Here is a 43972-nt window from a genome sequence, read left to right on the forward strand (position 1 = left end):
TCCCGAACTCAGAAGTGAAACCTCTTAGCGCTGATGGTAGTGTGGGGTTACCCATGTGAGAGTAAGTCATCGCCAGCTCATTATTCTAAACACCCCGGTCTCGAAAGAGATTGGGGTGTTGCTTTATTGCGTGGAATAAAATAAAACTCACTTCCAAAAAATCAGATTTGCACAGTTGCTCTGCTTCAGAGATATAATGAAGAAGCTTTTTATTTTGGCGTGATCTCGTGAAATTTAATTCTTTCTCTCAACTACCTGAAGATAATGAAGAACTTTCTCTTCCAGAGTTGATCTATTGGGCATTTTTAGGTGATCTAGAACAAGTAAAACAATTATTAATAGATGGAGAAGACCCTAATCAGATAGATGAGGAAGGGTATAGTGCTTTACAAGCAGCAGCTGAGAATGATCATTTAGTGATAGTGAAGCTCCTGGTTGAAAAAGGGGCGCATGTCGCTTATAAAAGCGAATACACAGCACTACAGTTAGCAGAAATGGCTGGTAATATAGATGTAGTGAATTATTTAAAAAATTTATAAAATTAAAAAGCCCCTTTTGTTTGAAAAAGAGGCTTTTTGTTCAATTTAAGACAAATGATATTTTTGCAGCTTCTCCACAATTGATTGAAGACCTTTTACTTCAAATTCATTGGCTTCAAACTTTTCATCTTTATTACGTTTAAAGATATCTCGTATTTCTATTACAGCATTGGGGTCAACAATACTTAAACTTGAAGTGACTTGGCGTATTTGGCTAATAGAGCGAGAGCCATTTGTTGAGCCATAGCCAATAAATGCAGCGGGTTTACCACTCCATTCTTTCCCTACATAGTCGAGTGCATTTTTTAAAGCTGGGCTGTAACCGTGGTTGTATTCTGGGCTAATAAAGATAAAAGCATCTGCTTGAGCAATTTTATTTGCCCATTCTTGTTGTTTAGGTTGATCATAAATTCCGGTAGCGGGTGGGTGAGAGCCTGAAAACAGAGGTAAATCCCATTCTTTTAAATCAACTACTTCGGTTTGGAAATCTTTTAGACCCCATGTTGGAATTGTTGATTCTACCCAATTGGCAATTTTAATTGCTGTACGTCCTTCACGAACACTTCCCACGACAATATAGACCAGCATATATTTTTCCTAAGGATTTTTATCTTTATAACTTAATTCATTACATAGGACGTGAGAATATAGAATTTGTAAGGATTATTATGTCATGCATAAAACTTAAATAATAAAAAAGCCCTCAATCGAGGGCTTTTTTTACATTAACTTAATGCCTTGCTGGCCAGCTGGAGTTACTTTGAATATCTCTACTTCAAAAGTAATATTTTTGCCAGCTAAAGGGTGGTTGAAATCAATTTCAGTAATATCATCATTCACTGACTTCACGACACCAAATAAAGTTGCTTTTGCTTTATCTTCAAACTCGATCATGTGACCAGGAATAGGTCGTTGTTCGAATTTAACCGTATCAAAAGTTTGTATATTTTCAGGGTTCCAAGGACCAAAAGCATCTTCTGGTGGAAGATGTACAGTACGTCGATCACCTGCACGTAAGCCGAATAAGGCTTTCTCAAAACCTGGTAACAAGTTACCGTCGCCAATAGTCAAGCTAACAGGTTCTTCACGGCTACGTGTATTGTCAATTTCTACGCCATTTTCAAGAGCAACAGAAAAGTGTAGGTCAACTTTAGAACCGTCAGTAATACGAATTTCTTCATTAGGTTGAATAATTTCGGTCATATTATGCATCCGAATTTTTAGGTCTTTGCTTCTCAAGGAAGAATGTATCGATGAGTAGCAAAATGGTACCTAGAGTAATGGCACTGTCCGCAATATTAAAAGCTGGAAAGTGATGATTTTGGTAATAAACATGAATGAAATCGACCACATAACCTAAAGTAATACGGTCAATTAGATTACCGAGTGCTCCACCTAAAATTAAAGCGATAGCTACAGGTAGCACCACCATTTTTTTAGGCATACGCAGCAACCAAAATACAAAAAGTATTGAAACTAAGCCTGCCAAAGATGTGAAGAAATAGCGTTGCCATCCCCCCGCATCAGATAAAAAGCTAAAGGCTGCACCATAGTTATGTAATAGTGTCCAGTTTAAAAATGGAAGCACAGGTACAGGATCTGCATAGTTCAGATGTGTACTTGCAATCCATTTTGTCCATTGATCCAAAACAATGGCAAGGACAGAAAGTCCAAGCCAAATGAGGTTGTGCGGATAAAACTGGAATAAGCCTTTTTTAGCTTGTGAATTAGGCATATTTTCTCACTTCGCCACGACCAGTGACGTTCACAATACAACGACCACATAAACCAGGATGATCGGCGTGTGTATTTACATCAGGAAGGACATGCCAGCAACGTGCACATTTTTCACCTTCAGCTGCAGATACTTGTACACGTAAGCCTTCCATTTCAGTTGCTTCACCTTGTTCAGCAAATGGATGTACTACTACTTGCGAAGTAATAAGAACAAAACGGAGTTCATCAGCCAGTTGGTTTAAAACTGTTTGTAATGATTCATTTGCCCAAAGTTCAACCTTGGCTGAAAGATTACTACCGACAAGTTTAGCGTTACGAGCTGCTTCAATCTGTTTATTTACTGCAGATTTTACGCTAATCAATGTTTGCCAGTCTGCTTCAGAAAGCAAGTTTGCTTTTGATGAAACAGGTAGGTCATACCATTCAGCTGTAAATACATACTTCTCAGTTTGTTCTGGAATAAGTGGCCAAGCTTCTTGAGCTGTGAAGCTTAGAATAGGACTCATCCAGCGAACAAATGCTTGTACGATATGGTAAAGCGCTGTTTGTGCAGAACGACGTGCTTGTGAGTCAGCCTTAGTGGTGTATTGACGGTCTTTGATGATATCTAGGTAGAAACCACCTAAGTCATTAATACAGAAGCTTGTTAACGCACTACACACGACATGGAAGTTCATTTCTTCATATGCAGTGATAATAGTTTGTTGTACTTCATTTGCACGTTGCAAGATGTATTGATCAAGAGCGATAAGATCATCTACTGCTAAAGCATCTGTACTTGGTTTGAAACCATTTAAGTTTGCAAGCAAGAAGCGTAGCGTATTACGGATACGACGGTAGCTATCACTTACGCGGCTAAAGATTTCTTTTGATGCTGCAATTTCATAGCGATAGTCGCTAGACGCTACATATAAACGTAAACCGTCGGCACCAAGTTGTTTGATGATTTCTTCAAGCGGAATATAGTTGCCTAAAGATTTCGACAATTTACGGCCATTTTCATCCACTGTGAAACCATGTGTTAACAAGGCTTTGTATGGCGCGCGATTGTGAATTGCCATAGATGTTAATAAAGAAGATTGGAACCAGCCACGGTGTTGGTCTGAACCTTCTAAATATAAGTCAGCAGGGCTTTCTAATTCTTCACGTTGCTCAAGTACAGCGTAATGCGTTGTACCAGAGTCAAACCATACATCAAGTGTATCGCGAACAGCATTGTACTGTTCAGCATCTTCACCAATGAAGTCTTTGGCTTCACGGTTAAACCATGCATCGATACCTTCTTGTTCGATAAGTTTTGCAACTTCTTCGATAAGTTCAGGCGTACGAGGATGCAATTCATTCGTATCTTTATGAACGAAAAAAGGAATTGGTACACCCCAAGTACGTTGACGTGAGATACACCAGTCCGGACGGCCTTCGATCATTGATTCAATACGGTTTTTACCCCAGTTCGGTACAAACTCGATATCGTTTTCAATGGCGTTAAGCGCACCTTCACGTAAACCTTTTTGATCCATGCTGATAAACCATTGTGGTGTAGCACGGAAAATAATAGGAGTTTTATGGCGCCAGCAGTGTGGGTAGCTGTGTTTAATCGGTTGATGAGCCCATAAGCGGCCTACAGCACCTAAAGCTTCAATAATCTTTGGATTGGCTTTATAGATATGCTCGCCAGCAAAGATTGGTGCGGTTGGTAAGTAAACCCCGTTACCGCCCACTGGGTTTTCAACTTTGAGGTTGTATTGAATACCTACTTTATAGTCATCTGCACCGTGGCCAGGCGCAGTGTGTACAGCACCTGTACCGCTTGTTGCGATAACGTGTTCACCCAAAATAACCGGAACTTGGCGATCGGTAAGTAAAGGGTGTTGTAAAGTAAGGTTTTCAAGAGCTGAACCAGTAAAGTCAGCTAAAACAACTGGGTTTTCAAGCTTGTAACGCTCAATTGCAGAAGCAACTAAGTCTTTAGCAAGAATAAAGTTTTGCTTACCACGCTCAGTAGTCACTTGTACCAATTGATATTCAATTTCGGCATGCAATGCAACTGCTTGGTTCGCTGGTAATGTCCAAGGTGTAGTGGTCCAGATCACGATATCCGTTGGATCTTGAACGTCTACATTTACACGAGCGCTTAAATCTTTTAAATCTACAACGCCAAAACCAACGTCAATTGCGTCAGATTTTTTATCTTCGTATTCAACTTCAGCTTCAGCAAGTGCTGAACCACAATCCATACACCAGTTCACTGGCTTTAAGCCCGGCTGGATATGCCCATTTTTTTGAATTAAACCTAAAGCACGAACGATATCGGCTTCTTGCTTGTAGTTCATGGTGAGGTAAGGATTATCCCAATCACCTAAAACACCAAGACGTTTAAAGTCAGTACGCTGTAAATCAATTTGTTTTAGCGCATATTCACGGCAGAGTTTACGGAAAGTCGCTGCGTCAACTTTTTCGCCCACTTTACCTACTTTTTCTTCAACTTTTAGTTCGATTGGCAAGCCATGACAGTCCCAACCCGGAACATATGGCGCATCGAAACCTGCCAAAGTACGGCTTTTTACGATGACGTCTTTGAGTACTTTATTAACCGCATGGCCCAAGTGAATTGTACCGTTCGCATATGGAGGGCCATCATGCAAAATATATTTTTTCTTACCAATACGCGATGCACGAATCTGCTGATAAATGTTGTCGGTATACCACTCTTCTAACCATTTCACTTCACGTACTGCCAAATTTGCTTTCATTGCAAATTCAGTATCCGGCAGGTTTAGCGTGGCTTTGTAGTCCACTGCATTTTCAGTAGTTTGCTTATCGCTCATGCAAGTTGTCTTCCAGTTTAATCAGCTTGGGAGCCGACATGTTTTACAATCAAAATTCGAATTAAAAAGGAAATTGTGTCGTGTCGTTACGATATTGTCGTAATTGTTGCACGTCATTATCAATTCCTGCCTTAAGTGCCTCAAGCGAAGGGTAGTTCAATTCACCATGAAGATAGTGAAGAAAAGTCACCCGCATAAATAAGCCATACAGATTAGCAGAAACATCAGGGAAATGTACTTCTAATCTCCACTCTGGATGCTCTTGCTGAATGGCTGGGCGAGTACCGACATGACCTGCACCATAAAGGCTATTTTCATGATATCCGGCAATTCCTGGCTTTTCAGGATTATCCTGAAGCACTTTTTGAGTTAGCGAAGTTGTTTCGCAAATGACTTCAACGCCATAAATACCATTTAAACAAGGCTTATGGCGGTTGAGACGGACATTAATCGTTGGAAAATCTAAAGTTCGTCCAATTTGGTCGCCATATTGAACTCGTCCAGTAATACTGTACGGACGGCCTAATAATTTAGCTGCTAAAGCGAGATTACCCACTTGAAGCACTTGGCGAATACGAGTTGAACTGACGCGTTCACCTTCGAGTTCAATCGTATGTAAATTCGTGACTTGAAAGCCGTAATTTCTTAAAAATTCGCTGTTGCCTTGACGGTCTTTGCCGAAATGAAAGTCATCTCCTAAAACCAAAGCCTGCGCATTTAATTTGTCTTTTAATAAATCTGCGAATTGTGATGCGCTCATGCTACGGAAATGCTGGTCAAATTTGGCAACCGCAATGTAATCAACCCCAAGTTCAGCCAGGTATTCAACTTTTTCCCGTAATGAATTAATACGAGGTGGGGCATCGTAGCCTTTAAAGAACTCAAGCGGTTGTGGCTCAAAAATCATGACCAATGTTTTTAAGCCTTGTGCTGCAGCAATTTTTTTCAGTTGAGCAATCATCGCTTGGTGACCTAAATGGACACCATCAAAATTACCAATAGTTACCGCTGTTTGCGGCAACTGGAAATTGGGCGATAACGCATTAAGACGAAGCAGTTTCATGAACTTAAAATATGGCTATTTTTGCAAGGGCTATATATTGCCATAATCTCACAGATTCGTCTTGTTGTTGTGTTTTTACTCAGGTATTTTTCAATACGAATACTTTTTATATCTAAAAAAATGATGAATTAAATAAAAATAAATCAATTTTTCTTATTATTAATTTATCCTACTATAGCTTTATCCACTCTTTGACTAGAGACTCAAGATGAAAAGACCCTTTTACCAATTAAATCAAAGTAAAGATGTTATACGGCATTTTACCCCAAATTGGTTTACAGCAACTATGGGTACTGGTGTGGTCAGTATGATTTTAATTCAGCTTCCATTTGCCAAATCATTTTTATTTATGCTGGCTACACTGTTATGGCAATTCAATATTGTTCTATTTAGTGTTTTTTCAGGTCTTTATTTATTGCGGTGGTTTCTTTTCCCTCATGAAGCGAAGCAAATATTTAATCATCCAAATATGAGCTTGTTTTTAGGCGCTATTCCAATGGGGCTCGCAACCATATTAAATGGCTTTTTAAGCTTCGGTGTCGGCCTTTACGGTGAAGTGGCAATCCATATTGCTCAAGTTTTATGGTACGTCGATGTCTTTTTAGCGCTAGCAATTGCGTGGATTGTGCCGTTTTGTATGTTTAGCCGTCAGAACCATCATCTACATACCATGACTGCAATCTGGCTTTTACCTGTGGTCGCATGTGAAGTCGCAGCAAGTTCTGCGGGCATGTTAGTTGCACATTTACCAGCAGATTTGCATAGCTTTCATTTATTGTTAGCGGGATATGTACTCTGGGGGATTTCTGTATTACCTGCATTTGCCATTTTAACGATTTTAATGTTGCGTATGGCTTTGCATCAATTACCGGAAAAAGAAGTCGCAATTTCTAGTTGGTTGTCTTTAGGCCCAATTGGCACAGGTGCTTTAGGTCTATTGTTGCTTGGTGAACAGGCACAAAGAGTGGCGCCAAATGTAGGATTTGAACAGTTTGCCAATGTATTTCAAGCATTAGGCGTGGTGGGCAGTTTGGTACTGTTAGGCTTTGGGTTATGGTGGTTGGGTCTTGCAATTTTAACAACGCTTCGTCATGCAAAAACAGGTATTCCATTTAACTTGGGATGGTGGGGCTTAACCTTTCCACTAGGTGTGTTTATTCTGGCTTTATTTAATTTAGGGCATCAGGTTGAAGTTGTATTTTTACAGTATGTTGCGGTGGCACTCAGTGTTTTATTATTAGTGATGTGGAGCGTTGTAATGAAGAAAACCTTAGCCGGAGCCTATAGTGGGCATCTGTTCTTCTCTCCATGTTTAATTGCCTTACAACAAAAAATGCAGTAATGATGAAAAGGTGCAAAAAGCTTTTGCACCTGATTTATACTTATTTTCTAATTTATTAATCTTGAATTGAGCCTTTTTGAATGAACAAAGATATCGCTTTAATTATGGCACTTCCTAATGAATCTAAAGGCTTATTTGAGCAAGCAGGTATTGAAGTCCATTACAGTGGTATAGGTAAAATCAACGCTGCCTTTAAAGCATTTGAAGTTATTCAAAAAACAGGCTGTAAAACTTTAATTAACTTAGGTTCGGCAGGAAGTTCGTCTTTTAATCGACATGATTTGGTCGAAGTAAAAACTTTTGTACAACGTGATATGGATGTTTCACCATTAGGGTTTGAAGTCGGTGTAACGCCGTTAGATGATCACTTGCCAGCTGAAATTCATCTTCAACCACATTTTGCTGATTTGCCAAAAGGGATTTGCGGGACAGGGGATTCATTTGAAACTGGCCAGCCAAAAGTCGCGTGTGATGTGGTGGATATGGAAGGGTATGCCTTAGCCAAAGTTTGCCATAAGCTAGGTGTACGTTTAATTTCGGTGAAATATATTACTGATGGTGCAGATGATACTGCTCATTTAGATTGGGAAGAAAATTTATTATTGGGTGCGCAAAAGCTCTTGGCTCTTTATCAAAATCATTTCTAAAAAAAGATCGGCAAATTTGCCGATCTTTTTTATTTTAGCGAGGTAATACACCGTAGAGCATCATATGTACCGTATGCTCAATCGAGCGCTGGAACATACTACGGTTACGAAGTGTTTTACCAGTCACCATTTCCATTTGAGTGGCAAAATCGGCATAGTTTTGCGTAAGGCCCCAAATATTGAGTATTAACAGCTCAGGGTCGATATCTGGAGAAATTTTCCCTTCTTCTTGCCATGTTTGAATAACCTTGGCTTTGCGCTTGAATAGCTTTTTCAAAGGCCCTTTCAGTATAGGCAAAATGTGCGGAGCCCCTTGGATAATTTCCAAAGCAAATAATCGCGAAGCCTTTGGTTGGCTACGAGAAAGTTCGATTTTTTGTATTAAATAGTGAGACAAAGCTTCGGCTGGTTCTAACTCAGCTTCTAAAGTTTGTAAGGGAGCAAGCCATTTTTGTAAAACTGTGGTCAGCACTTCCACATATAAAGACTCTTTATTTTCATAGTAATAGAAAATATTCGACTTATGCATGTCAGCGAGTTGGGCAATTTCATCCAGACTTGCACCACTAAACCCATATAGTGAAAACACATCAAGGGCGGCAGCAAGAAGCTGATTGCGCTTTTGAGTACTCTTCTTTTGTTCCATTTGCTGCATAAATTAAAAAGATAGTGTTCCCATTGTAAGGTAAATCGTTTGATTTGTGCACAGGTGTCTCACTTTTTTAGTGAAAAAACGGATAGTTATTTGAGCAATAGATATACTATTGTGCAAAAAATAGAGAGATTCACTAGTTTATTGTTATTCTTAAAAATATTTTTTGATCTTCGCCCTAAAAAAGAGCAATAAATCATCAGTTTTATTGCTCGTTAATTGGGCACTTTTCAGTTGAATGGTTCTCATTACTCATCTTAACCTTAAGTTGCTAAGACTGCGTCGAGTACTTGTTGTTCAAGCTGGGCAAAAGTTATGCTCTTTTTCCGCGGACGTGGCAAATTCACTTGGAAACTTTGGGCAATTTGCCCCTTATCTAATAGGATAATACGGTCGGCCAATTGCACTGCTTCACTCACATCGTGTGTGACCAAAATGGCAGTAAACCCTTGCTCTTTCCATAGACGTTCAATCAAGCTTTGCATCTCAAGACGGGTGAGCGCGTCTAATGCACCTAACGGCTCATCTAACAGCAAAATACGTGGAGTATGCGATAACGCACGGGCCAAGGCTGTACGTTGGCGTTGACCACCTGAGAGCTGGGAAGGCCACTGTCCCGATTTTTCTTTTAGACCCACTTTTTCCAGTAATTCTTCTGCTAATGCATGTTGTGATTTTGGTAGTCCAAGTTGAACGTTTTGAAGAATATTTCGCCAAGGAAGTAGGCGGGGGTCTTGGAACATAACCCGAATGTCATCGTTAGTAATCCCTTCACGTAAATGTCGGGCAGATTTAAACTTGATCTCACCAAAACTGGCTTTTTCAAGTTGGGCAATTAAGCGTAATAAGGTACTTTTACCGCAACCACTACGGCCAACGATCGCTAAAAATTCACCCGGTTGAATATGCAGGTTAAGATCTTCAAGAACTTTCACCTCACCATAAAATTTATAAAGTTGTTCAATCAGAATCTCTGCACCTACTACAGGCTCTTGTGACTCTGGATGATTTTCTGGAATGAGCTCTACGTCATTCTGATTAATATTTAAATTCAGATTTGTCATATTTTAAGCTCCCTTATTTTTGATAACCAGCGTGCCAACGTAGTAAATAGCGTTCCAAAATTTGTGCTAAAACATCGGCTAACTTACCTAATAGGGCATAAAGAAGAATACCGACCAGAACTACATCTGTTTGCAAAAACTCTCGTGCATTCATGGTCATATAACCAATACCAGCTTGAGCTGAGATAGTTTCGGCCACAATGAGTAATACCCAAACCAAACCTAAAGCAAAACGTAAACCGACTAAAATAGAAGGCATCGCACCAGGTAGAATAATTTCTTTGTAAAGCTGCCAGCGGGAAAGGCCATAGCTTTTACCCATCTCAATCAATTGTGGATCGACTGAACGAATACCGTGATAGGTGTTGATATAAATAGGGAAGAAAACACCTACTGCAACTAAGAATAATTTTGCTGTTTCATCAATACCAAACCACAAAATCACAAGCGGAATAAGCGCAAGAGCCGGAATATTACGAATCATTTGCAAGGTCGTATCGAGCAGGGTAGAGGCGAAGCGCGAAGACCCATTGAGCAGACCTAATAGCAAACCTAAACCACCGCCTATTAGAAGCCCAAGCAGTGCACGACCAGCACTTACCTTAACGTGATGCCATAATTCGCCGCTAACGAGAAGATACCAGAAAGCGGAAACGACAGCAGTCGGGGCTGGCAAAATACGGTTTTCTAAAAGACCAGAACTTGAGGCAATTTGCCAGATAACCAATAGAACAATTGGGAAAATCCAAGGCAGCAAACGCTGCCCGATTTGTCTTGTTCCACGTGAAACAATAGTTGTATTTTTACTCATGCAGGCTCCTTGACGGAACTATTTTGCTTCTTCTCGTCTGGAACATAGTTGTTGGCAATAATCTCACCGAATGGACCAGTTAAGTTTGGCTGAGCAAGTTTAGCTCGGGTCTCAATTGGTAATAACGGGAATACTAACTCTGCAAAACGAATTGATTCTTCAAGGTGTGGATAGCCTGAGAAAATGAAGGTATCAATACCAAGATCCGCATACTCCTGAATACGAGCAGCAACTGTTTCTGGGTCACCTACCAATGCCGTACCTGCACCACCACGGACTAAACCAATACCTGCCCAAAGGTTTGGAGAGACTTCTAGCTTGTCTCGGTTACCGCCGTGTAGCGCGGCCATACGTTGTTGGCCTACGGAGTCCATTTGTGCAAATTTTTTCTGTGCTGCAGCAATAGTTGCATCGTCCAAATATTGGATAAGCTCGTTAGCAGCTGCCCATGCTTGTTCGTTGGTTTCGCGAACAATCACATGCAAGCGAATACCATAAGTTAATTTACGGCCTTTAGCCTCTGCTTTTGCACGAACATGCTCGATCTTTTCTTTCACGGCTGCTGGTGGTTCACCCCAAGTGAGGTAAGTGTCTACTTGCTCAGCTGCAAGGTCTACAGCAACGTCTGAAGAACCGCCAAACCAAAGTGGTGGGTAAGGCTTTTGGACAGGTGGGTAAAGTAGTTTTGCATCATCTACTTGTAAACGTTCACCGTGGAATGTAAAAGCTTCACCTGTATGTGAACGCGTCAAAATTTCACGCCAGATTTTTACGTATTCATTAGCAGTTTGGTAACGCGTTGAGTGATCTTCATATAAACCGTCACCGCGCAGTTCGGCTTCATCACCACCAGTCACTAAGTTAAGTAGCACACGACCATTCGATAGGCGGTCAAATGTTGCAGCCATACGTGCAGCTAAAGCTGGTGTGGTTACCCCCGGACGTAACGCAACTAAAAACTTAAGGTGCTGAGTTGCATCAATAAGGCTAGCCGCCGTGATCCAAGGATCTTCACATGAACGGCCCGTTGGAATAAGTACACCTTCGTAACCCAAATTATCTACTGCCACAGCAATTTGCTTCATATAGGCATGGTCAACCTGACGAGCGCCTTTACTTGTACCTAAATAGCGACTATCACCGTGGGTAGGAATAAACCAGAAAATTTTCATGTGCATTACCTATATGTCTATTGAAATTACTTGGCACCCCAAACAGCTTGTTTAATGCTGATTGGTTTTGGAATGATGCCTTGTTGAGTAAAGATATCTGCAAGCTGCTGTTGTTCAGCAATCACTTTGCTGTTCAGCGGAGCTGCTGCTGATGGACGTGGACGGCGTTTAATGAATAAATCGCTGGTCGCAGGTTTAAGTCCTGTACTTTGGCCAATCGCGCTTGCCGTTTCTGTTTGATGACTTTGAACCCATTTGTCAGCTTGATTGATTTGTTTGATGAGTTCAGGAACAGCTTTTGGATATTGCTTAACAAAATTTGGAGCGGCTAAATAAAAGGTATAGTTCGGGCTTAAACCTTTACCTGAAGCAAGTACACGAGCTTGGTCTTCTAGTTGTGCTGAAGCGTAGTAAGGGTCCCAAATTGCCCATGCATCAACGGCACCTTTTTGGAATGCAGCGCGAGCATCGGCAGGTGTGAGCCAAATTGGCGTAATGTCGCTCCATTTTAAGCCCGCTTTACGCACAGCCTGTACGAGCAGGTAATGTGAACTGGAACCTTTTTGCAACGCAATGCGTTTGCCTTTAAGGTCTTTAAGTTGGGTGAGCTGTGAGTTTTTAGGAACTAAAATTGCCGACGCCAATGGCTTAGCCGCTTCATAAGCAATGTAATATAAAGGCTTGCCCGCTGCTTGAGCATAGACTGGTGGTGTGTCTCCAGTGACTCCAATATCGAGTGAGCCGACAGCCAAGGCTTCTAAAATTTGCGGACCAGCTGGGAACTCATTCCAAGTGATTTTGGCATTTGGAAATTCTTGTTCAAATAATTTTTGCTGTTTGGCAATCGCGAAGTTAATCGAGCTTTTTTGAAAACCGATACGAAGTTCTTTTACAGTAGGGTCTATTGCCCAAGCAGGTGCAGCAATCGTTAAACCTAAGACAGCGACTGCACTAAAGCGCTTAACTAATTGGGTCCACTGACCCTTATTAAATAATGATTGATGTTGCATATAGATATCCTTGTTCCCTTAAGGCAAGGCACAGCATTTATATCGTTATTTAAGCTGTGCCAAAGCTGGGTTTATTTCAGTTTTAAAATGGCATCTTGAATGGTGAGCTTGTTTGGAATGAGCTTTTGCGCATAAAAGGCATCGGCTACATATTGTTGTTCTTGGGCTACCTTGTCAGATATTGGCTGAACACCAAAACCCATACGTGAAATAGAAGTTTTGAGTACATCAAACTCAAGTGCAGTAGGTTTTTCGAGTAGCTTGGCCGCTTCATCTTGATGCGTGCTAACCCATTCGGTTGTTTGGTTGAGTGTCTGCACAACAGTGTTTAGAACTTTCGGGTTACTTTCTGCAAATTTACGATCAGCTAAGTAAAACTGATGATTGCTTACCAAGTTTTCACCAGTCGCTAAAACACGAGCCTGAATTTGATGTTCAGCTGCTGCAAAGAACGGATCCCAAATCACCCATGCATCGACGGCACCTTTTTCAAAAGCAGCACGTGCGTCTGATGGTGGTAAATAAACAGGTTGAATATCACTTAAGTTCAAGTGATTTGCTTCTAGAACTTTCAATAAAAGGTAGTGAACATTTGAACCTTTATTCAGTGCGACACGTTTGCCTTTTAAATCTTGAATAGAGTGAATAGGAGAGTCTTTTTGTACCAATAACGCTTCTGCTTTTGGTGCAGCAGGTTGGTTTGCAACATAGACTAAATTTGGATTGGCTGCTTGAGCAAAAATAGGTGGTGCTTCACCTGCCTCACCCAAGGAAACGCTTCCGACATTTAGACCTTCAAGTAATTGAGGTCCCGCAGGAAACTCAACCCATTTCACTTGTACGCCTTGATCTTTGAGTGCTTTTTCCAAGTCACCACGTGCTTTTAAAATAGGAAGGATGCCATATTTCTGATATCCAATATTTAAAGTTGTGGTGGTGTGTTCCTCTTTTTTGGCACAACCACCTAGCATCATCACTCCCGCAAGGCTGGCAGCAATGACTGAATATTTTGCCCATGAAGTGGAATTAAAAAGTGCCATGTGGTTTCGTGCTCCCCGAAAGAGAAAAAGAAAAATAATTAGATGAGCAGATACCCTAAAGGGATTTTTATTTCATAAAAAATAAGTATTCAGTCTTTATTTATGCAAAAAAAAGCTAAAAACATTCGGCGATAAACTTATGCAAAAAAATGATTTATTAAACAGAATAATATTTAAAAAATAGTGTTTAAGTTTTTGTAAATAAAATGAAAAATATTAAAAGAATAAAATTTAAAGATTTAAAAAAAGTACAACCATATATTAATAGTATGTATGGTTGTACTTTTTGGACTAAGCTTATCTGAAATAAGAATATCTTAAAAAATGCAAAGCCTAGGGAAGCAGTTTTTTAAAGACTAAAGAATTTCTTTGGTAGTTATAAAGTGCCTGACGGGCATTTGGTAGTTCATCCACAGTAACTTGGTGAAAGCCATGTTCTAAAAACCAGTGTGCAGTTCGTGTTGTTAAAACAAATAATTGACGAATGCCTTGTTGTTTGGCCTTTTCCTCCAGGAATTGCAGAATTTGGCTACCACGGTTGGATTTGCGATAACTTGGGTGTACTGCTACACAAGCAATTTCTGCCGAACGAGTTTCATTAAATTCAGTAGGAATTGGATAAAGAGCAGCACAGGCCAAAATCATACCGTCTCGTTCAATAACCGCAAACTGACTAATTTCCTGCTCTAAACGTTCACGTGAGCGATACACCAAAATGCCTTCTTCTTCTAACGGGCGTAATAGGTTCATTAAGCCGCCGACATCTTGAATATGCGCCATACGAACTTCTTCATAATGCGCATCGGTAATCATGGTACCCACACCATCACGTGTGAACAGTTCTTCAATGAGTGCGCCATCATAGGCATATGAAATTAAATGAACACGGTGTACACCCGATAGAGAAGCTTTTTTTGCTTCTTGTAAATGTAGGGTTAGGGTGGGGCTACTGGCTTGGTATTGTTGAATATAGTAGTCAAGTTGATGCGGACTCAATTCACGCAATAACTGTCCTTCTTCATTGAGCAAACCTTGTTGCTCACCTAAAAAGATTAATTTGTCTGCTTTTAAATAGGTGGCAGTTTTCGTTGCTACTTCTTCAGCTCTTAAATTAAATACTTCACCTGTGGTTGAGTAACCCGTCGGGCCAAGTAAAATAATATTATCGTTATCAAGATGACGCTCAATCGCGTCGGTATCTATGGAACGAACTTCACCTGTAAGCTGAAAATCCATGCCATCACGAATACCATAAGGTTTAGCGGTTACGAAATTACCTGATACAACATCTATTCGAGCGCCGTACATTGGAGAGTTAGCCAATCCCATAGATAACAGTGCTTCGATTTCTAAACGAATAGACCCGACAGCACTCATGACACAGCTTAATGATTCACGCGTGGTAATACGGCTGTTGTCATAAAAAGGAGTTTCGATACCTTTATCTTTAAGGTTTTGATTAATTTGTGGACGTGCGCCGTGGACTAAAATTAAGCGAATACCGAGTGAATGCAACAAAGCAATATCATGAATGATATGCTCGAAATTAGGGTCGCGGACTGCTTCACCGCCAAACATTAGAACAAAAGTTTTATCGCGATGGGCATTAATATAAGGTGCTGAATGTCGGAACCAATGTACATAATGTTGGGTGTTATTATGTGATTTCTCTAAAGACTTAGTTGGCATACCGATCTCGAATCAACAGCAAAAAGATATAAAGATGATTCTAAACAAAAAAGCTTAAAGTCGCATGTATTAGATAGAAAAACACCCAAATTACATTTGGGTGTTTGATGTTTTATTAAATTAACGAATCACTTTAATGATTTTATGGCTTTGTTCATTTACCAGTACATAGTTTCCATTCACTTTATACCATTTTTGAAAACGCCCAGGTTTGGTCAATTTCTGGTGTGAGCGATAGTCAATTACATAACGTGGATGCTGATATTGATGCGGCACAACTTGGCCTTCTCGCCAGATATTCGCATGGTCATCTTTGTGAATGACTTTCACTGGTCTGACGTCATGGTTTCGGTAGTTACCATGATGGTCATGATCATTTGGTGCAGCCATCGCTGTTGTTGCGATTAAACCACTCATTGAAAGAACAATTGCTGTAGTTAGTTTTTTCATCATGAACCTCGAATGATCAATTAAATTTCGATAATTGAAGGTTAGTGAAAAATTACAGATAAATCGTGAAGGCTAAGAATAATAAATGTGAAAAATATCTATCAAATAAGAAGAAATTTAGAATATATAAGTTTTTAATATCTTATTGATATAAAAAATAAAAAAAAGGATAAAGCCCATTGGCTTTATCCTTTTTTATTAACTGAATAGTGAGGAGCTATCAGTTTTATAAACCACGAATGCTAACAATACTGTTAGAGTCTGTGTCGACTAAGATATAGTCATTATTAATTTTATACCATTGCTGGTTACGGTCTGGTTTAGGCAAGTTACTGTCTCTATAGTCGACCTTATAGCCATTACCGCGATAATGCTGTGGCATGACATAACCTGGCTGCCAGCGATGTTGTTTTAGACGCTCAAAACCGCGTTCTTCACGCATACGGCGCTCATCGCGAAAACGATCTTCATCATCGTCACGGTCATATTTGTGCCCACGATCATTCCATTCACCACGAGGCCCACCTTTAGGCCCTTTCTGGCCATGTCCTCGGTCAAATGGAGGATCAGCAAAGCTTGCCATACTGGTGGTCAGTACAGTGATGCTAAGGGCTAAGATGGTGAACAACTTTTTCATGATGCATCCTCGTTTACATCTGATGTCTCTCATGTTGAATACTGTACGCGCAAAATGCAGAGAAACTGTGAAGATCATTTAATGCTTCAATTAAAATTACGGATAAATCCAGTGTTTTATCAATAATAAAAAAGGCTTGTATATATCTTTGCAGGTATAGCCAAGCCAGATGTGATGATCGGCCGTAATGTATTTTAGCTTTTCATCTATAGTTATTTAATCCTGTGCATCAATACTTTGACCATTGAGCGACAGGCTATCTTCACCCATCAAATAAAGATAAGCCGGCATGATTGACTCTGGCGTTGGTAAAGTTTTCGGATCTTCTGCAGGATAAGCTTTTGCACGCATTGCTGTACGTGTTGCACCTGGGTTAATGCAGTTAAAGCGAATATTTGGATAAGTATGCTCAGCTGCAAAAATCTTGCTCACAGCTTCAATCGCGACTTTAGACACTGAATACGCGCCCCAGAGTGCACGCGCTTCGCGACCTACGCCAGAGCTGGTAAATACAACAGAAGCGTTATCTGATTTTTGCAAAAGCGGAAGTAGTGCTTGAGTCAGGGCAAAAGGCGCACGTAAATTTACTGACATCACATCATCCCATACCTCTGCTGGATAATGGGCGAGTTCTACTCGGTCACCTAAAATACCGGCATTGTGCAAAATACCATCTAGACGTCCAAATTGCTTTTCAAGTGTACTCACTAAAAAGTCATAATCACGATCAGAAGCACTTGAAAGCTGGAGTGGTAAAATAGCAGGTTGAGGAGCGCCTAAACCTTCAATTTCATCATAAATTACTTCAAGTTTATTTAAGGTTCTACCATGCAAAACCACAGTTGCACCATGTAAAGCGTAACTGAGGGCCGCAGCTCGCCCAATTCCATCACCTGCACCGGTGATTAAAATAATTCGATCTTTGAGTAGATCTGGACGAGGTTGATATTCTGAATATTTCATTGGTAAACCTCCTTCTTTTTATATTGATATAAATAACCGTTAAAAAAGCCTGTAAAACTCTTGTGTTAACCTATCATACGCTGATTTTCCTGTAGAGCAGGAAGCTTTTGACGTAACATCTCGTGTAATTCTGTCACCGTATTTACAATCGAATCAGCTTGCCAAGCAACTAGATCATCACGATGTTCAATAGGTAAATAACCGTATGCTGCCAAGATGGTATACATATTTGCATTGCGACCAGCATCAATATCACGAGGATGGTCACCCACATAAATAATTTCATCTGCTGGAATATTTAACTGTTTTGCAGCCAAATACATTGGTTCCGGGTCAGGCTTAGTGTTAGAAACATCCTCTGGACACACCAACACCGCGCAGCGCTCAGTTAAGTTTAATTTCTCTAATAATGACTCACTTAAACCGCGTGGTTTATTGGTGACAATACCCCACGGAATTTGCTGAGCTTCTAACTCTTCTAAAAGCGGATACATGCCTTCAAACAGGTCTGTATCGACGACAATATTATTGCCATAAATATCTAAAAAGTTCTGGCGATGCGCCAAGAAAATTGGGTTGGTCACATCCAGTTCTGGATAGACCAATTTGACCATCGCACGTGCACCTTCAGAAACCTGAGTGCGGATGAGATCTGCTTCTACCACAGGACGTCTTTCATCACGGCACATTTGTTGAATAATACGGATAAAGTCGGCAGCCGTGTCGATGAGCGTGCCGTCTAAATCAAATAAAACAGCTTTCATCATGCACCTGTCTTTACTGTATGAACCATATAGTTAACATCAACATTTGGTGCTAACCAATAACGTTTCGTAATAGGGTTGTAGTGTAAGCCCGTCATTTCTTTTAACGTTAAGCCTGCATTACGAATGTCATGTGCCATTTCTGAAGGGCGAATGAACTTGTGATAATCATGCGTACCTTTTGGAAGCATGCGTAGCACGTATTCAGCACCAATAATCGCGAACAAATAAGATTTTGGATTACGGTTAATGGTCGAGAAGAACACATGACCGCCCGGTTTAACCAAAGCCTGACATGCTTTAACAATAGATGCTGGGTCTGGAACGTGTTCCATCATTTCCATGCAAGTGACCACATCGTATTGACCAGCTTGTTCTTGTGCCAACTCTTCAACTGGAATTTGGCGATATTCAATATTTTGAACATTGTCTTGTTGAGCATGTAAGCGACCAACAGCTAAAGGTGCTTCACCCATATCAATACCGAGTACGTCTGCACCACGGCGAGCCATGCTTTCAGCTAAAATACCGCCACCACAGCCGACATCAAGAACCTTTTTACCGGCAAGACCACCAACACGTTCATCAATCCAGTTTAAACGTAATGGATTGATTTGATGGAGTGGGCGAAATTCAGAATGTTGATCCCACCATTTGGCAGCAAGTGCTTCAAATTTTGCGATTTCTTGTAAATCAACATTCAATTGCGACATGGTGTCACCTCTAAACTTGGGTTATCTTTTTGATGTAGTTCGCCGTTAGTGTAGCGATTATTGGGAAAAAAGCGATAAACCCAATAAAAAACTTCACAGAAGCAAAACGAATTTAGCATATTTGTTTTATATTTAGGGCATAAGCTAATGCATAACAACTTAGAGGAAAAGCTGTAGCAATGAAAAAATTGGTTTTGGGTGGTTTGAGTGCAGCAATTATGGCCGTATCGGGTAGTGTAATGGCAGCAGATTTCGTTGCTGGTAAAGACTATACCGTGATTGCCAATCCAGGCAAAGTGGAAGTACCGGGGAAAATCGAAGTACGTGAGTTCTTTTGGTATGGCTGTCCGCACTGTTTTAAACTTGAGCCACATATGCAAGCGTGGTTAAAACAGGCGCCGAGTGATATACGTTTCGTACGTACACCAGCTGCTATGAACAAAGTATGGGAACAAGGGGCACGTACTTATTATACATCTGAGGCATTAGGTGTACGTAAGCACACTCACTTGCCATTATTCCATGCGATTCAGGTAAACGGTCAGCAGATTTTTGACCAAGCTTCTGCGGCTAAGTTCTTCACACGCTATGGTGTGCCTGAACAGAAATTTAATAGTACTTACAACTCATTTGCTGTGACTGCAAAAGTTGCCGAGTCAAATAAACTTGCTCAACAGTACCAATTAACAGGCGTTCCTGCTGTAGTGGTAAATGGTAAATATGTTGTACAGGGTGAAGATGGTAAAGTTACTCAAGTACTTAACTACTTAATTGAGAAAGAGCGTAAAGCAAAATAATTTTGATTGCGTTAGAAAAAGGGCTTCATTAGAAGCCCTTTTTTAATATTTAATTATTTTCACAATCACGAAATAATTCAATTAATTTTGATGATTTTCTTCTTCAATCTGGAAATTTAGCGCATCAAAATTGGTGGTTTGTGTGGGTAATGACAATGCCTGATTAATATATAAATTAATCAATTTTTGGCGAGAACCAATCGAACGCTGATAATAAGTCGAATTTAAAAGTAATGATGCGCCGTAAGTCAGTGACCAGATATAAGATAAATAGTCACGAATCGACATATCATAATTTAATGATTTTAAATAACTTTCGGTAATATCTTTAATCGCAAGAATACGTTGCTGACGGATTTCATACAGCTCTTCAAAAAGGTGCTTCAACTTAGATTCTGTCATGGTCAGATTTTCTTCAAGTTGATGCAATAAAATGGTTTTTCCTGGGGTGAGTAAATGATGAAGCATGTAACGCGGAGCATACTCTTTGAAATCAGTATTATATTTTTGAGAAATTTCTAAAATTTGTTTTTCATTTTGAATAATGAGTTCAAGCAGAAGTTCATTTTTACTTCTAAAGTGCTTATAAAGCGTACCTTTTGCAATATCTAGCTCGGCCACTAATTCATCTAGAGTAATTTCCTGATTGTTTTCTAGTAACAATTTTTCAGCAACGCTTAGAATTTTTTCTTTGCGCATCAAAAATTGTGTATGACGATCAAGATTCATAGGTATTCCCGCACCAGTTTGGCCTAACGAATAGTTTACTTCCTGTAAAAAGAAAAAGACTTTTCTCGAAATTTTCGCCTTTTCTTTCACTCTTTACGTATTAACACATAACCTGTTTTTTGTCATTTGCCAGTTTTACCGTTCCCAGTTGGCAATGCCTCTAAACAGTAAGCGAACTTGTGTAGATGCATTTTCAATAAAGGCAGTTTGCTGCTGTTTGAGTTGCTCACCTTGATATTGTTTGGCTAGGTTGAGCCACGTCATTGCCCATGTAAATGACATATTGGTCAAAATGGTAGATAAGACATTTAAGTCTTGAGGGTTTTGAATATGTTTAAAATTTTCGAGCTTAGTCAGATCTGTCGTTAAGTCTTCAATTAAAAATTCAATTTCTCTGGCAATGGCTGCACGAACGGTTTCCGAGCCACCCCAACGTTCAGCAATCATAAATTGCCATTGTTTCGGGCTATGGTTCACTGCCTGCACAAATAGCTCAATGCTGGTTTGGGTTTTAGCAGATTTATGTTGTAAATAACTTTGTCCAAGTTGATGCAAAACGCTTTTTAAATGCAGCGCGACTTGATCAACCAGTTCTTTACCGAGTTCATCCATGTCTTGAAAATGACGATAGAACGCTGTTGGTACCAAACCTACTTCACGTGCAACTTCACGCAAACTGATACTACTGAACGAACGCCCAGACGTACTCAGATGCAAGGCTGCATCGAGAAGTGCCTGACGACTTTGCTGTTTTCGTTCATCCCGTATCGACATTAAAAAAACCTATTTAAACCGTGAGCCAAAGTCTAACAAAAAAGAGCAAACTTTCATAAAAAAAATAGTGAACAAGTGTTGACTGAGTGAACACTTATAAATATAGTGTACATATGTTCACTATACGAACATGTGTTCACTCAAATAAATAGCCAGAAACAAAAGAGGAACGTATGAACGCAACACTTAACTATCAACCGCATTGGGTTCGAGAAGATTTCGTTGATTTTATTTTGCAAAAAATTAACGTGTCTTGGGCTTGGAAAAGGATACTTGCAGAAGTTACCGCTGTTCAGCCACTTCATACCGATATGGTGCTCCTCATGCTTAAACCGAATCGTAATTTTAATTTCGATCAGGTACGTGCTGGGCAAAGTATTTTACTGACTTTACTTATCGATGGCGTTTACCAACAACGTAGTTACTCAATTATTGAAGTAACTCCTCAAGGTGAAATTGCTTTAGGTATTAAAGTCCAAGGCTTGGTGTCTCGTGCAGCTCAACTATTACATGTCGGTGAGTGTGTTGAAATTTCACAGCCACAAGGTGATTTCACTTTGCATCAAGGCCAGCAACCTGCCATTTTAATTGCATCAGGAAGCGGTATTACTGCAATTTATTCACTTTTGCAGCAAGCTTTGAAACAGCAGCTTGAACAAATTCATGTGATTTATTTTAATCGTGCAGAAATTTTTCATGCTGAATTAAAAGCTTTGGCAGAGCAGTACCCACAGCTTCAATATCATTTTTTTAATACTACCGAGCAAAAGCAGCATTTAACTGAAAGCCTGCTACAAAAGCTGGTTCCTGACTTTGAGCAAACAGCAACTTATGTTTGTGGTCATCACGGCATGATGCAACAGGCAAATGAAATTTATGCACAAAAGGGTGCTCAGTCACAGCTTTATCAAGAGTATTTCCAACCACTTCAAGTGACGGGAACCCATGTCGCACAGCCTGTTATTTTCCGCCGTGCCCAACACGAATTTTTAGCTGAAACGAATTTATTGAGCAGTGCAGAGCAAGCAGGACTACGTCCGCAACATGGTTGTCGTATGGGTGTCTGCAATAAATGCAGCTGTACCAAAGTGAGTGGAGTTACTCAAAACCTGTTAACAGGTGAAGTTGAGGATCAACCGAACCGTCCAATTAAACTATGCGTGAGCCAGGCATTAAGCCCAGTCACGATTGATCTATAAAAAGAATTACAGAGGATTAACCCTATGAATATGGCATTAGAATTTTCTACTGTTTCTAAATCTGCTCATTTAACACCTGAACAGACTGAAGAGTTTGGTCGCCGTGTTGAGCAGATTCGTCAAGACGTAATGCAAAGTCTTGGTGAACAAGACGCAAAATATATCTACAAAGTACGTAATTTTGTTCGCTATACCGAAATCGCATCGCGTGGCATGTTGATGTTTGGTGGCTGGATTCCACCTGTCTGGTTATTGGGAACAGGTTTACTGGGTATTTCTAAAATTGTAGAAAATATGGAACTTGGTCATAACGTTATGCATGGTCAGTTTGACTGGTTAAATGAACCAAGTCTGAACGGTAATACTTATGATTGGGATACCATTGCATCGGGTGATGACTGGCGTGAAACACATAACTACGTGCACCACACTTATACCAATATTGTAGGTAAAGATCATGATGTTGGTTATGGCCTTTTGCGAGTAAGTGACCAACAGAAGTGGGAACCTCGCCACCTGTTTAATATTCCGCTCGGCCTACAGTTAATGTTTTTCTTTGAATGGTATGTAGGTGTACAAAACTTACATCTTGAAGATGCATTAGTTTATAAAACCAAGAGCTGGAAACAGGTTTGGAAAGATTCGGCTAAAGTGCGTAAAAAAGCAACGCGCCAAGTTTTAAAAGATTATGTGTTTTTCCCTGTGATCTCTGGTCCTATGTTTTTACCAGTTTTTGCAGGAAATGTAGTTGCCAATATTATTCGTAACTTGTGGTCATCTGCGGTGATTTTTAATGGCCACTTTACTGAAGATGCAGAAACGTTTGAACCAGACAATACAGATACTGAAACTAAGGCAGAGTGGTATTTACGTCAGATTCGTGGTTCAAGTAATTTTAGTGGGACAGAATGGCTTCATTTTCTGAGTGGTAACTTAAGCCATCAAATTGAACACCATTTATTCCCAGATATGCCTGCCAACCGCTATAAAGAAGTAGCCCCGAAAATTAAGGCACTTTGCGCTGAATATGGTATTAACTACAACGAGGCGAACTTTATGCGCCAGTTCTGGAGTGTATGGGTACGTTTGGCCAAATGTTCACTGCCAAACCATACCACAGGAAAAGTAATGCAGACATTGGAAAAGTTAAAAGCAAAATTCAAATTTGCGTAATCTCAGTTAATCCAAAATAGCTCCTTTTTAGGGGCTATTTTTATTTTTGAGTTATGAAACTTGCAGACTTACATTTCAAAGTAGGGAATAAACTCAACCTGTCAAAATCCTTTGCTATACTATGCCCAAGTTTGTATTTAAGAGAAGTTAGGAAGGATTATGCGTATTGACCAACGTGCATTAGACCAATTACGTGAAGTGAAAATTACACGAAACTACACCCGTTATGCTGAAGGTTCTGTGCTGGTCGAATTTGGTCACACCAAAGTCCTTTGTACTGCAAGCATTGATAACTCAGTGCCACGCTTTTTAAAAGGCCAAGGCCAAGGCTGGGTAACAGCAGAATATGGCATGTTACCGCGTTCAACGCATTCACGTTGTGACCGTGAAGCTGCTCGTGGCAAACAAACAGGTCGTACTCAAGAGATCCAGCGCCTGATCGGTCGTAGTTTACGTGCTATGGTTGATTTGAAAAAGCTGGGTGAAAATACCATTACGATCGACTGCGATGTCATTCAGGCTGATGGTGGTACACGTACTGCTTCAATCACTGGTGCTGCTGTAGCTTTAGTTGATGCAATGAACGTTTTACTTGCCCAGAAGAAAATTAAGCATGATCCGCTTAAGGGATTAGTGGCTGCAATTTCTGTAGGTATGTATCAAGACGAAGTACTTCTTGATCTTTGCTATGAAGAAGATTCGAACTGTCAAACTGACTTAAACGTCGTGATGACACAAGCGGGTGAGTTTATTGAAATTCAAGGTACAGCCGAAGATAAGCCATTTACTCGTGCACAAAGTAATGCCATGCTAGAAATGGCAGAAAAAGGAATTGCCGAGCTTATTAAAAAGCAACAAGAAGCTTTAGGCTGGTAATTTCAAGTTATCTAAAAAACGCATCTTCGGATGCGTTTTTTTATGCCTTCATCAAATCGACATAAAAACATCACTTGCCTGTCACTTTTACGCTTTATTAGTAGTTCGCATTTAAACCGTTTGGAAAAAACTAATGCGAAAACTTTCACTTTTATTTATTACATCTTTAGCGCTTATGCTCAGTGCTTGTAACGATGACAACAACTCAGATAATTCATCGTCAACAACACCGCCAACCAGCAATTGCAAAATGCACTGTGCACCATAATAAAAATTAAGGATGAAAAAATGAATCGTCGCGAATTTCTTTTAAATTCTACAAAAACTATGTTTGGGACCGCTGCTCTGGCGAGTTTCCCGCTGAGTATTCAAAAAGCGCTGGCAATTGATGCCAAAGTTGAAAGTGGAACTATTCAAGATGTTAAGCACATCGTGATTTTGACTCAGGAAAACCGTTCTTTTGATAATTATTTTGGAACGTTAAAAGGTGTACGTGGTTTCGGTGACCGTTTTACCATTCCAATGACGGAAAGCCGAAAGGTCTGGGAGCAATACGACGCCAAGAAAAATAAAGTATTGCCGTACCATCTCGACAGTCGTTTAGGAAATGCTCAGCGCGTTTCAGGCACTCCTCACTCTTGGTCTGATGGACAAGCTGCTTGGGATAATGGTCGCATGAGTGATTGGGTCGCTTATAAAAAGCCGCAGTCGATGGGGTATTACAAAAAACAGGAAGTCGAATATCAATTTGCCTTAGCCAATGCCTTTACCATTTGTGATGCCTACCACTGCGCTATGCATGCAGGGACTAATCCTAACCGTAAGTTTATTTGGACTGGAACGAATGGCCCGACAGGTGCAGGTGTTGCAAGTGTGGTAAACGAATTTGATGGAATTGGTTCATCAACAGAAGGTTATGAGTGGACGACGTATCCTGAGCGATTACAGCAGGCTGGCGTGACATGGAAAGTTTATCAAAACATGCCAGATAACTTTACCGATAACCCTTTAGCTGGTTTCAAGCAATATCGCCGTGCAAACGAGCAATCTGGTCAACCTGTCAGTAACGACACGCCAACATGCCCAGCATATGATGAAAAAATCGATGCAACACAGCCACTTTATAAAGGTATTGCCAATACCATGCCGGACGGTGGTTTTTTAGGAACTTTTAAAGCTGATATCGCACAAGGTAAATTACCGCAGGTGAGTTGGTTGGTCGCTCCTGCAACTTACAGTGAACATCCGGGGCCTTCTAGTCCTGTACAGGGCGCTTGGTATATTCAGGAAGTATTAAATGCGTTAACTGAAAATGCTGAGTTGTGGAGTCAAACCGTTTTATTGGTGAACTTCGATGAAAATGACGGTTTCTTTGACCATGTCCCTTCACCAAGTGCACCTTCGAAAGATATAAACGGTGTTGTATATGGAAAAACCACATTAACAGACCAACAAGTGTCTTATGAGTACTTTAACCATCCAGCAGTAGCGACTTCAAAATCTCAACCTAAGCCAGATGGTCGAGTGTATGGTCCGGGTGTACGTGTTCCGATGTATGTGATTTCACCGTGGAGCCGTGGAGGGTGGGTAAATTCTCAAGTCTTTGACCATACTTCTATTTTACAGTTCTTAGAAAAACGCTTTGGTGTGCAAGAACCTAACATTAGCCCATACCGCCGTGCTGTATGTGGTGATTTAACGACAGCATTTAATTTTAAAACACCGAATCTTTTGCCTGTTGCTGAACTAGACGGAAAGAAAACTAAAGCCGAAGCCGATGCGATTCGTGTTGCTCAGGCTTTATTGCCCCAAGTTCCTGTTCCGAGCCAGCAGCAATTTCCGCAGCAGGAAATGGGGATTCGACCATCACGTGCTTTGCCATATATTTTGCACACCAGTGCCAAAGTTGATGCCACTCAAAAAACAGTTAAATTGATGTTCTCTAATACGGGTAAACAGGCAGCCGTTTTCCATGTCTATAACCGATTAGATCTTACGGCAATTCCACGCCGTTATATGGTTGAGGCGGGCAAACAGCTTGATGACGTGTGGAATACTATCAATGGACAGTATGATTTATGGGTACTTGGACCAAATGGTTTCCACCGTGCGTTTAAAGGTAATTTGAGCCAAGTTAACCAAACTCAAGCGTTACCGGAAATTAGAGTATGTGTGGAAGAGTGTGATGCGAATTTATATTTAAAAGTACGTCACGACGGCAATAAGTCAGTCAAACTCACAGTTAAAGCAAATGCTTATCTTCCAAATAAGACATGGGCTATAGAAACGAATAGTTCTGAAAAAGAACTGGTTTGGGATATGTCTGAATTTGGTGGTTGGTATGACTTTACGGTGACATTAGCGGATGATGCGACATTTAGTCGCCGTTTTGCAGGACGTATAGAAACTCCAGAAGATTCAATTTCTGATCCATATATGGGGTATTTAGAGTCTTAGGTTGGTAGGTTATTTTCCTTAATGAAGGTATTGAAATTTATTCCTCATTAACTGGTGCTAAAAGTCATCTGCAACCTGTCTATAATCTATAAGGATCTTATTTTTGCAACAAAATAGGATAGAGGATGAAAGTGGGCAGGTTTTGCAGATGACAATGCCTTTGGCCTTGCATGGCTTTAGTCGCCATTCAGGGCAAAACCAAAGTAACAGAATGAGCTGTTGGCAAAAAAATTCTAAGCGGTAAGACTCTGCCGTGTAGGCCGAATAGAGAAACGAGATATCCACATCACGATAGTAAATAAAGGGAATGGGATGTTTATATAAAATACTATGTGGGAAGATGCTGTCGTATAGATGAATAATAAAAATAAAGACTTACCTTTTGTAACAGAATCTCCTAAGCTTGGTCATATTTATCTTTTACCTTGAAACCCTAAATTTTTAAAAGTGATGGGGAAAATTATGCTACAAGGTTTTATTGTATTACTAGCAGTAGTTACATTTGTTTTGATGGCTGCCGACCCACGAGATAACGGGGCACAAGCGACTCAGTCAGCATGGCAGAAAACACAAGCAGCAGACATAACCAAGTCGCAAAAAAATACCAATAATGATGCTGATTTTATTTAAGCATTAAAACGCATTGATAAATCAATAGCTTTGACATCTTTAGTCAACACACCCATAGAAATATAGTCGACACCAGTAGTCGCCACTTCGCGTAAGTTTTCAATGGTGATATTACCAGAAGCTTCAAGTTTACAACGTCCAGCTACATGTTTTACCGCATCAATCATTTGTTGCTGACTGAAATTGTCGAGCATAACAATGTCCGCACCTGCTTCAAGCGCTTGGTTGAGTTCATCCCAAGTTTCAACTTCGACTTCAACTGGTTTGCCTGGTGCAATTTGGTGTGCTTTTGCAATTGCTTGAGCAATACCACCAGCTGCCATAATATGGTTTTCTTTAATTAAGAATGCATCAAATAAACCAAGACGATGGTTTTGTCCGCCGCCAATAGCAACCGCATATTTTTGTGCAATACGTAAGCCTGGTAAAGTTTTACGTGTATCAAGAAGTTTTGTATTTAAACCTTCAAGCTGTTGAACATATTCAGCAGTTTTTGTTGCAACAGCAGACAAAGTTTGAATAAAGTTCAAAGCCGGGCGCTCTACTGTCAGTAAACTACGTGCAGAACCTGCAAGCTTTAAAAAGGCTTCATTTGCAGCAACACGGTCACCTTCTTGTTTTAACCAAGTCACCTGTACAGTGTTGTCGTAAGCTGAGATGAGTGCATTGACCCAAGGTTGGCCAGCTAAAACCATATCTTCACGGCTAATGATAGTTGCAGTTGCCTGTTCATCTTCCGGTGTGAGCATGGCGGTAATGTCACCGTCCCCAATATCTTCTTGTAATGCTTGTTGAATATTGATTTGAATTGACTGTTCAAGCAAAGACTGAGGTATGCTCATACGGTTTCCATTTTGTCGATGACCCTAAAACTTGCGATATATTAGCACCGTCGACTTTAAAAATAAGCTGTTTTATTCGTTTAATCGCGATAAACAATCGTGCTAACTACTTTGAAAAGCACATAACTGTTTTAAACTAAAACAATTGGCAAGCAATTTATTGGCATTTCAATGAAGCAAATCACTCCGTATGAAGTTATAGATGGACAATTAAAAGGGGCGAGACAAGTTCCTTCTCCAAATTTTAACCAGCGTCCGACTGGTACCGAAATTCAAATGATTGTGGTTCATAATATTAGCTTGCCGCCATCTCAATTTGGAGGCGGATACATTGAGCAGTTTTTCCAAAATAAGTTAGATTGGTCAGTTCATCCCTATTTTCAGACTATTGAAGGCATGCAAGTTTCTACACATCTGTTAATTTTACGAACAGGTGAAGTCCTACAGTTTGTTAATTTTAATGATCGTGCATGGCATGCAGGACGTTCGAGTTATTTAGCTAAAGTTGAATGCAATGATTATTCAATTGGCATTGAGCTTGAAGGAAGTGATGACTTACCTTTTGAAGAAGTACAGTACAACGTACTAACTGATGTGGTTACCGCTATTCGCCAAGCTTATCCAGAAATTAAAAACCATATTGCAGGACATTCAGACATTGCACCGGGCCGAAAAACCGATCCTGGGCCTTATTTTAAATGGCAGCACTTTAGACAACTGTTAGCACAGAAAAAAACTTGAGTTCATTCATCATTTCACAACGAAAAGATTTTCTAGTTTCATTACAATAGCGACTTTCGAATATAGCTGTAGGTGAGTACGATGGCATTGTGGCGATCGACTTTTATTGTCAGTGCGATGACGATGTTGTCACGTGTGTTGGGGTTGGTACGAGATGTCGTATTGCTCAACGTGTTTGGTGCGGGTAAAGATTTCGATACCTTTGTCGTTGCTTTTCGTATTCCCAACTTCTTTCGAAGGTTGTTTGCCGAAGGGGCTTTCTCGCAAGCTTTTATTCCGGTACTAACCGAATATAAAACAGGCCGGGCACATGCTGAAGTACAAATCCTGATTAGTCGGGTATTTGGTTGCTTGCTCACGGTCATGACCTTACTCACTTTCGTGGCTATGGTCTTAGCACCAGCAATCATCTATATGTATGCGCCGGGTTTCCATAATGACCCTGAAAAGTTCGATTTAGCAGTCAGCATGTTCCGTCTGACTATTCCATATTTAATGTTTATGTCACTGACTGCTTTCGCCAGCAGTATCTTAAACAGTTATGGTTCTTTTGCTTCCCCAGCTTTTTCACCTGTATTGCTCAATGTAGCAATGATTGCAGGTGCATGGTGGCTTACGCCGTATATGGCTGAGCCTATTAAAGCATTAGGATGGTCGGTTGTAGCAGCGGGTATTCTACAGTTAGCCGTACAAATTCCTGAGTTATGGCGTAAAAACCTCCTAATTCCACCTAAAGTTGATTTTAAACACGAGGGTGTAGAGCGTATTTTAAAATTAATGCTTCCAGCATTATTTGGTGTGTCTGTGACTCAGATTAACCTATTATTAAATACAATTTGGGCATCTTTCATGCAAGATGGTTCGGTATCTTGGCTCTACAGTGCAGAGCGTATGACTGAGCTACCTTTAGGTTTAATTGGTGTTGCGATTGGTACAGTAATTTTACCTTCGCTTTCAGCACGCCATGCTGAGCAAGATCAAGAAAAGTTCCGCGGTATGATCGACTGGGCAGCAAAAGTTATTGTATTGGTGGGATTACCAGCAAGTATTGCTTTATTTATGCTTTCTACACCGATTATTCAAGCTCTATTCCAACGTGGTGAGTTTGACCTACATGACACTCAAATGACTGCACTTGCATTGCAATGTATGAGTGCTGGTGTAATTTCCTTTATGTTAATTAAGGTATTCGCACCGGGTTTCTATGCTCAGCAAGATACCAAAACACCAGTCCGTGTGGGTTTAATGTCTGTTGCCGCAAATGCCATTTTAAACGTTGTATTTATTGGATTCTTTAAACTAATCAATTGGCAAGCTGAACATATGGCGCTTGCCTTGGCATCTTCTGGTTCAGCTTTGGTAAATGCTGGTTTACTCTACTTCTATCTACATAAGCGTAATATTTTCCGATTTGGCGCGCATTGGAAAAAATTAGTCCTTCAATATGGTTTAGCAAATCTTGCCATGATTGCAGCGCTTTGGTTTGGGTTAAGTTGGTACAACGGTGAACTTTCTCAATGGATCCGCATTGCTGAGGTCGCGGGTCTATGCGTAGTAGGCGTAATCGCTTACTTAATTGGCTTACTGATTACTGGTTTTAGACCGAGAGATTTAAAACATTAAAATAAAAAAGCGATCATTTATGATCGCTTTTTTTAACTAAAAAAATTTATTTTGGCAAAACTTGTAGTAATTCAACATCAAAAATTAATGTGCTATTTGGACCGATACTATCACCAGCACCTACTTCGCCATAAGCAAGTTTAGCAGGAATGAAGAAACGGGTTTTACCGCCTTCTTTCATTGTCTGTAAGCCTTCTGTCCAGCCTGCAATAACTTGGTTTAATTGGAAATCTACAGGATGATTACGTGCAATTGAGCTATCAAAAACAGTCCCATCAAGTAAACGACCTTCATAGTTAACTTTTACACGAGAGGTGGCTTTAGGTGTTTTACCAGAACCTTCTTTTAATATCTGATATTGCAACCCAGATTTGGTCGTAATTACACCAGATTTTTTAGCATTTTCTGCAAGGAAAGCAGCGCCAGCCTGAGCATTTTGTTGACCTAATTTTTGAAACTCGACGAGCTGTTTAGCTTCTAAAGTTTTCTTATACTCATTAATTGCTTTCGCCATTTCTTCGTCTGTTAAGCGGGCATTTTTTTTCTGTGCACCTTCTTGAAGACCTTGGTAAAAGATATCAAGATTTAAATCTGTTAATGCATCAGTATTATTACGACCCATTAAATAGCCATAACTATAGCTAAACTGATCCTTTGCTGGACTTTTATTTGTTATCGGTGCGGCAGCAAGAACAGATAAACTCATTGTTGATGCTGCAATAAACAAACTAATTTTTTTCATGCCATTTTCCAAAAAAAAACAGGAGAGTATAACGACTCTCCTGAATTGTTATTATTTCACTGAAATAAGTTCTACATCAAAAATCAGTGTACTGTTTGCTGGGATCCCTGGAAGTTCTTGTGGACCGTATGCAAGGTTTGATGGGATAAAGAAAGTCGCTTTTCCGCCTTCTTTCATGAGTTGAAGACCTTCAGTCCAACCAGGAATGACCTGATTAAGAGGGAACTCAACTGGCTGACCACGTTTATAAGAACTGTCAAAAACCTGACCATTAATTAAACGACCTTCATAATGTACTTTAACAACGGACTGAGCTGTTGGCTGCTTACCAGTACCTTCTTTAGTAATGATATATTGCAAGCCTGATGCAGTGGTTTTCACCCCAGCTTTAGTTTTGTTTTCAGTAAGGAATTGTACATCTGCAGATTCAGAAGTTGTACCTGCTTGCTCTGATTTGTCTGGGTGCTGCATTTTTTGTTGTAACTCTTTTTCATAAGCTGCAACAGCTGCTTTTAAATCTTCTTGAGTATAAGCACTTGGCTGCTTGCTACGAGCATCATGGATCCCTTGAACAAAGGCCTTAGTATCCAATTCTGGAGGAGTTTGTTGCGCAACTTCATAACCAAGAACATAACTGATTTTTTGAATTGGAGAAGCATTTTTGTCTGCTTTACGTCCGACTTCTGTGGTCGGATGTTGAGTTGCATAATATACAGGTACAAGTGCAGCACCGCCTAAAACTACAGCGACAGCAATGGGTAAGGCTTTACTCATAAAAGGTTCCAAAAATAATCATTTGAGTCTAAAAGGCTGCTTTGATCTTAGCATGCTTCGACTTAAGCATAGAATGTTTAACAAAAAAAACGAGTGGTTTTTTTATATATTTTAGTTAGTTTTAATTTGGCGAAACTTAAAAAATCAAATAAAAAAACCGGATCATTTGATCCGGCTTTTTAAGAAAACTCTTAATTAATCTTCTTTTTGTGCTTTATATGCATAGGCATAGTTATAGCCATAACCACCGCCACTAGAGCGTTGAATATCGTTAAGGATAAAGCCATTCACTTTAACACCAGCTTGTTCAAAGCGGTTAACTGTTAATTCAAGCTCTTTCATATGTGACTTAGCATAACGAGCAACAATTAAGTTCACACCAGTGTACTGAGAAATAATAATACCATCAGTTACCGCAAGCACTGGTGGAGTATCAATAATGATATGGTCATATTGAGTTTGGAACTTCTCTAGTAAGTCTTTGAACTGGGTAGAGCTCAACATTTCTGAAGGGTTGGTTGGACTCTTACCACGGGTAATCACGTCGAGATTCGCAACTTGCGTTTTATGTAAAACTTGTGTCAAGTCAGCTTGGCCACTTAGTAATTCAGAAAGACCAGGTTTTACGTCAACATCGAAGTATTTATGCATATAGCCACGACGCATATCAGCATCAATCAATAATACGCGTTTATTTCCTTGTGCAAAAATAGTGGCCAAGTTAGTTGAAATAAAAGATTTACCAACCTCTGGAGACGGGCCAGCAATCATAATAATATTATTTTTTGCTGAGGTTAAAGCGAAGTGAATGGCAGTACGAATACTACGCAAACTTTCAATCGCAATATCATCACTACTTTTAACTGCTAAAATAGGAATACTCTTTTTCTTTTTCAAAATACTCATACGAGTCTCTTGAATAGGAGAACGAGGTACGGTCGCATAAACTGGCAGATCTAATTCATTTTCAATTTGAGTTGAATCATTAACTCCGCTACGCATCATTTTGCGTAATAATGCAATTAATACACCGATAAAACCACCAACAAAAATAGAAAGTATTAGAACAATCAATTTTTTAGGTTTAATAGGTTTAACTGGTTCTACAGCAGTATCAATAATGCGAACATTACCAATCTCACCCGCATTAGCGATTTTGAGTTGCTGATATGAGTTGAGTAATGATGTATATAGCTCAGTATTGACCTTTACATCACGATATAGTTGTAAATATAAACGTTGCGTCTCAGGAAGTTGAGTTAAACGATTATTAAGATCAGCAATCTTTTTATTAATCTCTGTAATTTGTGCATCAATTTGCAAGATTAATGGATGATCATTAGTATATTTAGCAGAAAGCTCAGCTTGTTTCTGTTGTAACTCAATTTTAAGCTTTTCTAAATCAATATTTTGTTTAAGTAATAATTCAGATTCAGCATTAACATCTACCGTTTTGTACTTTTCACGGAACTGGTTAAATTTGATCTCAGAATCTTCTAACTGTTTTCTAAGATCTGGTAACTGTTTTTCAAGGAAAGCTAAAGTCTGTTTTGTTTCTAACGACTTTCTCTCAATATTTTGTTCATGATAAACATTTAATACATTATTAAGTACTTGTGTAATGTGCTCAGGATCTTGGCCTAGATAATTTAAACCAATAACACCAGTCACTTTACCTTTTTCAGCAACACTATAGATATCATTAAAATTTTTAACGGCTGTTGGTAGAGCGAGCTTAGTTAAAGTGTAGCTTTGTTCTTTCAGATTACCTTGAGCATTAAGTTGTACCTGCCAAAGACCTCTATCTGTATTTAGTATATTTTTCTTGTTTAATTGACCATTAAATACAACTTGATCTTTGTAAGTTAAAGTAAATTGATTTGCATCTTTGAACTCTAACTTTAAGGGTTTATCTAAATAATATTCAGGTACTTTAAGTTCTCGTATAATCAAATTATTATTTTGATTACTGTACAGTACAGATTCATGACGATACTCAAGTCTACTCTTATCTTGTGAAATTAACTTATCGATCAATCCTGATTGGTTATCTTTGACGTTAATATCAAGATTAAGGTTCTGGATGACTTGTCCTAAAACCATTCTAGAACGAAGAATCTCTATTTCTGGATCAGCTGGTGATTTTTGAGATAGACCTCCACTGACTTTAGAAAGGTCACCAAGCAAAGCAGCAGAGGCAGCGCCTTTACTGTCCTCAACTTGTACCATTGCATCTACAGAATAAGTATCTGGCGTTATCCGTAAGTATAGCAAGGCACAAATTAAACTTAAGACCACGCAGCATGCTATGATTTTCCACTGTGCAATCAATGAAAAGAATAACTCTTTTAAATCGATGCTATCTTCGCTAGTTTTAGAGTTTTGGTTCATAAATTTACAACTAATATACAATTATAATTGAGTGCGCCAATCTTGCACATAGCTTTGAATGTTGCGGCAAGTCTGATCAAAAAAAGCTTGGTCATGTTGATAGGGGTCAGGTATATTTTGCCCTTGCCAATGGCCAAGCCTAAAAATTTTACCCTTAGCAAATGGCCAAGTTTGTTCAATATGCTTTTGCTGATTATTGCTCATTACCAAAATCAAATCATTTTGTTTGATCAATTCAGCGCTAAGCTGACGAGCCACGTGTGGTCTCATATCAATATTCAACTGATCCATACAATGAATAGCTTTGTCATCTGCAGTATGACCTACTAAGGCTGAAATACCAGCAGATGAGATATTTAATGTAGGATGCTGGGCCTTTAAAAAGTACTCTGCCATTGGGCTACGGCAAATATTACCAACACAGACCACTAAGATGTTTTGTAACTGCATGCTAGTTTTTACCCAATTGATCAAAGGTATAAAGTGCACTTGAGAACGGTACAATCTGGTTCATGATACGCTGCCAGCGTGTTAAACCAGTTGCATCGATATAAACAATATCATTTTTTTGCATTTGAAATTGATTAGATAATGCAAGGTTACCAATACTACTCAAATTGAGCTGATAAATTGTTGATTTTCTTGTGTGTAAATCGGTACGCATCACATAAATACGCGCAGCACTTGCAGAGTATGGGTTAACACCTTCACTTTCACCTAATACATCACTTAGTGTCATACCCTGATCTCTTAATGGAATAGCTGAGCTTCTATTGGACTCACCCATAACATAGAGTTTTTGATTTTGTTTGGTATTTACATAGATCGTATCATTGGGTTGAACCAATAATTTGTGAAGTGAATAGCCTTGTTTCTCAAGTGCAACAACATTTAAGTTATAAACTTCACCATTACGAATAAGCTGAATATCAGTATTGTCACCAGATTCTTGATTTACACCACCTGCCATACTGAGGGCTGTATAAATACTGATAGGTTGATCATCTAAGGTATATTGACCACTTTTCATAACCTGACCATTAACAAAGTAGCGTTTTGCCTGATAAGACAAGACTCGAACTACAACGTCAGGTGTTTTTAAATATTTAGCAAATTGATTACGTAAATATTTATTGGTCTCAGCAAGTGTTTTTCCGGCAATATGAACTTGGCCTACAAGTGGTAATTGAACATTTCCAGCAGAGTCAATTGGATAACCAAATGCTTTAATATCACTTGAAGCCCCTTGAATAGGGGGAGTAATTTCAGGATACGCCCAAAGTTGAATGGATAAGACATCTCCTGGACTTAAGCGATATTGATAAAAGGGAGTATTAAACAGAGCACTTACATTTCCCTGCGGACGCAAAGACTCAGAACTAATCTTTGGAATATTGTCTTGGTTGAGTTGGACAACAGAAACTTCTGCTCCTTGAGCTGTTTTAAAGCTCCCTTGTTCGGGTAAGTCGTAAGTTTGTAAGCCTGAGGTGACTGCACATCCTGTAAACGAAAGTGAAATGGCTAAAAATAATAATGTGCTCTGATGCTTCACATTCAAACCCTTTATTGTTTGTAATCCAATGATACTTTGCATGAAGATATTGGATTGTAGTCTATAATTAACCCAAATCATACTTTATTTGCTAAGCGCAGATTGTATATTTCAAGAAATTTTTGTTTAAAGTCTGCTATATTATCGTAGTAGGTCGTATCCATGATGTTTGTCCATTTATATCTAAATGGTTAGGTTTTATATATGTTTCAACTCGAACAATTAAAAATATCAATTATCGGCTTAGGGTATGTTGGGCTGCCTTTAGCGGCTGAATTTGGTAAACATAAACCTACGATAGGCTTTGATATAAACCCGCAACGGATACGAGAGTTACAAAGTGGCTATGACCATACATTAGAAGTCACATCAGATGAGCTAAAACAAGTAGAACATCTCTCATACACTGCAGATATCAATGATTTAAAAAATTCAAATTTTTTTATAGTTACTGTACCTACACCAATCGATGATTTTAAACAGCCAGATCTGACCCCGCTAATAAAAGCATCCCAAAGCATTGCTAAAGTTCTAAAAAAAGGCGATATCGTTGTTTATGAGTCAACGGTTTATCCTGGTGCGACAGAAGAGGTTTGTATACCTGAATTAGAAAAACATTCGGGTTTAAATTTTAATAAAGATTTCTTTGTTGGTTATAGTCCAGAACGTATTAATCCTGGTGATAAACAACGACGTGTCACTAATATTTTAAAAATTACCTCAGGTTCGACTCCAGAGGTCACTGACTATGTTGATCAAGTATATAATTTAATTATTGAGGCGGGTACACATAAGGCCCCGAGTATCAAAGTCGCTGAGGCTGCTAAAGTCATTGAAAATACACAAAGAGATGTGAATATCGCTTTAATCAATGAGTTGGCTCTGATTTTTAATAAAATGGGTATCGATACAGAAGATGTACTCAAGGCAGCAGGTACAAAATGGAATTTTTTAAACTTTAGACCTGGTTTAGTTGGTGGTCATTGTATTGGTGTTGACCCGTATTATTTAACGCATAAAGCAGAGTCAATTGGTTTACATCCAGAAATTATTTTGGCAGCTCGTCGTTTAAATGATCGTATGGGTGAATATGTTGCAACCCAATTGATCAAAGAAATGGTAAAGCAGCGCATACAAGTGGTAGGTGCTCGTATATTAATTTTAGGTTTGAGCTTTAAAGAAAACTGCCCTGATATTCGGAACACCAAAATTGTAGATATGGTGAAAGCACTAAAGGAATACGATTTAGATCTTGATATTTACGATCCTTGGGTGGATAGTGCCGAAGTTGAAGGCGAGTATGGCTTAGCTCCGGTTACGGAATTAAAGCAAGATCATTATGATGCAATAGTTATTGCTGTTGCCCATGATCAGTTTAAAGCAATGTCGAGTCAGGAGCTCATTGCACTAGGCAAAGAGAAACATGTTTTATATGACTTAAAATATGTTTTAGATAAAGAACAAAGTGATATTCGACTGTAAAAATTACTAGTTATTAGCATAGGAATTTTATGAAAATTTTAGTCACTGGTGGTGCAGGTTTTATTGGTTCTGCTGTCATTAGAAATATTATAAAAAATACTCAAGATGAAGTATTAAATATAGATAAATTAACATATGCAGGCAATTTAGAATCATTGTCTGAAATTGATATGGATCCACGATATCAATTTGCACAAGTTGATATTTGTGATAGTGAGCGTTTAACAGAAATTTTTAAAATTTTCCAACCGGATGCTGTGATGCATCTAGCAGCCGAGTCACATGTTGATCGCTCTATTGATGGTCCCGCTGAGTTTATTACAACAAATATTGTGGGCACTTATACATTATTAGAGGTTGCACGTAAGTACTGGTTACAATTAAATGAAGAAAAGAAAGCCTCTTTTAAATTTCATCATATTTCAACAGATGAGGTTTATGGTGATTTAGAAGGTACAACAGATTTATTTACTGAAACAACATCTTATGCGCCAAGTTCGCCGTATTCAGCAAGTAAAGCAAGTTCTGATCATTTAGTTCGTGCTTGGCATAGAACATATGGTTTACCAACGGTAGTAACGAATTGTTCAAACAATTACGGTCCATACCACTTTCCAGAAAAGCTCATTCCATTGGTGATCTTAAATGCGCTGGATGGTAAGGCTTTACCGATTTATGGTAAAGGTGATCAGATCCGTGATTGGTTGTATGTCGAAGATCATGCCAAAGCTTTATATAAAGTTGTGACTGAAGGTAAAGTTGGAGAAACCTATAATATCGGTGGTCATAATGAAAAACAAAATATAGAAGTTGTGAAAACAATTTGTAAAATTTTAGATGAATTAAAACCACAAAATAATCATCAACCTTATGAGACATTAATCACTTTCGTAAAAGATCGTCCAGGACATGATTTACGTTATGCAATTGATGCCTCAAAAATTGCAAAAGATTTAGGCTGGAAGCCTGAGGAAACATTTGAAACAGGTATTAGAAAGACTGTTGAGTGGTATTTAAATAATTTAGAGTGGTGCCGCCGAGTACAAGATGGCAGTTACCAAAGAGAAAGATTAGGTGTAAGTGCATAATGAGTACAAAAGGTATAATTTTAGCAGGTGGTTCTGGGACACGTTTGTATCCGATCACAAAAGGCGTTTCAAAACAACTGTTACCAATTTACGATAAGCCAATGGTTTATTATCCATTGTCTGTTTTGATGTTGGCTGGTATTCGTGAAGTTCTTATTATCAGTACGCCAGACGATATAGATGGCTTTAAGCGATTATTGGGTGATGGTTCACAATTCGGTGTTGAATTAAGTTATGCCGTTCAACCAAGTCCGGATGGTTTAGCTCAAGCATTTATTATTGGCGAAGAGTTTATTGGCGAAAGTAATGTCTGTTTAGTACTTGGTGACAACATTTTCTATGGTCAAGGTTTTACGCCAATGCTACGCCAAGCTGTGGCCCGTCAAAAGGGTGCAACCGTATTTGGTTATCAAGTCAAAGATCCTGAACGTTTTGGTGTTGTTGAGTTTGATGAGGAAAAACGAGCAGTTTCATTAGAAGAAAAACCAAAACATCCAAAATCGAATTTTGCGGTTACGGGTCTTTATTTTTATGATAATGATGTAGTGAAAATTGCAAAACAAGTAAAACCATCAGATCGTGGTGAACTTGAAATTACGACAGTGAACCAGATGTATCTAGACCGTGGTGATCTCAATGTTGAGTTACTTGGACGTGGTTTTGCCTGGTTAGATACAGGAACACATGCAAGCTTACTTGAAGCCGCACAGTTTGTTGAAACTATTGAAAAACGTCAAGGTTATAAAGTGGCTTGTCTTGAAGAAATTGCACTTCATAATGGTTGGTTGACGAAAGCTCAAGTGTTAGAAATCGGCCAAAGCATGAGTAAGAATGATTATGGTCAATATTTGATTTCTTTGGTAACCGAATAACATGAGCCTTGTAAAATTAATTGACTTGCCGAGTTTTGGTGATGAACGAGGTGGTTTAGTTGCGATTGAGTCTAATCAGTCAATTCCTTTTGATGTGAAACGTTTGTATTACATCTTTAATACGTCACAAAAACCGCGTGGCTTTCATGCTCATATTGATTTAAAACAAGTTGCAATATGTTTGAAAGGTAGCTGTAGATTTATTCTGGATAATGGTTCTACTAAAGAAGAAGTTGTTTTAGATAACCCGACCCAAGGTTTGGTTATTGAAGGATTGATCTGGCGTGAAATGCATGATTTTTCAGAAGATTGTGTATTACTAGTTTTAGCAAGTGAACACTTTACAGAGCAAGATTATATTCGAAATTACGATGAGTTTCTGCGTGTAGTAAATCAGCCTTATATTCATCCATTATCCGATGTTAAATCTAAAAATATTGGTCAAAAAACAAAAGTTTGGCAATATAGTGTGATTTTCCCACAAGCGGTTATTGGAGAAAATTGTAATATTTGTGCGCACACTATGATTGAAAATGATGTGCAAATTGGTAATAACGTCACAATTAAATCAGGTGTATATGTATGGGATGGGATTACATTAGAAGATAACGTTTTTGTTGGTCCTAGCGTTACTTTTACAAATGATAAGGCTCCCCGTTCAAAGCAATATCCCGATGAGTTTCTAAAAACTATAGTTGAACAAGGTGCAAGTATTGGCGGTAATGCTACCATTTTACCAGGCATAAGAATTGGTCGAAATGCATTGGTTGGTGCAGGCGCAGTAGTAACTAAAGATGTTCCGGAAAATGCAATTGTAGTAGGAAATCCTGCAATTATTAAAGGCTATGTGAAATAATGATTCCTTTCTTAGATTTAAAAAGTATAAATAGTCAATATCGTGCAGAACTCATTGAGGCTTGTACTCGTGTCATAGACTCTGGCTGGTATATAGGCGGAAATGAGCTAGCTCAATTTGAACAAAACTTTGCGGAATATTGTGGAGTAAAATTTGCAATTGGAGTTGCAAATGGTTTGGATGCCTTGATTCTTACGCTTCGAGCATGGAAAGAGTTGGGGAAACTAAATGATGGTGATGAAGTAATCGTCCCATCAAATACATACATTGCAAGTATTTTAGCAATCACTGCAAATAACCTAACTCCAGTTTTAGTTGAACCGGATATTAATACTTATAATATCGATCCAAGCAAGATTGAGGCTGCAATTACTCCAAAAACGAAAGTAATCTTACCTGTTCATTTATATGGGCAATTAGCAGAAATGCCTGCAATCATGGCAATTGCTAATAAATATAATCTACTTGTTTTAGAAGATTCAGCTCAATCACATAGTGCTGAAATTAATGGAATAAAAGCTGGAAACTGGGGAGATGCTTCTGGTTTTAGTTTTTATCCTGGTAAAAATTTAGGTGCATTAGGGGATGCTGGTGCTGTAACCACTAATAATGAAGAACTTGCACAAATGTTACGTGCTCTTCGTAATTATGGTTCTCATGAAAAATATAAAAATTTAGTACCTGGCGTAAATAGTCGTCTTGATGAAATTCAAGCTGCCATGCTAGATATTAAATTAAAATATTTAGATCAAGAAATAGCCCATCGCCGTAAAATTGCGCAATTATATTTGCAGCATATAGTTAATCCTTTAATCCAATTACCCTTAGCTCAGAAAAATGCAGAAGAGTATCAGCAACACGTTTGGCATTTATTTGTGATTCGTACTGAGCATCGCGAGGCTTTACAAAAGTACTTGGCTGAACAAGGTGTACAAACTTTAATTCATTATCCTATCCCACCTCATAAGCAACAGGCTTATAAAGAATGGAATGACTTAAGTTATCCTGTATCTGAACAAATTCATGCTGAAGTGATGAGTTTACCTATTGGTCCTACACTAAGCGTGGAAGAGGCTGAGAAAGTAATTCAGATTTGTAATAATTTTAAAGTCTAAAATGAATTTACTAAAAACAAGTGTACTAAATGGCGTGGCTGTTTTAATTAAAACGGCCACGATGTTTATTTTAAATAAGATTTTAGCTATTTATGTCGGTCCAGCTGGTTATGCAGCTATTGGGCAGTTCCAAAATTTTATACAAATGGTGACAACCTTCGCCGGTAGTGCAATTAATACTGCAGTTATTAAATATACGGCTGAGTATTATGAAGATGAAACCAAACAACGAAATATATGGAAAACAGCGGGAAGTATTGTCTTACTTTTTAGCTTAATTTTTTCATTAATTATTCTAATTTTTCAAAAACAACTTTCAATTTATATTTTTCATACTGATCTTTATCAAACGGTTTTTGTTTGGTTTGCCGTATTCCTAACATTATTTACCTTTAATGCACTTTTTTTAGCCATTTTAAATGGAAAAAAAGAAGTTTTAAGATTAGTTATTGCAAATATTGTAGGCAGTATTTTTTCTTTAGCCGTTACCAGTCTTCTAGCGATAAAATATGGTTTATATGGTGCTTTAGTTGCTCTTTCAATTTATCAGTCTTTAGCGTTCTTAATAACTTTATTTTTATGTTACAAAGCTGATTGGTTTAAATTGTCGTATCTATTTGGGAAAATAGATAAAACTATTGCTAAAAAATTTATAGCTTTTGCTTTTATGGCTTTGGTTAGTGCTATCTGTGTTCCACTTTCTCAGATAGTTATTCGAAGCTACCTAACACACGAGTATGGGGTAACATACGCTGGTTACTGGGAAGCGATGATACGTCTCAGTGCAGCATATTTAATGTTAGTGACCACAACATTGGGCGTATATTATTTACCTAGACTTTCAGAATTATCAAGACTTGAGGAAATCAAGTCAGAAGTTTACTTGGGATATAAATATATATTTCCTTTGGCTGCTATAGGTAGTCTAGCTGTATATTTTCTTAGAGACTGGATTATAGCTATTCTATTTACTAAAACATTTTTACCTATGCGTGATCTGTTTTTTTGGCAGATGATAGGTGACTCCTTAAAAATTGGTAGCTGGATACTTGCATATTTAATGTTAAGTAAGGCTATGACCAAATTATTTGTGACAACTGAAATTTTATTTGCAGTAACTTCAATATTGCTAACTTATCTATGTACTCATATGTTTGGATTTAAAGGAGTTTCTATAGCTCACTTAATTAATTATGGCGTATATTGGATAGTTATGAGTATTTGTGTTTTTAAAAGTCTAAAAGAAAAGGATACAGTATGAATGGTGAAAATCAACCTTTAGTTTCTGTTGTTATACCTTGTTATAACCATGGGAATTTTGTTCAGGACTGTATTCAGAGTGTAATAAGTCAAACTTATCAGAATATTGAATTAATTATTATTGATGATGGTTCAAAAGATAATTCTATTTCAAAAATAGAAGAAATGGTTGAAAAATGTGAAAAACGATTTGTTCGTTTTGAATTTAGGCATAGGGCAAATAAAGGTTTGAGTGCAACGCTAAATGAAGCCTTAGAGTGGTGTCAAGGTGAGTATTATGCAGCGATTGCTTCAGATGATATTTTATTAGAAGATAAAATAGAAAATCAAATTCAATTATTTGGAGATAATAATAAAGAAAATATTATAGCTGTTTTAGGGAATGTATATTTTATTGATGAAAAAAATGAAATATTAGCAAGCTCGGAAATTAAAGAAAATACAATTTATAATTTTGATCAAATTTTTATGCATCAACACTTATTATATGCACCCACTCAATTGATTAAGACTAAAGTGATAAAAGAGGGTGGTGGTTATAAACCGGGAATGCTAATAGAAGATTGGTATATGTGGTTAAAGTTGTCAAAAATTGGAAATATATTGGTTGTACCAAACTTATTTGTAAAATATCGACAACATGATAGCAATACAGTAAAGCAATTAGAAAAAATGCATAAAGGTAGATTGGAGGTTTTATCTTATTTTAAAGAGGAAAAGTTGTATCAAGACGCCTTATTTAAAGTGCATTGGATAAATAGTATGGAGAATTTAAGATTTACCTCTAAAAATAAATTTTTAGTTGTTATGAGTTTATTTTTCCAGTCTCCAATCCGGTTTTTAAAATTATTTGTAAAAAAAGTTATAGAGAAAAATGG

44 protein-coding genes are annotated in these 43972 nt (G+C 38.6%); 19 read left to right on the plus strand and 25 right to left on the minus strand.

From position 1 onward, the window contains the following. Positions 1–227 precede the first annotated feature (227 nt). Positions 228–539 carry an ankyrin repeat domain-containing protein gene (locus tag ACG59Z_RS17320; RefSeq protein ID WP_400200563.1) on the plus strand — a complete coding sequence of 104 codons (312 nt, stop codon included), beginning with the start codon at positions 228–230 and terminating at the stop codon, positions 537–539. A 45-nt stretch (positions 540–584) separates the two neighbouring features. Here ACG59Z_RS17320 and ACG59Z_RS17325 read toward each other — a convergent pair whose 3' ends face one another. The 5 genes from ACG59Z_RS17325 to ribF form a co-directional block, all read right to left on the minus strand. Further along, positions 585–1127, minus strand: coding sequence for an NADPH-dependent FMN reductase (locus ACG59Z_RS17325; RefSeq protein ID WP_400200564.1), 543 nt, complete (start codon positions 1125–1127; stop codon positions 585–587). Between the two features lie 132 nt (positions 1128–1259). Next, a complete protein-coding gene (locus ACG59Z_RS17330; protein ID WP_004884037.1) occupies positions 1260–1742 on the minus strand; it encodes a peptidylprolyl isomerase in 483 nt (160 codons plus the stop codon). 1 nt (position 1743) lies between these two features. After that, the gene (gene lspA / locus ACG59Z_RS17335; protein ID WP_001133879.1) at positions 1744–2274 is read right to left on the minus strand and encodes a signal peptidase II; all 531 of its coding nucleotides are present in this window, start codon (positions 2272–2274) and stop codon (positions 1744–1746) included. Further along, positions 2267–5104, minus strand: coding sequence for an isoleucine--tRNA ligase (ileS, locus tag ACG59Z_RS17340; protein ID WP_400200565.1), 2838 nt, complete (start codon positions 5102–5104; stop codon positions 2267–2269). The genes lspA and ileS overlap by 8 nt, the downstream gene beginning before the upstream one ends. 61 nt (positions 5105–5165) lie before the next feature. Next, positions 5166–6167 carry a bifunctional riboflavin kinase/FAD synthetase gene (gene ribF / locus ACG59Z_RS17345; RefSeq protein WP_400200566.1) on the minus strand — a complete coding sequence of 334 codons (1002 nt, stop codon included), beginning with the start codon at positions 6165–6167 and terminating at the stop codon, positions 5166–5168. A 208-nt stretch (positions 6168–6375) separates the two neighbouring features. On the opposite strand from ribF, the gene ACG59Z_RS17350 reads away from it, so the two are divergent. Next, positions 6376–7509 (plus strand): TDT family transporter, encoded by a 1134-nt coding sequence (locus ACG59Z_RS17350; protein WP_400200567.1) that lies wholly within the window; start codon positions 6376–6378, stop codon positions 7507–7509. Positions 7510–7589: 80 nt separating this feature from the next. Beyond that, positions 7590–8156, plus strand: coding sequence for a 5'-methylthioadenosine/S-adenosylhomocysteine nucleosidase (locus tag ACG59Z_RS17355; protein ID WP_006581412.1), 567 nt, complete (start codon positions 7590–7592; stop codon positions 8154–8156). A 34-nt stretch (positions 8157–8190) separates the two neighbouring features. On the opposite strand, the gene ACG59Z_RS17360 is transcribed toward ACG59Z_RS17355, so the two are convergent. The 12 genes from ACG59Z_RS17360 to ubiG all read right to left on the minus strand — a co-directional run bounded on the left by ACG59Z_RS17360 (position 8191) and on the right by ubiG (position 19121). Continuing rightward, entirely contained in the window at positions 8191–8811 is a 621-nt protein-coding gene (locus ACG59Z_RS17360) for a TetR/AcrR family transcriptional regulator (RefSeq protein ID WP_002050490.1), read from the minus strand. Positions 8812–9071: 260 nt separating this feature from the next. After that, on the minus strand, positions 9072–9872 hold the full coding sequence (locus ACG59Z_RS17365; RefSeq protein WP_004706121.1) for an ABC transporter ATP-binding protein: 801 nt from the start codon (positions 9870–9872) through the stop codon (positions 9072–9074). A gap of 13 nt (positions 9873–9885) precedes the next feature. Then, positions 9886–10683 (minus strand): aliphatic sulfonate ABC transporter permease SsuC, encoded by a 798-nt coding sequence (gene ssuC / locus ACG59Z_RS17370; RefSeq protein ID WP_400200568.1) that lies wholly within the window; start codon positions 10681–10683, stop codon positions 9886–9888. Next, positions 10680–11855 carry an FMNH2-dependent alkanesulfonate monooxygenase gene (gene ssuD, locus ACG59Z_RS17375; RefSeq protein ID WP_000689549.1) on the minus strand — a complete coding sequence of 392 codons (1176 nt, stop codon included), beginning with the start codon at positions 11853–11855 and terminating at the stop codon, positions 10680–10682. The genes ssuC and ssuD overlap by 4 nt, the downstream gene beginning before the upstream one ends. A 26-nt stretch (positions 11856–11881) precedes the next feature. Beyond that, positions 11882–12865 carry a sulfonate ABC transporter substrate-binding protein gene (locus ACG59Z_RS17380; protein WP_400200569.1) on the minus strand — a complete coding sequence of 328 codons (984 nt, stop codon included), beginning with the start codon at positions 12863–12865 and terminating at the stop codon, positions 11882–11884. A gap of 71 nt (positions 12866–12936) precedes the next feature. Next, the gene (locus tag ACG59Z_RS17385; protein WP_022574307.1) at positions 12937–13905 is read right to left on the minus strand and encodes a sulfonate ABC transporter substrate-binding protein; all 969 of its coding nucleotides are present in this window, start codon (positions 13903–13905) and stop codon (positions 12937–12939) included. Positions 13906–14238: 333 nt separating this feature from the next. Continuing rightward, on the minus strand, positions 14239–15594 hold the full coding sequence (gene argA, locus ACG59Z_RS17390; protein ID WP_396463723.1) for an amino-acid N-acetyltransferase: 1356 nt from the start codon (positions 15592–15594) through the stop codon (positions 14239–14241). A 120-nt stretch (positions 15595–15714) separates the two neighbouring features. After that, positions 15715–16044, minus strand: a complete 330-nt coding sequence (locus ACG59Z_RS17395; protein ID WP_400200583.1) for an RcnB family protein — start codon at positions 16042–16044, stop codon at positions 15715–15717. A 226-nt stretch (positions 16045–16270) separates the two neighbouring features. Then, positions 16271–16681 carry an RcnB family protein gene (locus ACG59Z_RS17400; protein ID WP_263612641.1) on the minus strand — a complete coding sequence of 137 codons (411 nt, stop codon included), beginning with the start codon at positions 16679–16681 and terminating at the stop codon, positions 16271–16273. A 216-nt stretch (positions 16682–16897) separates the two neighbouring features. Next, positions 16898–17644, minus strand: a complete 747-nt coding sequence (locus ACG59Z_RS17405) for a YciK family oxidoreductase (RefSeq protein ID WP_400200570.1) — start codon at positions 17642–17644, stop codon at positions 16898–16900. Between the two features lie 65 nt (positions 17645–17709). Further along, positions 17710–18411, minus strand: coding sequence for an HAD family hydrolase (locus ACG59Z_RS17410; protein WP_400200571.1), 702 nt, complete (start codon positions 18409–18411; stop codon positions 17710–17712). Then, entirely contained in the window at positions 18408–19121 is a 714-nt protein-coding gene (gene ubiG / locus ACG59Z_RS17415) for a bifunctional 2-polyprenyl-6-hydroxyphenol methylase/3-demethylubiquinol 3-O-methyltransferase UbiG (RefSeq protein WP_263612644.1), read from the minus strand. The genes ACG59Z_RS17410 and ubiG overlap by 4 nt, the downstream gene beginning before the upstream one ends. A 179-nt stretch (positions 19122–19300) precedes the next feature. Between ubiG and ACG59Z_RS17420 the strand changes: the two genes are divergently transcribed. Further along, positions 19301–19918: a thiol:disulfide interchange protein DsbA/DsbL gene (locus ACG59Z_RS17420; RefSeq protein WP_400200572.1), complete on the plus strand. Its 618-nt coding sequence runs from the start codon at positions 19301–19303 to the stop codon at positions 19916–19918. A gap of 81 nt (positions 19919–19999) precedes the next feature. Here the strand turns inward: ACG59Z_RS17420 and ACG59Z_RS17425 are convergent, their stop codons facing one another. Beyond that, on the minus strand, positions 20000–20647 hold the full coding sequence (locus ACG59Z_RS17425; RefSeq protein WP_209834843.1) for a TetR/AcrR family transcriptional regulator: 648 nt from the start codon (positions 20645–20647) through the stop codon (positions 20000–20002). A 135-nt stretch (positions 20648–20782) separates the two neighbouring features. Continuing rightward, on the minus strand, positions 20783–21421 hold the full coding sequence (locus ACG59Z_RS17430; RefSeq protein WP_000027529.1) for a TetR family transcriptional regulator: 639 nt from the start codon (positions 21419–21421) through the stop codon (positions 20783–20785). Positions 21422–21594: 173 nt separating this feature from the next. On the opposite strand from ACG59Z_RS17430, the gene ACG59Z_RS17435 reads away from it, so the two are divergent. The 6 genes from ACG59Z_RS17435 to ACG59Z_RS17460 all read left to right on the plus strand — a co-directional run bounded on the left by ACG59Z_RS17435 (position 21595) and on the right by ACG59Z_RS17460 (position 27756). Further along, complete coding sequence (locus ACG59Z_RS17435) at positions 21595–22620, plus strand: ferredoxin reductase (protein WP_400200573.1); 1026 nt, start codon at positions 21595–21597, stop codon at positions 22618–22620. Positions 22621–22650: 30 nt separating this feature from the next. After that, positions 22651–23793 (plus strand): fatty acid desaturase family protein, encoded by a 1143-nt coding sequence (locus tag ACG59Z_RS17440; protein ID WP_400200584.1) that lies wholly within the window; start codon positions 22651–22653, stop codon positions 23791–23793. A 159-nt stretch (positions 23794–23952) separates the two neighbouring features. Continuing rightward, positions 23953–24669, plus strand: a complete 717-nt coding sequence (gene rph, locus ACG59Z_RS17445) for a ribonuclease PH (protein ID WP_004706096.1) — start codon at positions 23953–23955, stop codon at positions 24667–24669. Positions 24670–24802: 133 nt separating this feature from the next. Continuing rightward, positions 24803–24937 (plus strand): hypothetical protein, encoded by a 135-nt coding sequence (locus ACG59Z_RS17450; RefSeq protein ID WP_263612647.1) that lies wholly within the window; start codon positions 24803–24805, stop codon positions 24935–24937. Between the two features lie 20 nt (positions 24938–24957). Further along, positions 24958–27126: a phosphocholine-specific phospholipase C gene (locus ACG59Z_RS17455; protein ID WP_400200574.1), complete on the plus strand. Its 2169-nt coding sequence runs from the start codon at positions 24958–24960 to the stop codon at positions 27124–27126. Positions 27127–27588: 462 nt separating this feature from the next. Next, positions 27589–27756 (plus strand): hypothetical protein, encoded by a 168-nt coding sequence (locus tag ACG59Z_RS17460; RefSeq protein ID WP_400200575.1) that lies wholly within the window; start codon positions 27589–27591, stop codon positions 27754–27756. On the opposite strand, the gene nadC is transcribed toward ACG59Z_RS17460, so the two are convergent. Beyond that, on the minus strand, positions 27753–28598 hold the full coding sequence (gene nadC, locus ACG59Z_RS17465) for a carboxylating nicotinate-nucleotide diphosphorylase (RefSeq protein WP_400200576.1): 846 nt from the start codon (positions 28596–28598) through the stop codon (positions 27753–27755). The genes ACG59Z_RS17460 and nadC overlap by 4 nt on opposite strands. Before the next feature lie 171 nt (positions 28599–28769). Between nadC and ampD the strand changes: the two genes are divergently transcribed. Further along, entirely contained in the window at positions 28770–29339 is a 570-nt protein-coding gene (gene ampD, locus ACG59Z_RS17470) for a 1,6-anhydro-N-acetylmuramyl-L-alanine amidase AmpD (RefSeq protein ID WP_400200577.1), read from the plus strand. A gap of 72 nt (positions 29340–29411) precedes the next feature. Then, a complete protein-coding gene (murJ, locus tag ACG59Z_RS17475) occupies positions 29412–30962 on the plus strand; it encodes a murein biosynthesis integral membrane protein MurJ (protein WP_171073910.1) in 1551 nt (516 codons plus the stop codon). Positions 30963–31008: 46 nt separating this feature from the next. On the opposite strand, the gene ACG59Z_RS17480 is transcribed toward murJ, so the two are convergent. The 5 genes from ACG59Z_RS17480 to ACG59Z_RS17500 all read right to left on the minus strand — a co-directional run bounded on the left by ACG59Z_RS17480 (position 31009) and on the right by ACG59Z_RS17500 (position 36463). Continuing rightward, entirely contained in the window at positions 31009–31704 is a 696-nt protein-coding gene (locus ACG59Z_RS17480) for an FKBP-type peptidyl-prolyl cis-trans isomerase (protein ID WP_400200578.1), read from the minus strand. A 51-nt stretch (positions 31705–31755) separates the two neighbouring features. After that, positions 31756–32478, minus strand: a complete 723-nt coding sequence (locus tag ACG59Z_RS17485; RefSeq protein ID WP_400200579.1) for an FKBP-type peptidyl-prolyl cis-trans isomerase — start codon at positions 32476–32478, stop codon at positions 31756–31758. 195 nt (positions 32479–32673) lie between these two features. After that, on the minus strand, positions 32674–34869 hold the full coding sequence (locus tag ACG59Z_RS17490) for a polysaccharide biosynthesis tyrosine autokinase (RefSeq protein ID WP_400200580.1): 2196 nt from the start codon (positions 34867–34869) through the stop codon (positions 32674–32676). 21 nt (positions 34870–34890) lie between these two features. Continuing rightward, positions 34891–35319 (minus strand): low molecular weight protein-tyrosine-phosphatase, encoded by a 429-nt coding sequence (locus ACG59Z_RS17495; protein ID WP_002050525.1) that lies wholly within the window; start codon positions 35317–35319, stop codon positions 34891–34893. 1 nt (position 35320) lies between these two features. Next, positions 35321–36463: a polysaccharide biosynthesis/export family protein gene (locus ACG59Z_RS17500; protein ID WP_400200581.1), complete on the minus strand. Its 1143-nt coding sequence runs from the start codon at positions 36461–36463 to the stop codon at positions 35321–35323. Between the two features lie 162 nt (positions 36464–36625). Here ACG59Z_RS17500 and tviB point away from each other — a divergent pair, with 162 nt between their 5' ends. The 7 genes from tviB to ACG59Z_RS17535 form a co-directional block, all read left to right on the plus strand. Next, positions 36626–37903, plus strand: coding sequence for a Vi polysaccharide biosynthesis UDP-N-acetylglucosamine C-6 dehydrogenase TviB (gene tviB, locus ACG59Z_RS17505; RefSeq protein WP_130174162.1), 1278 nt, complete (start codon positions 36626–36628; stop codon positions 37901–37903). A gap of 29 nt (positions 37904–37932) precedes the next feature. After that, a complete protein-coding gene (gene rfbB, locus ACG59Z_RS17510) occupies positions 37933–38991 on the plus strand; it encodes a dTDP-glucose 4,6-dehydratase (protein ID WP_100192177.1) in 1059 nt (352 codons plus the stop codon). Then, the gene (gene rfbA, locus ACG59Z_RS17515) at positions 38991–39863 is read left to right on the plus strand and encodes a glucose-1-phosphate thymidylyltransferase RfbA (protein WP_130174164.1); all 873 of its coding nucleotides are present in this window, start codon (positions 38991–38993) and stop codon (positions 39861–39863) included. Before rfbB ends, rfbA begins: the two co-directional genes overlap by 1 nt. A 1-nt stretch (position 39864) precedes the next feature. Next, entirely contained in the window at positions 39865–40719 is an 855-nt protein-coding gene (locus ACG59Z_RS17520; protein WP_187142570.1) for a WxcM-like domain-containing protein, read from the plus strand. Next, positions 40719–41834 (plus strand): DegT/DnrJ/EryC1/StrS aminotransferase family protein, encoded by a 1116-nt coding sequence (locus ACG59Z_RS17525; protein ID WP_130174166.1) that lies wholly within the window; start codon positions 40719–40721, stop codon positions 41832–41834. The genes ACG59Z_RS17520 and ACG59Z_RS17525 overlap by 1 nt, the downstream gene beginning before the upstream one ends. A 1-nt stretch (position 41835) precedes the next feature. Beyond that, on the plus strand, positions 41836–43095 hold the full coding sequence (locus ACG59Z_RS17530) for an O-antigen translocase (protein WP_100192175.1): 1260 nt from the start codon (positions 41836–41838) through the stop codon (positions 43093–43095). After that, positions 43092–43972, plus strand: an 881-nt coding sequence (locus ACG59Z_RS17535; protein WP_400200582.1) for a glycosyltransferase family 2 protein, incomplete at its 3' end; no start/stop codon positions are given. The genes ACG59Z_RS17530 and ACG59Z_RS17535, both read left to right, overlap by 4 nt.

Source organism: Acinetobacter sp. ABJ_C1_1, assembly GCF_044684115.1.
Taxonomy (GTDB): domain Bacteria; phylum Pseudomonadota; class Gammaproteobacteria; order Pseudomonadales; family Moraxellaceae; genus Acinetobacter; species Acinetobacter nosocomialis_A.

Coding starts and splice junctions, on each gene's coding strand:
- ACG59Z_RS17325 (WP_400200564.1), bottom strand. CDS start 1,127: ATGCTGGTCTATATTGTCGTGGGAAGTGTTCGTGAAGGACGTACAGCA.
- ACG59Z_RS17330 (WP_004884037.1), bottom strand. CDS start 1,742: ATGACCGAAATTATTCAACCTAATGAAGAAATTCGTATTACTGACGGT.
- lspA (WP_001133879.1), bottom strand. CDS start 2,274: ATGCCTAATTCACAAGCTAAAAAAGGCTTATTCCAGTTTTATCCGCAC.
- ileS (WP_400200565.1), bottom strand. CDS start 5,104: ATGAGCGATAAGCAAACTACTGAAAATGCAGTGGACTACAAAGCCACG.
- ribF (WP_400200566.1), bottom strand. CDS start 6,167: ATGAAACTGCTTCGTCTTAATGCGTTATCGCCCAATTTCCAGTTGCCG.
- ACG59Z_RS17350 (WP_400200567.1), top strand. CDS start 6,376: ATGAAAAGACCCTTTTACCAATTAAATCAAAGTAAAGATGTTATACGG.
- ACG59Z_RS17355 (WP_006581412.1), top strand. CDS start 7,590: ATGAACAAAGATATCGCTTTAATTATGGCACTTCCTAATGAATCTAAA.
- ACG59Z_RS17360 (WP_002050490.1), bottom strand. CDS start 8,811: ATGCAGCAAATGGAACAAAAGAAGAGTACTCAAAAGCGCAATCAGCTT.
- ACG59Z_RS17365 (WP_004706121.1), bottom strand. CDS start 9,872: ATGACAAATCTGAATTTAAATATTAATCAGAATGACGTAGAGCTCATT.
- ssuC (WP_400200568.1), bottom strand. CDS start 10,683: ATGAGTAAAAATACAACTATTGTTTCACGTGGAACAAGACAAATCGGG.
- ssuD (WP_000689549.1), bottom strand. CDS start 11,855: ATGAAAATTTTCTGGTTTATTCCTACCCACGGTGATAGTCGCTATTTA.
- ACG59Z_RS17380 (WP_400200569.1), bottom strand. CDS start 12,865: ATGCAACATCAATCATTATTTAATAAGGGTCAGTGGACCCAATTAGTT.
- ACG59Z_RS17385 (WP_022574307.1), bottom strand. CDS start 13,905: ATGGCACTTTTTAATTCCACTTCATGGGCAAAATATTCAGTCATTGCT.
- argA (WP_396463723.1), bottom strand. CDS start 15,594: ATGCCAACTAAGTCTTTAGAGAAATCACATAATAACACCCAACATTAT.
- ACG59Z_RS17395 (WP_400200583.1), bottom strand. CDS start 16,044: ATGAAAAAACTAACTACAGCAATTGTTCTTTCAATGAGTGGTTTAATC.
- ACG59Z_RS17400 (WP_263612641.1), bottom strand. CDS start 16,681: ATGAAAAAGTTGTTCACCATCTTAGCCCTTAGCATCACTGTACTGACC.
- ACG59Z_RS17405 (WP_400200570.1), bottom strand. CDS start 17,644: ATGAAATATTCAGAATATCAACCTCGTCCAGATCTACTCAAAGATCGA.
- ACG59Z_RS17410 (WP_400200571.1), bottom strand. CDS start 18,411: ATGATGAAAGCTGTTTTATTTGATTTAGACGGCACGCTCATCGACACG.
- ubiG (WP_263612644.1), bottom strand. CDS start 19,121: ATGTCGCAATTGAATGTTGATTTACAAGAAATCGCAAAATTTGAAGCA.
- ACG59Z_RS17420 (WP_400200572.1), top strand. CDS start 19,301: ATGAAAAAATTGGTTTTGGGTGGTTTGAGTGCAGCAATTATGGCCGTA.
- ACG59Z_RS17425 (WP_209834843.1), bottom strand. CDS start 20,647: ATGAATCTTGATCGTCATACACAATTTTTGATGCGCAAAGAAAAAATT.
- ACG59Z_RS17430 (WP_000027529.1), bottom strand. CDS start 21,421: ATGTCGATACGGGATGAACGAAAACAGCAAAGTCGTCAGGCACTTCTC.
- ACG59Z_RS17435 (WP_400200573.1), top strand. CDS start 21,595: ATGAACGCAACACTTAACTATCAACCGCATTGGGTTCGAGAAGATTTC.
- ACG59Z_RS17440 (WP_400200584.1), top strand. CDS start 22,651: ATGGCATTAGAATTTTCTACTGTTTCTAAATCTGCTCATTTAACACCT.
- rph (WP_004706096.1), top strand. CDS start 23,953: ATGCGTATTGACCAACGTGCATTAGACCAATTACGTGAAGTGAAAATT.
- ACG59Z_RS17450 (WP_263612647.1), top strand. CDS start 24,803: ATGCGAAAACTTTCACTTTTATTTATTACATCTTTAGCGCTTATGCTC.
- ACG59Z_RS17455 (WP_400200574.1), top strand. CDS start 24,958: ATGAATCGTCGCGAATTTCTTTTAAATTCTACAAAAACTATGTTTGGG.
- ACG59Z_RS17460 (WP_400200575.1), top strand. CDS start 27,589: ATGCTACAAGGTTTTATTGTATTACTAGCAGTAGTTACATTTGTTTTG.
- nadC (WP_400200576.1), bottom strand. CDS start 28,598: ATGAGCATACCTCAGTCTTTGCTTGAACAGTCAATTCAAATCAATATT.
- ampD (WP_400200577.1), top strand. CDS start 28,770: ATGAAGCAAATCACTCCGTATGAAGTTATAGATGGACAATTAAAAGGG.
- ACG59Z_RS17480 (WP_400200578.1), bottom strand. CDS start 31,704: ATGAAAAAAATTAGTTTGTTTATTGCAGCATCAACAATGAGTTTATCT.
- ACG59Z_RS17485 (WP_400200579.1), bottom strand. CDS start 32,478: ATGAGTAAAGCCTTACCCATTGCTGTCGCTGTAGTTTTAGGCGGTGCT.
- ACG59Z_RS17490 (WP_400200580.1), bottom strand. CDS start 34,869: ATGAACCAAAACTCTAAAACTAGCGAAGATAGCATCGATTTAAAAGAG.
- ACG59Z_RS17495 (WP_002050525.1), bottom strand. CDS start 35,319: ATGCAGTTACAAAACATCTTAGTGGTCTGTGTTGGTAATATTTGCCGT.
- ACG59Z_RS17500 (WP_400200581.1), bottom strand. CDS start 36,463: ATGCAAAGTATCATTGGATTACAAACAATAAAGGGTTTGAATGTGAAG.
- tviB (WP_130174162.1), top strand. CDS start 36,626: ATGTTTCAACTCGAACAATTAAAAATATCAATTATCGGCTTAGGGTAT.
- rfbB (WP_100192177.1), top strand. CDS start 37,933: ATGAAAATTTTAGTCACTGGTGGTGCAGGTTTTATTGGTTCTGCTGTC.
- rfbA (WP_130174164.1), top strand. CDS start 38,991: ATGAGTACAAAAGGTATAATTTTAGCAGGTGGTTCTGGGACACGTTTG.
- ACG59Z_RS17520 (WP_187142570.1), top strand. CDS start 39,865: ATGAGCCTTGTAAAATTAATTGACTTGCCGAGTTTTGGTGATGAACGA.
- ACG59Z_RS17525 (WP_130174166.1), top strand. CDS start 40,719: ATGATTCCTTTCTTAGATTTAAAAAGTATAAATAGTCAATATCGTGCA.
- ACG59Z_RS17530 (WP_100192175.1), top strand. CDS start 41,836: ATGAATTTACTAAAAACAAGTGTACTAAATGGCGTGGCTGTTTTAATT.